Annotated in this window: 42 protein-coding genes and 1 tRNA gene (1 of these 43 cut by a window edge); 26 read left to right on the top strand and 17 right to left on the bottom strand. The window is 57.1% G+C overall.

The window, feature by feature from the left end; genetic code table 11:
• From KQI65_02350 to KQI65_02325, 6 genes are all read right to left on the bottom strand, one after another.
• On the bottom strand, nt 1-1576 hold the 5' portion of the coding sequence (locus KQI65_02350; GenBank protein ID MCB2203563.1) for a VWA domain-containing protein. Its footprint begins 527 nt before the window's first position; the window shows 1576 of its 2103 coding nt (coding positions 1-1576); its start codon is at nt 1574-1576; the stop codon falls past the left edge of the window.
• A 77-nt stretch (nt 1577-1653) separates the two neighbouring features.
• Nucleotides 1654-2904 carry a VWA domain-containing protein gene (locus KQI65_02345; GenBank protein ID MCB2203562.1) on the bottom strand — a complete coding sequence of 417 codons (1251 nt, stop codon included), beginning with the start codon at nt 2902-2904 and terminating at the stop codon, nt 1654-1656.
• A gap of 37 nt (nt 2905-2941) precedes the next feature.
• Nucleotides 2942-3664: a hypothetical protein gene (locus KQI65_02340; protein MCB2203561.1), complete on the bottom strand. Its 723-nt coding sequence runs from the start codon at nt 3662-3664 to the stop codon at nt 2942-2944.
• Between the two features lie 40 nt (nt 3665-3704).
• The gene (locus KQI65_02335) at nt 3705-5060 is read right to left on the bottom strand and encodes a hypothetical protein (protein ID MCB2203560.1); all 1356 of its coding nucleotides are present in this window, start codon (nt 5058-5060) and stop codon (nt 3705-3707) included.
• Between the two features lie 4 nt (nt 5061-5064).
• On the bottom strand, nt 5065-5616 hold the full coding sequence (locus tag KQI65_02330) for an RNA polymerase sigma factor (protein ID MCB2203559.1): 552 nt from the start codon (nt 5614-5616) through the stop codon (nt 5065-5067).
• Between the two features lie 137 nt (nt 5617-5753).
• Nucleotides 5754-7730, bottom strand: a complete 1977-nt coding sequence (locus KQI65_02325; protein MCB2203558.1) for an ATP-binding cassette domain-containing protein — start codon at nt 7728-7730, stop codon at nt 5754-5756.
• Nucleotides 7731-8091: 361 nt separating this feature from the next.
• On the opposite strand from KQI65_02325, the gene KQI65_02320 reads away from it, so the two are divergent.
• On the top strand, nt 8092-8502 hold the full coding sequence (locus KQI65_02320; GenBank protein MCB2203557.1) for a hypothetical protein: 411 nt from the start codon (nt 8092-8094) through the stop codon (nt 8500-8502).
• Nucleotides 8503-8695: 193 nt separating this feature from the next.
• On the opposite strand, the gene KQI65_02315 is transcribed toward KQI65_02320, so the two are convergent.
• From KQI65_02315 to tatC, 3 genes are read right to left on the bottom strand one after another with little or no spacing between them, the layout of a single operon-like run.
• On the bottom strand, nt 8696-10846 hold the full coding sequence (locus tag KQI65_02315) for a S9 family peptidase (protein MCB2203556.1): 2151 nt from the start codon (nt 10844-10846) through the stop codon (nt 8696-8698).
• A 31-nt stretch (nt 10847-10877) separates the two neighbouring features.
• Nucleotides 10878-11849, bottom strand: coding sequence for a polyprenyl synthetase family protein (locus KQI65_02310; protein ID MCB2203555.1), 972 nt, complete (start codon nt 11847-11849; stop codon nt 10878-10880).
• A gap of 1 nt (nt 11850) precedes the next feature.
• Nucleotides 11851-12642, bottom strand: a complete 792-nt coding sequence (tatC, locus tag KQI65_02305) for a twin-arginine translocase subunit TatC (GenBank protein ID MCB2203554.1) — start codon at nt 12640-12642, stop codon at nt 11851-11853.
• Between the two features lie 313 nt (nt 12643-12955).
• Here tatC and KQI65_02300 point away from each other — a divergent pair, with 313 nt between their 5' ends.
• The 4 genes from KQI65_02300 to uvrA all read left to right on the top strand — a co-directional run bounded on the left by KQI65_02300 (nt 12956) and on the right by uvrA (nt 21778).
• Nucleotides 12956-15580, top strand: a complete 2625-nt coding sequence (locus KQI65_02300) for a PAS domain S-box protein (GenBank protein MCB2203553.1) — start codon at nt 12956-12958, stop codon at nt 15578-15580.
• Between the two features lie 273 nt (nt 15581-15853).
• Entirely contained in the window at nt 15854-17137 is a 1284-nt protein-coding gene (locus KQI65_02295) for a T9SS type A sorting domain-containing protein (protein ID MCB2203552.1), read from the top strand.
• Nucleotides 17138-17436: 299 nt separating this feature from the next.
• Nucleotides 17437-18708 (top strand): T9SS type A sorting domain-containing protein, encoded by a 1272-nt coding sequence (locus KQI65_02290; GenBank protein ID MCB2203551.1) that lies wholly within the window; start codon nt 17437-17439, stop codon nt 18706-18708.
• 127 nt (nt 18709-18835) lie between these two features.
• Nucleotides 18836-21778, top strand: coding sequence for an excinuclease ABC subunit UvrA (gene uvrA / locus KQI65_02285; GenBank protein MCB2203550.1), 2943 nt, complete (start codon nt 18836-18838; stop codon nt 21776-21778).
• Nucleotides 21779-21856: 78 nt separating this feature from the next.
• Here the strand turns inward: uvrA and KQI65_02280 are convergent, their stop codons facing one another.
• The 3 genes from KQI65_02280 to KQI65_02270 form a co-directional block, all read right to left on the bottom strand.
• A complete protein-coding gene (locus KQI65_02280) occupies nt 21857-22513 on the bottom strand; it encodes a response regulator transcription factor (protein MCB2203549.1) in 657 nt (218 codons plus the stop codon).
• Nucleotides 22497-23807 carry a hypothetical protein gene (locus KQI65_02275; GenBank protein MCB2203548.1) on the bottom strand — a complete coding sequence of 437 codons (1311 nt, stop codon included), beginning with the start codon at nt 23805-23807 and terminating at the stop codon, nt 22497-22499. Before KQI65_02275 ends, KQI65_02280 begins: the two co-directional genes overlap by 17 nt.
• Nucleotides 23808-23966: 159 nt before the next feature.
• A complete protein-coding gene (locus KQI65_02270; protein ID MCB2203547.1) occupies nt 23967-24350 on the bottom strand; it encodes a response regulator in 384 nt (127 codons plus the stop codon).
• A gap of 174 nt (nt 24351-24524) precedes the next feature.
• Between KQI65_02270 and ppc the strand changes: the two genes are divergently transcribed.
• From ppc to KQI65_02255, 3 genes are all read left to right on the top strand, one after another.
• Nucleotides 24525-27296 (top strand): phosphoenolpyruvate carboxylase, encoded by a 2772-nt coding sequence (gene ppc / locus KQI65_02265; protein MCB2203546.1) that lies wholly within the window; start codon nt 24525-24527, stop codon nt 27294-27296.
• Between the two features lie 87 nt (nt 27297-27383).
• A complete protein-coding gene (locus KQI65_02260) occupies nt 27384-28430 on the top strand; it encodes a DUF2156 domain-containing protein (GenBank protein ID MCB2203545.1) in 1047 nt (348 codons plus the stop codon).
• Nucleotides 28431-28521: 91 nt separating this feature from the next.
• On the top strand, nt 28522-29097 hold the full coding sequence (locus KQI65_02255) for a hypothetical protein (protein MCB2203544.1): 576 nt from the start codon (nt 28522-28524) through the stop codon (nt 29095-29097).
• A gap of 79 nt (nt 29098-29176) precedes the next feature.
• Here the strand turns inward: KQI65_02255 and KQI65_02250 are convergent, their stop codons facing one another.
• On the bottom strand, nt 29177-30700 hold the full coding sequence (locus KQI65_02250; protein MCB2203543.1) for a right-handed parallel beta-helix repeat-containing protein: 1524 nt from the start codon (nt 30698-30700) through the stop codon (nt 29177-29179).
• A 127-nt stretch (nt 30701-30827) separates the two neighbouring features.
• Here KQI65_02250 and KQI65_02245 point away from each other — a divergent pair, with 127 nt between their 5' ends.
• The 14 genes from KQI65_02245 to KQI65_02180 all read left to right on the top strand — a co-directional run bounded on the left by KQI65_02245 (nt 30828) and on the right by KQI65_02180 (nt 44430).
• Nucleotides 30828-31043 carry a hypothetical protein gene (locus tag KQI65_02245; protein MCB2203542.1) on the top strand — a complete coding sequence of 72 codons (216 nt, stop codon included), beginning with the start codon at nt 30828-30830 and terminating at the stop codon, nt 31041-31043.
• Between the two features lie 95 nt (nt 31044-31138).
• Nucleotides 31139-31885 carry a hypothetical protein gene (locus KQI65_02240; protein ID MCB2203541.1) on the top strand — a complete coding sequence of 249 codons (747 nt, stop codon included), beginning with the start codon at nt 31139-31141 and terminating at the stop codon, nt 31883-31885.
• Complete coding sequence (locus KQI65_02235; protein MCB2203540.1) at nt 31885-32853, top strand: hypothetical protein; 969 nt, start codon at nt 31885-31887, stop codon at nt 32851-32853. Before KQI65_02240 ends, KQI65_02235 begins: the two co-directional genes overlap by 1 nt.
• Nucleotides 32854-32869: 16 nt before the next feature.
• A complete protein-coding gene (locus tag KQI65_02230; GenBank protein ID MCB2203539.1) occupies nt 32870-33742 on the top strand; it encodes a hypothetical protein in 873 nt (290 codons plus the stop codon).
• A gap of 99 nt (nt 33743-33841) precedes the next feature.
• On the top strand, nt 33842-35740 hold the full coding sequence (locus tag KQI65_02225) for a M1 family metallopeptidase (GenBank protein MCB2203538.1): 1899 nt from the start codon (nt 33842-33844) through the stop codon (nt 35738-35740).
• 35 nt (nt 35741-35775) lie between these two features.
• Nucleotides 35776-36579: a DUF2807 domain-containing protein gene (locus KQI65_02220; protein MCB2203537.1), complete on the top strand. Its 804-nt coding sequence runs from the start codon at nt 35776-35778 to the stop codon at nt 36577-36579.
• Between the two features lie 91 nt (nt 36580-36670).
• A tRNA-Phe gene (locus tag KQI65_02215) sits at nt 36671-36743 on the top strand.
• Between the two features lie 342 nt (nt 36744-37085).
• On the top strand, nt 37086-37862 hold the full coding sequence (gene tpiA, locus KQI65_02210) for a triose-phosphate isomerase (protein MCB2203536.1): 777 nt from the start codon (nt 37086-37088) through the stop codon (nt 37860-37862).
• A gap of 109 nt (nt 37863-37971) precedes the next feature.
• Nucleotides 37972-38835 (top strand): isoprenyl transferase, encoded by an 864-nt coding sequence (locus KQI65_02205; protein MCB2203535.1) that lies wholly within the window; start codon nt 37972-37974, stop codon nt 38833-38835.
• A 91-nt stretch (nt 38836-38926) separates the two neighbouring features.
• Nucleotides 38927-41197 carry an outer membrane protein assembly factor BamA gene (bamA, locus tag KQI65_02200; protein ID MCB2203534.1) on the top strand — a complete coding sequence of 757 codons (2271 nt, stop codon included), beginning with the start codon at nt 38927-38929 and terminating at the stop codon, nt 41195-41197.
• Between the two features lie 57 nt (nt 41198-41254).
• On the top strand, nt 41255-41788 hold the full coding sequence (locus tag KQI65_02195; GenBank protein MCB2203533.1) for an OmpH family outer membrane protein: 534 nt from the start codon (nt 41255-41257) through the stop codon (nt 41786-41788).
• A gap of 24 nt (nt 41789-41812) precedes the next feature.
• On the top strand, nt 41813-42502 hold the full coding sequence (locus KQI65_02190; GenBank protein MCB2203532.1) for an OmpH family outer membrane protein: 690 nt from the start codon (nt 41813-41815) through the stop codon (nt 42500-42502).
• Nucleotides 42503-42517: 15 nt separating this feature from the next.
• Nucleotides 42518-43576 (top strand): UDP-3-O-(3-hydroxymyristoyl)glucosamine N-acyltransferase, encoded by a 1059-nt coding sequence (lpxD, locus tag KQI65_02185; GenBank protein MCB2203531.1) that lies wholly within the window; start codon nt 42518-42520, stop codon nt 43574-43576.
• Nucleotides 43577-43650: 74 nt separating this feature from the next.
• Nucleotides 43651-44430, top strand: coding sequence for an SDR family oxidoreductase (locus tag KQI65_02180; protein ID MCB2203530.1), 780 nt, complete (start codon nt 43651-43653; stop codon nt 44428-44430).
• 48 nt (nt 44431-44478) lie between these two features.
• Here KQI65_02180 and KQI65_02175 read toward each other — a convergent pair whose 3' ends face one another.
• Entirely contained in the window at nt 44479-45066 is a 588-nt protein-coding gene (locus KQI65_02175) for a TetR/AcrR family transcriptional regulator (protein MCB2203529.1), read from the bottom strand.
• Nucleotides 45067-45137: 71 nt separating this feature from the next.
• Nucleotides 45138-47315, bottom strand: coding sequence for a carbohydrate binding family 9 domain-containing protein (locus KQI65_02170; GenBank protein ID MCB2203528.1), 2178 nt, complete (start codon nt 47313-47315; stop codon nt 45138-45140).
• 258 nt (nt 47316-47573) lie between these two features.
• On the opposite strand from KQI65_02170, the gene KQI65_02165 reads away from it, so the two are divergent.
• From KQI65_02165 to KQI65_02155, 3 genes are read left to right on the top strand one after another with little or no spacing between them, the layout of a single operon-like run.
• Complete coding sequence (locus KQI65_02165; protein MCB2203527.1) at nt 47574-49256, top strand: T9SS type A sorting domain-containing protein; 1683 nt, start codon at nt 47574-47576, stop codon at nt 49254-49256.
• 10 nt (nt 49257-49266) lie between these two features.
• A complete protein-coding gene (locus KQI65_02160) occupies nt 49267-50400 on the top strand; it encodes a hypothetical protein (protein MCB2203526.1) in 1134 nt (377 codons plus the stop codon).
• A 49-nt stretch (nt 50401-50449) separates the two neighbouring features.
• Entirely contained in the window at nt 50450-51538 is a 1089-nt protein-coding gene (locus KQI65_02155; GenBank protein ID MCB2203525.1) for a hypothetical protein, read from the top strand.
• A gap of 4 nt (nt 51539-51542) precedes the next feature.
• On the opposite strand, the gene KQI65_02150 is transcribed toward KQI65_02155, so the two are convergent.
• Nucleotides 51543-51857 (bottom strand): DUF1801 domain-containing protein, encoded by a 315-nt coding sequence (locus KQI65_02150; protein MCB2203524.1) that lies wholly within the window; start codon nt 51855-51857, stop codon nt 51543-51545.
• Between the two features lie 189 nt (nt 51858-52046).
• Here KQI65_02150 and KQI65_02145 point away from each other — a divergent pair, with 189 nt between their 5' ends.
• A complete protein-coding gene (locus KQI65_02145) occupies nt 52047-54134 on the top strand; it encodes a hypothetical protein (protein MCB2203523.1) in 2088 nt (695 codons plus the stop codon).
• A gap of 117 nt (nt 54135-54251) precedes the next feature.
• Here the strand turns inward: KQI65_02145 and KQI65_02140 are convergent, their stop codons facing one another.
• Complete coding sequence (locus KQI65_02140) at nt 54252-57140, bottom strand: hypothetical protein (protein MCB2203522.1); 2889 nt, start codon at nt 57138-57140, stop codon at nt 54252-54254.
• Nucleotides 57141-57671 lie beyond the last annotated feature (531 nt).

Raw genomic sequence — 57671 nt, 5'->3', positions numbered from 1 at the left:
CGGCATGGACAATTTCCTGCTCCTCCCTTGCCGCATCGGTATAGCGGAGGCGTACGAGTTCAGGAAGATCACCGGAGAGACGTCCCGTTGTGATCAGCCTGTCGATGCCCGGATTCGGCGGGAAGCTTTCGGGATAGACCAGGAAGGTCTGTCCGCTTTCGTACGTCACCGTTGCATCCGTCACCGCGGTGATATTCAATTCAAGCATGATGCGTGAAATGACGGTCTGGAGATTGTCGCCGTTCTCGACAATCGTGACCTTCCCGCCTCGCGCGGCCGCGATGTCGTAGAGCAGATCGATGCTTTCACTGTACACGATGACCGGATAGATGCTCACCCCATAGGTGTCATAGCCCTCGATGGTGCTGATAAGACCGTCAAATGAAGTATCACCTGCGGTGGGCACGCCATCGGTGAGGAAAAGCATGCGACGGGCGGCGTTGCTGCGGTAATTTGCATCCAGAGCAGCCTGGAACGCTGCCTGGTAGTTGGTGCTTCCCCCTGCCATGTAGCGCTGCGTGATATAGGTTTCTGCGTCGCGCACATTTTCCTGCGTCGCCGGCAGCAGTTCTGATGATGCCGGGAAAGTGGACGTCGCGGCGCTGAAGAGAACGAGGCGGAAATGGTCTGTGGAGCGCAGCTGCCGCAGGATACCGATGACCGCGTCGCGCACGGTTGCGATGCGTTCGGTGGTCATGCTTCCTGAGGCATCGAGCACGAAGGTCAGATCGCGGGGCTGCACTTCCGTCCCATCATCCGGCGCAATCGGGTGCCAGCACATGAAGTAGGGTGCCGGATGCGTTTCGTCAGGATCCACGTACGAAAGTGCCGGGAAGAAGGAATACAGATTCTGCTGCTCAAACGACAGTTCGAAGTCCGAACTGTAGAACTGGTTTTCCCCTCCGAAATTCACCGTGAAGTTTCGGTCGCCCTGCCGCTGCACCGAACAGACAAGCGGATTGTCATCGTAGTTCGTCACGATCCCGCCAATATCCAGCTGCGAGGCCACTTCGATATGCAGCGATGTGCTTTCCACCGGCTCGCTCTGATATCCCTGCAGATTCATCGGATAGCGGTAGTGTACAAGTCCCCCCTGCGTCAGGGGCAGCGTGGTGAAATATTGCAGTTCGATACGCCGCGAGCTGTGCGGGGCGATGGGAAAGATTTTGAGCTGGAAACGGTTTTTTCCGAGGGTTTCGAGCAGGGCTGGATCGCGACGCTGTCCGACGACGACGCTGTCGTAGAGCCGTTCCGCCTCCTCGAGTTCCTTGACGATGAAGGTGCGCCTTACGCCGTCGACCCAGAGCCAGAGACCGTCAATCTCCGCCCCTTCCGGGAGCGCGAACGCATAGAAGCCCTCGAGCTCCATGTTGTTGTCGTTGAAGAATTCTTCATCCACATGGGTGATGGCGAGCTGTCCGACAATCTGCACATGCGTGCGGATATGGCTGATACGCAGATTGTATACAGGTGCTTCGGTTCCCGCTCTGCGGGCACAGAGCACGCCGGCATCGGCAGTACTTGCGCCCAGACTGAGAAGTACGGCAAGCAGCAGCAGCCGTGACAAGGTATGCATGGATCCCTCCGGTCAGGTGAATCTCTGAGTGATGTTGCAGGAGAGAGACACGTGACCGGCGTAAAAATTCCCTTCGGTCAGGGTATGACCGTCATCTTTCCTGTAAGAATGTCTTTCCCGCCGGTGAGGCGGTAATAGTACACACCGGGTGGGAGTCCCGAGGGACGCCACTGTATGGTGTGGGCGCCGGGTGAACGCAGCTGTGGTGGCATGAGTGTGGCGACCTGCTGCCCCAGTCCGTTATACAGCAGCAGCGAGAGCGTCCGTGATTGCGATGCAAGCACCTCGAAACGAATCTGCAGTGCTCCTCCGGAGGCGGACACGGGATTCGGCCAGCTCTGTCCGAGAGTGAACGACCGTTGGGTGAGGGGCGGTATGGCGCTGATCACGGTGTCGGCGCGATAGTCATGGAAAAGCCGCTCGGCCCAGACGCTGTCCTGGCAGGCCTCGAGCCGCAGCCGGATGAGGAGATTTTTCATGTCCGTATTCGCCGTACGCCTGACGATACGGTGCTCGTCAAACTCGCGCCGGAAGAAACCGGGAAATGTCGCATAGAGCTGCCCGAGTTCATCCACCGACGTGACGTGATAGTACAGACCCCCGGTTTCCCTGGCGATGAATTCCAGTTCGTCCCGGTGGGGGGTGGATCCGAGTTCGACGATGAAAATACGAATGTCGCGTCCCCTCGCATGTTGGAGCAGTTTGAGCTGATCGGTGGTACTGCCCTGATCCCCGCCGGTGGTGAGTACGAGCACGATGCGTACATTCATGATTCCGTTCGTCCGCAGCTCACTGACGCCGGTGTAAATCCCATCGTACAATGCGCGGCTGCCTCCGGGAGTCATTCCATCCAGCGCTGCTTTCGCCTGCTCTCGCTCGCTGGTGAGAAAGGAAAGCAAGGTCGGATGGTCAGCGAAGGTGAGGACCGCGCTGCGCTGACAGTCCCTGTTCATCGAGTCGATGATACCGGCGGATGCTGATGCAATCTCGGTGAGATCTGCCGGACTGATGGCATTACTGTTGTCGAAGACCATGGCGAGTTCGTAGCAGGAATTCCGGTCGGGTGAGGCCGGGCGGTCGATGGTGTACCTGCTGGTATCGATCAGTCCAATGTCCTCCTCAAGTATGAGCTGCCCTTTGTCGAGATCATAAATCACGCTGTCACCACAGTACGCGGCGAAATAAAGCTGGTAGTAATAGTAGTCCGGCGTATTCGGTTTCAGCAGGCGCAGGTCGAGCCTGGGCTGCGCAACGGCGTGCTGGGGGAACAGCAGCATGCACAGCAGCATGCCGAAGAGCAGGGACGATATGATATTTCTGCGTTTCATCAGTTCAGCTCCTTGCTTCCTGCTACGGAAGCAGCTGCTATGGAAGCAGCGGGTGTACGGGCTCCCACGGATAGGGGAGTTCGTAGGACGCGGCATCACCGCGTACGTTGATCAGAAAAATCGTTGCGCGATAGTCGGGCGCAGGACGAAAACGGGGTGCCGGATTTACGGCGACACGCACGAGCACGTTCGAAAACAGTTGGAGACTTTCATACGGCGTGCCGCGGATGTCATCATTGCTGACCGTCCCTTCCGCGTAAGCATACAGGCTCTGTTCTCCGGCTCCGTACACCGGCTCACCGGCTTCGAAATGCCCGTTCGCATTCACATCGCTGTACAGGAGAATGACACTTACCGCGACGCGCGTGCAGCCGTAATGAGAGAAATACCGCGCCGGGATTTTCGTTGTGAAAGGGAGTCCTGTCGCGGGAATGTCGAGATAGTTCGCCGAAACGGAATAGAGGTCGAGATACGGCAGCGAACTCGTATCCGGCGGAATACAGACCACGGCAATGCGCAGACCGCTTTCGGAAAAACGCTCGAGAGGATACAGCGACGTATCGACCTGCGCTTCAAAGCGTATGGTGCTGCGTACCACGGCGACGGAATCACCCCAGTCGGTTTGACACTTGTTGGTGGAGAGCGTATCCGGCACGACACCTGTCGGGGGAGAGCAGGCGGTAAATGAGAAAGAGAATGCCAGCGCCACCACGCACAGGACGAGGAGGTAGAGGGGGAATCCCTTCAGTGCGGTGCGCACCGATGAGATTCCGAATACTCTCCGGATAACAGCAATCATGTCAGAAGCGGTAACGAATTCCGTATGAGAGTCCGAGATTCTGGCTTGTAAACACTTTATCCTTGAAGCGGTATGCGAGAAGCGTACCGTTTGCACCTACTATTATACTGAAATGCTGGGTGGGAGACAGCTGTACGGCAAGACGTCCACCGATGACCGGACCGAATTCCGCTCCTCCGAGCATCATGGTGAATTCGGGGGTGACACCGGTGAAGGCGGGAAGCGAGAAGCGGTAGAACGCGCCGCCGTAGAGCAGAACCGGCTGGTCCTGGTAGAGATAAAGCGTATCGCTGTTGAGGTTGTAATAATCCATCGCGAACGGCTTCTGTCCTACGGTCACACCGGCGGCATGGTGCTCATTGAATATCCATGCGGCGGAAGCTGCGAATCGCTGCTGATTGCGGTCAACACCGAGGCGGTTGTAATCGATGTACGGGAAGGTCGTCAGATGTTCGCGCTGCACTTCCAGTTCGAGATGTCCCGGAAGCGGCAGCTCGGCAGAGCGCAGGGGGGCCTGGTTGATCTGTATGGGACGCTGCTCCGGCGCGCTGTGCATCAGCGCGATGGAGACGGTGTCGATGCGTTCGACAATCTGCGGACTGCGGTCACGATCCGCGTCAGTCAGATATACCGTATCCACACGCGTAACGTACACGTTGCGGTAGACGACGCGCTGCGCAGAAGCTGAACTTCCCTGCTGGCCGTTTCCCTGCGCTGCGCGTCCCTCCCCACCATCAATGCGCGAGTCTGCGTCAGCGCCATTATGCACATTCTGCATATTTTGCGCGGCGTCATTATGCACATTCTGCATATTTCCAGGGCTTTCCTTATGCATATTCTGCATAATTGCGGTCTCGGAAGCCGTTTCCTCGTTTCCAGACAGCCGATCATGCAGGAAATAGCCCGCCCCGAACAGGGACAGACCGAGCAGTACCGCGCTCACGATGCGCATTCCCGTCCACCAGCCCGCAGCAGCAACTACGGATGCGCCCGCGGAGGAAACCGCTGCGGAGGAAGCCGCTGCGGAGGAGACCGCTGTGGAGCCGCCGGCTGCAAGACCACCGGCAGCAGCCCCACCAGCTGCCGCGCCACCGGCTGCCGCGCCACCGGCAGCAGCCCCACCAGCTGCCGCGCCACCAGCTGCCGCGCCACCAGCTGCCGCGAACACCGCGGCATCGAGTTTTGAAGGGACGGCGCTGCTGCGCGCGTCCGCGGCGAGGGCGGATTTCACCCCGAGATGTGCATGAAACAGCTCGCGCTTCTCGGGAGAGACCGAGAGAATGTGGAGGAATTCCGTTTCCTCTGCGGCGGAGAGTGCGCCGTCAAGAAAAGCCGAGATGTGTTCTTCGAAAATCATTGCATTACATCCGTGTCGTGCCTGGAGAGAGCAGTTCACGCAATTTCCGGCGTGCCCGGAAAATGCGTTTGCGTACGGTTGTGACCGGTACTTCCGTCAACTCTGCGATTTCCTCGTAACTGTAACCTTCGAATTCGCAGAGCAGGAGTGCTTCGCGGTTGTCTTCCGGCAGCTGCCGGAGCGCGGCATGCAGTTCTTCGTGATCGTCCGGATCCGCTTCTGCGCCGCCGCCGAGCATGTCATGCATGTCATCGATGTCTTTCGCGTACTTGCGATCGCGAATGCTGTTGTAGCATCGATTTCGCGCAGAACGGAGCAGGTAGGCGCGGACATTGGTGATTTCCAGTCCTTCGCGGATTTTCTCCAGGAGGTTGACGAACACTTCCTGGAATATGTCTTCCGCCAGGGGACGCTCACCGAGGAATCGCGTGCAGAACAGGTACACACCGTGTTTATGACGGTTGTACAGATCTGCGAATGCAGCATTGTTTCCCTCCCGGATTCGCTGCTGCAGAACGAGATCCTGCGTATCGGTCTGGCTCACATCGTTCAGCACGTTGTTCCTGTCAGTTCAACGCAAATCGAAGCACTATCACGCAAAAGACACGGGTGAGGAACGTTTGTTCCCTTTCCCGTAAAAAATTCTGTCGGAACTGATTCTCGTGAAAATAATACCGTAAAGCGCACGCAGAGTCAAGACGGGTCGAAATCCGCATCAATCGCGTCGATTTCCGCCTGCAGCTGCTCCCATTCCCCGAAAGCGTCATCCAGCGCAGTGGAAACTTCCCGGTATTTCTGCGTGAGCTGGCGGGCCTTTTCTTCGTCCCTGTACGTCGCTTCGTCCGCCAGCGCCGCCTCCGTATCCGCCTTCTCCTGCTCCAGCTCTCCGACCTGTCTCTCCAGGCGGTCGAGACGGTTTTTCAGTGGTTTGATTTTCTTGTAACGGGCCTGCCGCCGGTCGGCCTCTTCCCGCTTTCGCTCGCGGTCATGATGCTGCGTCTGCCGCCGGAGAATGCTTTTTCCCGCGGCGTCGCGCTGCGCACTGTCCTCGTCCAGTTCTTCGGCCCGTTTGCGGAGGTAATCGCTGACCGTGCCCAGGGTGATGCGCGCCTTGCCATCATGGAAATCCACGCATTTGTTCACCAGGGGCTCGAGGAAATCCCTGTCATGCGAGACAATGATGAAGCTCCCCTGGAAGCGGGAAAGGGCATCCTGCAGCACGGCCTTGCTGCGCATGTCGAGATGGTTGGTCGGCTCATCGAGAATGAGCAGGTTCGAGGGCGTCAGCAGCATTTTCGAGAGCGCGAGACGGCTTTTTTCTCCGCCGGAGAGCACGGAAACCAGCTTGTCGACGTCATCGCCCGAGAACATGAAGCAGCCGAGCAGGGAACGCAGATTTTTTCGCACTTCCCCCACGGCGACGTCGTCGATTGTCTGAAACACGGTTTTCTGCGGGATCAGCTCCTCGGCCTGGTTCTGGGCGTAGTAGCTGATGACGACATTGTGTCCCGGACGACGTTCCCCTTCCTGGAAGGGCTCGATGCCGGCGATGATGCGCGCGAGAGTGGATTTGCCCGTGCCGTTCACGCCGAGGAAGGCGATGCGGTCGCCGCGCTCGATTGTAAAATCCATGTCCGTGAACAGCTCGAGTTCGCCGAAAGATTTTCCGATGCCCTCGAGCTCCATGAGCATGCGTCCCGGCTGAGGCGGATCCGGGAAATCGAAACTGATGCTCCCCTCCTCGTCCTCAAGCTCGATGCGCTCCATTTTCTCGAGTTTTTTCACCCGGCTCTGCACCTGCCGCGCCTTGGTGTTCTTGTAACGGAAGCGCTCGATGAACTGCTGCGTCTGACGGATTTCCTGCTGCTGATTCGCATGCGCCGCGCGCAGCTGCTCCATGCGCAGGGCTTTCTGATCGAGGAAGTAGCTGTAATTTCCGGAATACTCGGTGATATCGCCCATACTCACTTCAACTGTGCGCTTCGAGAGCGTATCGAGAAAGCGGCGATCATGGGAAATCAGCACGATGCTGTATTCATAGCCGAGCAGATATTCTTCCAGCCACTGCAGGGCCTCGAGATCGAGGTGGTTGGTCGGCTCATCGAGCAGGAGGATTGTCGGTTCACGCAGCAGCAGCTTCGCCAGCGCAATGCGCATCTGCCAGCCTCCACTGAATTCTTCGGTAGAGCGGTGGAAGTCCTTCTCGTAAAAACCGAGTCCGGAAAGTACCTGCGCAACGCGCGTTTCAATGCTGTAGCCTTCGCGATGCTCGAGCACGTGCTGTATTTCACCGAGTTCCTCCACGCGCCGCTGAAGCTGCTCTTCGCTGGCGCCGGCATCGGAGAGACGGTTGAGCTCCGCACTCAGCTCGTCGACACGCGTATGCAGGGCAATGATGTCGTCGAAGGCCGTGGAGGCTTCTTCCATCAATGTTCTGCCACTGTGCAGCACGCCATCCTGCGGGAGATAGCCGACGGAATTCGCGCGCGACTGTGCAATATCACCGCTGTCCGCTTCGAGGTCACCGGTGATGATTTTCATCAGCGTGGATTTCCCCGCACCGTTCGGACCCACGATGGCGATGCGCTCATGGTCGCCGATACGCAGCGAGACGTCCTTGAACAGAACTTTTCCCGGATATTCCTTGGTGATATTTGTCAGCGCTATCATGCAGTCGGTTCTTTCGTATTCAGGCGTGTAAATAAAGAGCAGCCCAAGTCAATTTCCAAGAAAAATGCGCTTCTGCATGGCAAAAATCCCCGGGACTCCCTGAAAATCTGTTGAATAAGCGGCGAATACGGCCTGTTTTGGGCAGAATAGGTGGTACTACCTATAAAAATAGGTAGAAATACCTATTGTTCTTTCCTTGCGTCTTCCGTTTCTTGTCACCGTCAATCTCTACGAAATCAATGCCAGTTTTCCCGGTCACGCAGGTGGGTTTCCCTGAAGGGGACACACAAGCCGGGGCATGTTGCGCCCGTGTCTAACGGACGTAAAGTCGATGAACCCCTCACAGAATTTGGAGGATGCCATGAAGTTGGCAATCGTCGGCGCAACATTGCTGATGTTGTGCAGCATAATAGCAGCAGCACAGGACGGGGAAGCACTCGTTCTTCGGAGCTGTGAAGGAGATGTGACGATCACCGATAATCTGCTCTGTGTCCGCGGCTATGAATTCGAACCGGTCGCATGCGTCAACAGTAACCTCGTCTGTCTGCGTACGGCAGACGGCTCTGCCGAGGCGACGCTGGATCTGAGCAAGGCGGATACACTGTGCCTGACTATCAAGGAGGGCGATGTGGACATGAGGATGAAGTGCTGCTGGAAGCGTGTGCTTCGCGGTAATATTCCCCTCATCGAGAATGTGCAGGACAAAGCTGATGCCCCCCGGCAGCTTCGGTCGATGATACACCGGGAGTTAGGAACCCTGGCTCGAAACTGATAATCACCGTGCTGCGGGAGACATGACAACGCCGACGGACCCATCCATCAAGCGGGAATGCTGTGGATGATGAGGCGAGAAGATGAAGCAGGAGACGAATTCCCCGAGCTTGAGGAGGTCCGTCTGCAAAAAAAAGTCCCTCCAACCAGAGGCAAGGTTGGAGGGACTTTTGCATTTCAGCTTCGGGCGCTCGCTACTTCATCAGCTTTTCCGTGAACCACTTGTGGAATTCGCCGTACCAGAGCTGGGAGTTTCGGGGACGCAGGACGAGGTGTCCTTCATCCGGGAAATACAGGAAATGGCTTTCCACGCCCTGGCGCTGCAGCGCGGTGAACAGCTGCATGCCCTGGGTGACGGGGACGCGGAAGTCGAGCTGTCCGTGAGAGACGTAGGTCGGCGTTTTGAACTTTTCGACCAGATGACTCGGGGACCAGCGGTCATACATTTTCGGGTTTTTCCAGGGAGTGCCCCTGAATTCCCATTCGGGGAACCACAGCTCTTCGGTCGCACCGTACATGCTGCGCAGATCGTATACGCCTGCATGGCAGAAGATGGCCTTGAAGCGGTCGGTGTTGCCGAGGAACCAGTTCATCATGTAGCCCCCGTAGGAGGCGCCGGCCGCGCCGACACGGTTTTTATCCACGAAGGGATAATGTTCGAGGATGAAATCGAGTCCCTTCATCAAATCCTTGAACGGTGCACCACCCCAGTCGCCGTTGACCCCGTCGGTGAATTCCTGTCCGAAACCAACAGAGCCGCGGCAGTTGACGGCCGCAACCACGAAACCGGGAGATGAGAACAGCTCGAGATTCCAGCGGTAATGGAAATTATCTGACCACACGCCCTGGGGTCCCCCATGCACGAGATAAATCATGGGATATTTCTTTGCCGGATCGAAGTCGGGAGGAACGACGATCCATCCCTGCACTTCCTTTCCGTCGAAACTCTTGAAGGTAAACGATTCGGGCGCCTGCATGTTGAGCTGTTCGATCAATTCGCGGTTGGTCGTGGTCAGCTGACGGATATTGGAAATGCGCTGTCCGTCGTATTTGATGGACATGACTTCGGCGGGATAGTTCATGCGCTCGCCGAGAAAGACCAGTGTTTCTCCGTCGGGGTGCAGGCGGAAGTCGTGACGGTAGGTCCCGAGTTCAATGGTTTTCACCGTGTCCATATGCGAATACTGCAGCTCGAGGATGCCCTTGAGGACGCGCAGCACGTCGCCGCCCTGCACCGGCACATCGAAGAGGGACTTGTACGGTCCGTCCTGCGCCGTAAAAAGCAGTCGTTTGCTGTCGCGTGTCCACATCACTTCATCCACCGAGCGGTCCACGCCTTCGGTCAGCGTCCACGTTCTTTTACTGCTGCGTTCGTAAATCTTGAGATCGTACTTGTCGGCTTCGTATCCGGCGCGGGCCATCGACCGGTAGGCGATGTACTTGCCGTCGGGCGAGTACACGGGCTGATTGTCGTTACCGTGATTCGCGGTGGTGATGCAGCGAGGATTGCTGCCATCTATGCCGACGAGCCAGATGTCATTATTGGTACTGGCCGCGACCATCTCATCGGTATTCTTCACGAAGGCGACTTCGCGTCCGTCGGGCGATGCGGTGAAATCCTGATGTCCCCCGATATCAATCGGCGGCGTATCGAACGCGCCGGGGGTGAGTTCGACGGGAATGCCGCCGGCCGAGGGGAGCGCGAACACATGGCTGTAGCGATCGTCTTTCCAGCTGTTCCACACGCGGTACGGGAGACGCGAGATACGGCGTGCCTTTACCGGATCCTCATCGCGTGCAGCCAGTCGCGCGCGATTGCATGCATCGTCACTGCAATCGGGAAACACGGCCGAGCTGTAGAGGAAATGCGAGCCGTCTGGCGTCCACGTGAAATCGTCTATCCCGGTGGAGATATCGGTCAGCCTGCGCTGCGCACTGCCGTCCGGGTTCATCACCCAGATCTGCGAGCCGTTCTCCCGGCTCGAGATGAAGGCGATGCTGCTGCCGTCGGGCGACCAGCGGGGATTGCGGTCGGAGGACTGCGATACGGTCAGCCGGACGCTGTTTTCCCCGGTGATATCCACCGCGTAGATGTCGCTGTTGCTGGTGTTGTTTTCCACGCTGTACTGTGTGACAACGTAGAGGACGGTGTTGCCATCGGGCGCGACCTGGGGATCGGACACACGGCCGAGGTTGTACATGTCTTCAAACGTGATGGGGCGCCCGGGATCATCCTCGAGCATTTCAATGCGCTCGACCTGTGTCTGCGCCGCAAGCGGAAGAGCACAGAAGGCGAGCACTGTCAATACAGTGAGTCGCTTCATGAGTACGGTAAATCGCTTCATGACGTGTTATGCTATGGTGAAGGGGATTGAACTATTTCGCGCGGGAAACGACGAAGGTCGTCAGATCGGTCAATGCCTGTTTCGCTTCTGAATCCGGCAGCGCGGAAAGGCAGGATACGGCGCGTTCACGATATTCATGCGCTGTGCTGTCCGCATACTCGATCCCCCCGTATTCCTGAACGAAGGCGAGGATTTCCGCTATCTCCTTACGCTTCACCCCGCTTTTAAGTGCCCGGAGCACGGCTTTCCGCCTGGCGGCAGGCGCCTCGCGGAAGGCGTGGATGAGCGGAAGGGTAAATTTCTTTTCCTTGAGGTCTCCGCCGACCGGCTTGCCGATGGTGGATTCCTTTCCAAGAAAATCCAGCAGATCATCACGAATCTGAAAGGCGATGCCGAGGGCTTCCCCGAAATCACGCAGCTGCGCAACACGCTCATCATCATCGGTCGCACTGCGTGCGCCGATCTCACAGCAGGTGGCGAGAAGGGATGCGGTTTTATCCCCGATGATGCGGAAGTAGGTTTCCTCGTCCGTGTTCATCTGCCGTGATTTCTGAATCTGCAGCAGCTCCCCTTCGCTCATCCGGCGCACGGCGGTGGAGGTACTGTGCAGAAAGGCGATGTCTTCATGTTCGAGCGAGAGCAGCAGTCCGCGCGCAAGAACGTAGTCGCCGAGCAGCACGGAAACCTTGTTTTTCCAGATGCGGTTGATCGAGGGCCAGCCGCGCCGGGTATCGGAATCATCGACGACGTCGTCATGAACGAGCGTGGCGGTGTGGAGCAGCTCGACCAGGGAGGCGCCGCGGAAGGTTGTCTCGTTGATGCCACCACAGGCCGCGGCGGAGAGAAGGACGAGCGCGGGACGAATGCGTTTGCCCTTGCGCTTGACGATGTAGCGCACGACGGTGTCAACGAGTCCCACATCCGAACGCAGCGAACGCCTGAAATGCGTTTCGAACTCTTTCAGCTGTGGCGCGACTGGCGCAATGATGCTGTCAAGCTTCAAGTCAGTTTCCTTCGTCTTCCTTGTTGCGGGGATTGTTCTTCTTCTGGCTCAGCTTGCTGATCAGAATACTGACTTCGTAGAGAAAGACCAGGGGGATGGCCATCAGCAGCATACTGAAGGGATCGGGTCCGGGAGAAAGGAGCGCGGCGACGAAAAAGCTGACGACCATGGCGTGACGCCAGTATTTCCGCATCAGCTTCGGTGTGACAATGCCCAGGCGGGAGAGGAAAAAGGAGAGCATGGGCAGTTCGAAGATCGCGCCGGCGCCGATCATCAGCATAAGTATGAATTCGAAATAGTATTCAATGGAAATGATGTTCTGAATGTCGGTGGTACCAAAATTCTCGAAGAACTGCAGTGCCGCCGGCAGAATGAACATGTACGCGAAGACCACGCCGATAAGAAAGCACAGCGAGGTGAACACGACGATAAGTGTGATGTACTTGCGCTCGTGGGGATAGAGCCCGGGTGCGATGAATTTCCAGATCTGGTAAATCGTGTTCGGGATGCTGACGATGATGCCGCCGAAAATGGCCACCTGCATGTACAGGAACACCTGTCCGAAAGGACGCAGGTTCTGCAGCTCCATACCGAACTGCATCGCCGGCTTGAGCAGCACTTCCTCCATCAGCGGATCGATGAAAAACCACAGTCCCACGGCACCGACGACAATGCCGATCATGGAATAAATAATACGCCAGCGCAGTTCCTCGAGATGATCGAGAAAGGTCATCTCCTTTTCCTTTTCCTCGGATCCGGCTTCGGCGTCTTTGCTGTTTTCTTCTTCGCTCATGTGTCCCGTAAAGGATTCAACACTTCTGCAACCAAACAAAATACGAAAATCCGGGCAGGCAGGGAACAGCCATGGCGTTCTTTCATTCAGAACCTGTCACCGATGATTGCATTGCCTGTGGATAGACAAGTTGATGTGTTGATAAGTATAGAATTTTACTATATTTGGTAAGCCGGTAGCTGTGATAGTGTACTGCGTGAAAACGCAAAAACGACACCGTTCGAACAACAAAAGTTTCTGAACACCGCGGGACGGATCTTTTCTGATGCCTCAGGGAGCCAGGCGCAGGGAATCCATCCTGTATGTAGATACAATGAAACACGATAGTATCATGTCCATGACGCAGGCGTTGCCCATGCCTGCACAGTTCGCCGTATTCTCTGATGAAGGACGGCTGGTTTCGCTGTCGGCCAACGATGCGGCCCGTACGGCATTCCCTTCTCTCATCCTCTCCGGGGGTACGGATCTCCCTCTGGAACTGGCGCAGCCGGATCTCGGTGATATTCTGCTTCAGGTCGTCAGGGAAGGGGAAATGCATGAACTCCTGAGTGCGGCGGATGATGCGGAGGCTGTGGGGCATGTGGTCGGCGTGCGCATACTGCCGCTCGATGCGCGCCATGCCCTCATACTATATATCGACAGGGGTCTGCTCCCGGAGCTTGAAGGCAGGAAAGATCGTGGTATGGTCACCTCGGCGAAGAACGGGGACTGCATCCTGTACCTCGACGGGGATAATCGTTCGGTGTACATCTCCACGTTCTGCGAGGAGTTGTCGGGCTATGAGGCCGCGCTCTGGCTGGACGGGACCTGTTCACTCGAGAAGATTCTGCATGAGGAGGATCGCGGGCGCTTTCTGACGTTTCAACAGAATGTGGTCGATTCCGCCGTTTCGGAGACCGGGGAATTCCGCGTGCGCCGTCGCGGAGGCGATGTGCTGTGGCTGGAAGTAAGTGCACGGTTGCTCAGCGCTGACCACGGCGAAACGCAGGGCATGATGTTTCGCATGCGCGATTGCACTGCCCGCAAGCAGGCAGAGAAGCGGTACGAGCTGCTGCAGTTTTCGCTGGAGCATTCGAGCGATGTTATTGTATGGGTGCGGGACGACGGAAGTGTGTACTACGTAAATGATGCCGCCTGCAGGCTGTTGGATTTCACCCACGAAGAATTCCTGATGAAAAAGGCCTGGGATGTCAACAGGGCCCATCGTCCACCGCTCTGGGAGGAGTTTGTCGCACAGCTGCGGGAACTGGGGAGCAGTACATACGAAGCAGTGCTGACCCGGATAGACGGAGACATCGTGCAGGTGGAGGTCGCTGCGAATTATCTGCTGTTCGAGGGACGCGGTTATGTGTGCTTCTTCGCGCGTGATATCGGACTGCGAAGGAGGCAGGAGAGCACGCTGCGCGAGAACCGGGAACGCCTGACGGACGCATTGCAGCTCGGGAACATGGGGGCCTTTGAATATCACGTCCAAACGGATGCGCTCGAATTGCCTCCGGACACGCGCGCGCTGCTCGGCGTGCATCCCCTGCTCTCCACGCTGAGCGGAGAAAATTTCATTCGCGAGTTTCTTTCCCCCCGTCAGGGCATGCAGTTTCGAAAGGCCATACGCGATATCATCAGGGAGAACAATCTGCTGCATGTGGTGACGCTGGAATTGCGCGTGACAGGGGAGGGGATGAAACCGCGGTGGATGCGCACGCGACTGCGTTTGCGCGATCGTGTGCAGGACGGCCAGGCGGTGATTACCGGTGTCACGCAGGATATCACGGACATGCATAATGCAAAGGATGAGGAGGCGCGTATTCGCCGGGTCTCGCAGACAGTACACGAGCAGTTCGAACTGGTGTTCAACCATTCCCTCGATGGGATGTGCGTTCTGAAGGATGGAAAGATTTTCCTTGCGAACCGTGCCGCCATGGAAATGTTCGGCTATTCCGATGCAGGTCAGGTTCTGGGCTCGCCAATGCTGAAATTCGCACATCCGGAAGATCATGAGCGGCTGACACACTATATGCTTCACCGGGATGAGGACAGCTCCATACCGGACAAGTATGAGTTTACCGGTGTTCGCAGGGACGGCTCACCAATTGCCGTAAATGCACATGTCTCGATGTACTTCATGGACGATGAGCAGCATTTCATGCTGCTGCTGAGGGATATTACCGAACAGAAACGTGCTGAAGCCGAACTTGTGGCCGCGAAAGAACAAGCAGAAGCATCGGACAGGCTGAAGGATACCTTTCTCGCTACAGTTTCACATGAGATCCGTACACCTCTCAATATTATTGCGGGGTTTGCGTCCCTGGTGCAGTCCGATTGCGCCGGAGAGTGCAATGTGAACAGCATGGAGTACTTCGACAGCATCCAGCGCGGCATCGAACGTCTCAACCGTACGGTGGATCTGATACTCAGCGTCTCCCGCCTGCGCAGCGGCGACCTGCGTCTGCATCCCGCACCGGTGGATCTTTGCCGCTTCGTCCCGCAGATTGTCGATGATCTCCGACCCCTTGCGACGCAGAAAAACCTGCATCTCAGCCTGGAGATGGATGTGGAGTCGGCCGTGCGCACCGTTGACGAGTACAGTCTCTCAAAAGCAGTGGAAAATCTCATCGACAATGCGATCAAATTCACCGAAAAGGGATCAGTACAGGTGCGTCTGTATCAGAAGGATAATGATAGCTGCTGCATCAGCATACGCGATACGGGCATCGGGATCGCCGAAGAATATTTCCCCATGCTGTTCGAGCCGCATTCGCAGGAAGAAACCGGGCTCTCCAGGCGCTATGAGGGCATCGGACTGGGACTCGCGCTGGTGAAAGAGTACCTCGCACTCAATGGGGCGGAGATTCATGTTCAAAGCCGCAAGGGCGAAGGGAGTAACTTTACCATACTATTCCCCCACACAGAGCAAATGAGGGAATCCACCGCCACCTGAGCCCATTCTCCAGATCGGATCATTCAACCTACCCCGCTGCCCGGACTTTCCACTCGTTGCCCGGATTTTCCACTGGCATACGACCGGGATTCTTGAATACTCATGTTTGCTTTCCCTACAAATGCAGGATTTTGCTTGTTCGGAATCCGAACGATTATCTGAAGGCATAATACAAATCCCTTAAAACAGGCCAAACGGGCCTGTTTTTTCGTTATAACGGATTGGCACGGTTCATGCGACACTACTGGCAGATAACGAATTGCACCAGTAATGATGAGAAAAATGAACATGCTGCGCCTTACGATCACAACCGCCATCGCCATTATCCTTGTCACGATGAATATGAATGGCCAGACGGCCGCTGACTGGCCCGGAACCGGGACGAACACCGGCACTTCCTGGGTGGCGTACCGCGATGCGAATTCCAACCTGATTCAGGATCCCAATGACATGTCGCCCGACTATATCGACCTGTGGTATTCGACTGCCGATCCTGCCTCGGTCAGTGTCGCCTATGACGGCAGCACGACCTTTTACCGCTTCCAGCTCGAGGCTTCACCCATAGCATCGAACGGCAAATGGGAGAATGGTACGTGGATCGTGCAGTTCGGTAACCTCACGAACGGATTTATCGGCGCAGTGTATGTCAACGTCGTTGGAAATTCAGGGAGAGTCGCTGTTTCCGACGGCAGTAATGTTGATGAGATTTTCACCTTCAGCTCGAACAACAACAGTCCTGACGGAGCACGCGTACAGCAGGTGCCGAATGCAACGACGTATTATCTCGATTTCCAGGTTCCGATGACCGCTCTGTGGAATGGATCGAATACGCATCTCGGACTGACCGAGACTTCCATTCAGAGTTTCTTTTACGGCACGAGCACAGCTGCCGGCAACCCCAGTCAGATCAGCAAGGACTTCATGATCGGCGCGGCGGTGGATTTCTCCACGCTCACCCCGACAGGGTTTTCCATCATCGGCAGTGGTGTGCTGCCCGTTGAGCTGACCTCCTTCAACGCCTATCTCAAGTCGAACCGCGTCGAACTGCGCTGGAACACTGCCACGGAACTCGACAACTACGGATTTTCGGTCGAGCGCTCGGTTGATGGAGAGAACTGGTCGGAAGTTTCCTTCATCGCCGGCGGCGGCACCAGCAACACGCCCCGCGACTACCGCTTCGATGATGCATCCCTTCCGCGCGGCGCGGCGAAACTTTACTACCGTCTCCGCCAGATTGACCGCGACGGCAGCTATGAATATTCATCGGTTGTCATGGTCTCGCTCGAGACAAGCAACGCAATCGCGATTACCGATGCCTTCCCCAACCCCTTCAATCCCACGACGACAGTGAGCTACACGCTCACCTCCGACGGCCCCGTTCGCCTCGAGATGATGGATGTGACAGGCCGCACCGTGCAGGTTGTTGTTGACGAGCAGCTCTCCGCCGGAATGCACTCGACCGTCATCAATGCGGAAGAGCTTTCCTCGGGACGTTACTTCCTCGTCCTTACCGCCGGCGCGCAGCGCAGCATCCATTCAGTGGTTCTCATGAAATAATACCCATACCTGATGAAGAGAGGCGCACCCCGTTTCGCAGCACGCGGAGCGGGGTGCGTTTTTTCATGCTCCCGTGAATCCGGATGCGGCACATCCGCAACCTTACAACCTTTTCATGCAGTTGTAATGCGCTGTTCAGGCAGCACACAATTCCCTGATTTATATTGATCCCACGGTTCTCGCCGGGTCAAAATGATAGCGCATGACTCGGCCGGCCGGATACGCATCGATCCCGTGATGTGGTGGATCGATGAAAGTAGAGAGCGCATTTCATCACATTCACACGTCATGAGGATTTCATGGTACGTAAAGATATACCTTTCTCGCGTCCACTGTTCCGGTGGTCGGTTCCCCTTCTGTTGTTTCTTTTATCGGCACCATTGCTGCATGCGCAGTATACGCCCGGTGCCTGGCCTGCCAGCTTTATCGATTACACCGACAGCACCGGCGCATACATCCAGGATGTCAATGATCAGACGCCACTGGAAACGGATATCATTTATTCGGCGACCACGCCGAGTTCCGTCTCGGTGAATACGGACGGGACACATGCGTTCTTCCGCGTTCAGCTCAGTGCCAATCCGTACAAGGCCAACGGTCAGTGGTCGCAGTACTCCTGGGTTGTGGCTATCGGTGATTCCACCGGACAGGGTGCCCCAATCGGCTGGGTCTCGGTGAATGTTTCCAACAACATGACTGTCGAGGTCAAGGATCAGACCACCACCGATGTCATCTACACCTATGACAAAAAACTCGCCAACCCAGCAGCTGTGCGCAGTACGGCTGCGGGAAGCTCAGGTTTCTATTTCCTTGATTTTCAGGTGCCGATGGCGGCGCTCAGCAGCCGCCTCGGAATCGATGCCAATACGAAGGTCCGTTTCTATTATGGCAGTTCGTCTTCGGGAGGAACGATCAACAAGGATTACATGACGACCGGGGATACGTTGAGTTTTATCGGACTCGCGACCACGAATTTCAACGCCATTGAAACGGGGAATCTCACCCCGCTCCCGGTGGAACTGACGTCGTTCGCCGCGTATCTGCGCGCGGGTACGGCGGAGCTGCAGTGGGGCACCGCAACGGAACTCAACAATTATGGATTCGAAGTGCAGCGTGCTGTCAACGATGGCGCCTGGCTGCCGCGTGGCTTTGTCACGGGTGGCGGGACGGTCAACACTCCGCGACAGTATCGCTGGTCGGAAGATGTCAGCAGACTGCATGGTGTCATCCGCTACCGTCTCAGACAGATCGACCGTGACGGAACAGAGGAGATTCACGGCATGGTCACGCTTTCTGCATCTCCGTCAGGAGACGAAGGCATTGCATCGATGTATCCGCAGCCGGCCACCGGCAGCGTGACGGTAAGTTACCGCGGAAGCGGTGTCGAAGCGGCGACACTCAGTCTGTTTGACCTCTCCGGCCGCCTTCTGCAGCAACATCGCAGTGATGTCGCGAACAGCAGCTGGGAAACCCGCGTGCTCGACGTATCCGCGCTTGGTCCGGGAAGCTACATCCTGCAGCTGCAGAAAAACGGTCAGAAATTTTCGCAGAGAATGGTGATAGCGCGATAACCGTCTACAGTGACGGCGAAAGCGAAGCGGGCACCTCAGGGTGCCCGTTTTTGTGTTTGTGCAAAACGATTGTTTTCTCATTTTAGAAGATTGAAGTTACGTATCCGGTTATTCCAACCTGACATACATGCAGCACGATTTCATAACTGTCCGCGGAGCGCGGGAACATAATCTCAAGGATGTCGATGTCGACATCCCACGGAATCAGCTCGTGGTGATTACCGGACTGTCGGGCTCGGGGAAATCGAGCCTGGCGTTCGATACCATCTATGCGGAAGGACAGCGGCGTTACGTCGAATGTCTCTCTGCCTATGCCCGGCAGTTTCTCGGGAGCATGGAGCGTCCCGATGTGGATAACATTGAAGGACTCAGTCCGGCCATCTCCATCGAGCAGAAAACGGTCAGCCGCAATCCACGTTCCACCGTTGGCACGGTAACGGAGATTTATGACTATCTGCGTTTGTTGTATGCGCGGGCGGGTGTGCAGCATTGTCACAAGGACGGATCGCCCGTGCAGCGGCAGAGCCTCGACCAGATGGTCGACCGCATACTCAGTTATGAAAAAGGGACACGCCTGGTTATTCTCGCGCCCGTGGTTCGGGGACGCAAGGGACATTACCGCGAACTGTTCGAGGAAATCAGCAAGGACGGGTTCACCAAGGTGCGCGTCGACGGTGAGGTACGGGAAATAGAAGAAGGGATGAAAGTGGACCGCTATAAAATCCACAACATCGAAATTGTTGTGGATCGCCTGGTGGTTAATCCCGAAGCCCGGTCGAGGCTGAGCGACTCGCTCGAAATCGCACTCAAGTTCGGCGAGGGCGTCGTCATCGTCGACATGAACGGCGAAGATATTCTGATGAGCCGCAAGAACTCCTGTCCCGTCTGTGGCAGCAGCTATGAAGAGCCCGCACCGAACAGCTTCTCATTCAATTCCCCTTACGGGGCGTGTTCGACGTGTGACGGACTCGGACAGACGCGCGAGTTCGATCTCGATCTCATCATTCCGGATCCGGCCAAGACGTTGAATGAAGAGGGACTGGCGCCGCTCGGCAAGCCGAGGCGCACATGGTGGTGGGCGCAGATCGAAGCAGTGGCCGCGCGCTATGATTTCAATCTCGATACGCCGCTCTCTGATATCAGCGAAGAGGCGATGCAGACGCTGCTGCATGGCAGTGGCAAGGAAAAATACCGCATCGCATATACGCATCCCGACGGACGCGTATCGAATTACAATCACAGTATTGCAGGAGTGCTCAAAAGCCTCGAGCAGTATTACGAGAATACGACATCGAACGGCATCCGGGAATGGGCCGAATCGTTCATGAGCTCGAAAGCCTGTCCCAGCTGCAAAGGGGGACGCCTGCGGCCCGAGAGCCTGGCAGTGCTGATCGACAAACATTCGATACATGATGTCACCAGCATGTCGGTGAAGGATGCGCGGCAGCGCTTCGCAGACATCAAGCTCACTTCCCGGCAGAAGGAAATCGGCAACCAGATCATCAAAGAAATATCCTCCCGGCTTGAATTCCTTTCGAATGTCGGTCTCGACTACCTCCACCTCAACCGCTCCGCACGTTCGCTCTCCGGGGGCGAGGCGCAGCGCATACGCCTGGCGACACAGATCGGCACGCAGCTGGTCGGCGTGCTGTACATTCTCGACGAACCGTCTATCGGACTGCATCAGCGCGACAACTCGCGCCTTATCGATTCACTCAAGGCACTGCGCGATCTCGGCAACTCCGTCATCGTCGTCGAACATGACCGGGAGATGATCGAGAACGCCGATCACGTGATCGATCTCGGTCCCGCCGCCGGCGAGTACGGCGGGGAAGTCGTCGCAGAAGGCGAGATCGCCCAGATTCTCAAGAGCAGCGGCAGGGCCAACGGACGCGGAAAAACGAACGGCAATGGGTCCGCGAAAAACGGGAACGGCAGCGCGCGCAAATCGAACAGCGCAACAGAGAAGGAAATGCTCAAGGGACTCGCGCGTACCGGTTCGCTGACCGCAGCGTATCTCAACGGGAAGGAAGAAATCGCACTTCCGGAGACGCGAAGGGAAGGCAACGGCAATACGCTTCTGCTGCGTGGGGCGAAGGGACACAACTTGAAGGACCTTGATCTCAGTCTCCCGCTCGGGACGTTTACCTGTATCACGGGCGTCAGCGGCTCCGGCAAATCGAGCCTCATCAACGAGACCCTGTATCCGCTGCTGTCGCGGCACTTCTTCCGTTCCACGAAAGCGACGCTGCCGTATGTGGGAATTGACGGGCTCGAGCATATCGACAAGGTCATCGATATCGATCAGACACCCATCGGCAGAACACCGCGATCGAATCCGGCCACGTACACCGGTCTGTTCACCTTTATCCGCGATCTCTACACCAATCTTCCCGAGGCGAAAATCCGAGGCTACAATGCCGGCCGCTTCAGCTTCAATGTTGAGGGCGGACGCTGCGACGCCTGCAAGGGCGACGGCGTGCGGAAAATCGAGATGAACTTCCTTCCCGACGTTTACGTGCTCTGTGAGGTCTGCAGGGGCAAGCGCTACAACCGGGAAACCCTCGAGGTGCGTTACCACGGGAAATCAATTGCCGATGTGCTGGAGATGTCCGTCGCCGAGGCGCTGGATTTCTTCAGTGAAATCCCGCGCATCAAACGCAAGCTGCAGACACTGTTTGATGTCGGACTCGGCTACATCCGTCTCGGACAGCAGGCCACAACGCTGTCGGGCGGCGAGGCGCAGCGCGTCAAGCTCTCAACCGAACTGTCAAAAGTGGGGACGGGGAATACACTGTACATCCTCGATGAGCCGACAACCGGGCTGCATTTCGAGGACGTTCGTATGCTGCTCAACGTGCTGGATCAACTGGTGGAAAAGGGAAATACCGTCGTCGTGATCGAGCACAATCTCGACGTGATCAAAACGGCTGACTGGATTGTGGATCTTGGTCCAGAAGGTGGGGATGAAGGGGGATATATCGTTGCGGAGGGACCTCCGGAGAAGGTGGCCGAGGTCGATGCCAGCCATACCGGACGTTATCTCAAACACGAATTGGAACGCGGCTGACGCTCAGAGCGAATCCTTGTTCTGCAGCGCGTAGCGAAAGGTTGTTTCCTCAAGCAAGAACTGCAATGTGGGTGGAGATCAGAGCGAATCCTTGTTCTGCAGCGCGTAGCGAACCAGGGCGTACTGGCCGGACAGCCCGAGTTTCCCGATGATATTTGAACGGTGATGCTCGACGGTGCGTGGACTGATATGCAGTTCGTCCGCGATTTCCGCCGATGTCATTTCCGTTGCAATCATCGCGAGGATACGGCGCTCTGACGGGGTGAGCTTCAGGAGTCCGGCGCGTCCTTCGTTGTCACTGCGCAGGGGACTGTCGCGCATGACATGTCCGGTGAGTGAAGGACTGATGAAATACCCTTTGCGGGCAACCATTTCAATGCCCTGCACGATATCGTCGGCGGCACTGTCTTTCAGGATATATCCTTTCACCCCGAGATGCATTGCCCGTTCGAACAGCGCTTCGTCGTCGTACATGGTGAGGATGATCACACCGGGCGCCGTCACAGGTTTGAGTACCCGCTCACAGACATCGAGTCCGTTGAGCCGCGGCATGTCGATGTCGAGAACCGCCACTTCCGGTTTGTGCTTTTGAATCTGCTCCACTGCCGCTTCACCATCTCCTGCTTCACCAATGATTTGCAGGTGCTTCTCCGCTTCGATGACTTCCCGCAGACCTTTGCGGAAAAGCGGGTGATCATCCGCTATCACGATGCTGATCCTATTCTGTTGCGGCATGGACACTCTCCTTGTTCGATGCGCTCTGTTGAGGTTCAGGTATGGGGATGGTCAGCGACAGCGTACAGCCCTCTTCGAGTGCCGTGGTGACCTGGATATTGCCGTCGAGATAGACCGCGCGCTCTCGCATGCCCTGCAGACCGAAGCCGCCCACACCGTCACCGCCCTGTCCGCCGGCGTCTTCGAGCTGAAAGCCTTTGCCATTGTCACGGACCCTGCAGACGATCAGATCTGGTTGGCGGGTAATGGTGACCTCGAGTTCGGTGGCCTCCGCGTGCTTCACCACGTTGTTCACGCTCTCCTGGAGGATGCGGTACAGATCCATTTCCCGGGCCTTGCTGAAAATGCCGTCGATATTGGCAATTTCAAAAAACAGGTTCAGTCCCGTACTGTCGCGCACGGTTTTGAGCATGGATTCGAGTGTGGAAGTCAGTCCCAGTCTGTCGAGCTGGAAGGGACGCAGATTCCGGGAAATGCGCCTGATGTCCTGCAGCGACGAAGCCACCGCGGTGGTAATTTCATCGAGCTCGTAGTCATAGTTGCCTCCGCGGTCAATCTCGCGGCGTGCGAGCGTGATGCGGTTCTTGATTACCAGCAGATCCTGCCCGAGTCCGTCATGCAAATCTGCAGCGATGCGTTTCCTTTCCTGCTCCTGCGAATCGATGAGCTGACGCGTGAAGCGTTTTCGCGCTTCGTACTCGTCGCGCCGCTTTTCCGCTTCGAGTGTCGCAGCGCGGGCTTCGGCGATTTCCGCTTTCAGCTCTACGGCGCGGCGACGATCAAGCATGCGACGGAATATCAGGAAGCCGATGAGCAGCGTAATGCCAACGCTTGCGATGAGGACATAGCGAATAAGCGCTTCCCTCTCCAGCCGTTCCCGCGACAGCTGAGAAGTCTTCTGCTGAAGTTCCTGCGCCTGCAGATTCTTTACCTTTTCCCGGCGTCGCCAGCCTTCACTCACATCGAGCTGATAGGTCTTCATGTCCATGCGTCCCTCGAGCTGGGTCAGCGTATCGCGCAACGCATAAATCTCTTTCTGCCTCGTGGAAAGCTCCGTGGTCAGCGTCCGTTCCCGACTGATCAGCCCGTTCAGCTGTCTGATCGATGACCTGAGGATACGGATGGCGGCTTTCTCATTGCCGGCGTCCAGTGCCGCATCGGCACTGTCAAGCTGTGACGACAGCATTCTTGCATCGGATCCGTGCTGCCCCGGAAATGCGGGCGTGGCCGTAGCGGCATGGCTGCAGAGGAGCAGGACGATTACCCAGAAACTGAAACGCGGAAGGAGGAACATACAGACTGCTTTTCCTGACCGACAAGTGACTGTGCGTATGTGCGACGTTTCGTGGAGAAGTTCTCCGAAAACGTTGCAGGGAATGACAACGGGTAGCGAATTATAACCCTTTGCAGAAAAAGTATCCACCCCCAATCGTCCGGCAGTTGCGAACGGGGGTCAGTTCTTTCGGGGGCCTGCATCCGGTGGACCCGCTTCCTGAAGGAAGCGAATGTAGGAACGTAGATGCATGAGGTCGTTTTTTCCGTAGAAGCCCCGAATACCTGAACGCATCGCGGCCTGGCGATACGGAACTTCGTCAAAATCCGTCACCATGACGATGTGTGCTGTCGGTTCTATCTCAATGATTTTCTCCGCAGTCTCGAGTCCATCAATACCTGGCAGGAAATTGTCCATGATGACAAGATCCGGCTTCGATGAACGATATATTTTGTAGCCCTCCTCCCCGTTGCGCGCCTCCGCAATTTCCTCACAGTAATCCGTAAGGAGCTGGCGGAGGAGTTCGCGCATTCCGTCATTGTCTTCGATGATGAGGCAGCGCATACCGCCCTCCATACTGTTCGGGGGGGTTGTTCCTAATACAACACCTTCGCGCGTATTATGCAATAGGTGGTACTACCCTATTTTCTTCGTGCCGGAATTGCCGCTTCGCGCCGTTGTGCGGAACATCGGCAGTCCGCATCGTGTTGTGAAAACACACAACACAACGAGGTACGCATGGCGGAAATGCATAGCGACGTCCTGCCAGGGGACAAGGAAGCGCTGCTGCGCAGGGATATCCGGGAACTGGGCGCAATGCTCGGAGATGTGCTTTCAGAGCAGGAGGGAAGGGACTTTTTCGAAATTGTCGAGCTGATTCGCAGCCTGACCAAATCATACAGAACGGACGGCAGTCCCGAGACCGAGCGCAGTATCCGTGATATCGTCGAAGCACTGGATCTTGCCACAGCACATAAACTGATCCGCGCCTTCACCTTCTTTTTCGTCGTTGTCAACGCAGCCGATGAAATTCATCGCATCCGGCGTCAGCGTGTGCATGCTGCGGCATCGGACGACGCGCGTCCCGGATCCCTGCGCGAGGCCCTGGAAGATATGGCGCTTGAGGGATTGCAGGCCGGGGATCTGCATTCCGTCCTTTCCTCCATGCAGCTGCTTCCGGTGTTCACCGCGCATCCCACGGAAGCGACACGGCAGACGGTGCTGCGGAAAATTCTCCACATCGGCGAACTGCTGCTGCGGCGCGATACTACGCAGCTGACCGCAGAGGAACAGGAAGAACTGCGCCAGGATATCAAAACGGAGCTGACCATTCTCTGGCAGACCAACGCGATTCGCACGCAGAAAATGACGGTGCGCGATGAAGTGCGGCGGGGACTGTTCTATTTCCGCCACATTCTGTATGAGTCCATCCCGCCATTTTACCGCCGCCTGAACCATGACATAGCCGAGCTGTACGGCAGTGTGGAACCGGCACCCGTGCTGTTGCGCTTCGGGTCGTGGATCGGGGGCGACAGGGACGGACATCCCTATGTGACAACGGATATCACGCGCATGACCTTCGATCTGCATCGCAGACAGATTCTGCAGCTCTATATCGCGGATATGGACCGGCTGTTCAATACGCTCAGCAACTCGACGCGGCTCGTGCACGCCGATGAGGAACTGCTGGCTTCCTTCCGGTCCGACAAGGCTGCATTGAAGGGACAGATCACCGATGAAGATCTGCGCGATCAGTCTGAAATCTACCGCGTGAAAACCTACATGATCTGGCAGAAGCTGCGCAACACCCTCAACGAGGAGCAGCCGGGCTACGCCCATGCCGGAGAATTCGAAGGCGATCTGCTGCTCATGCACGACAGTCTGCTGCATCATGGCGGGGAAATGATCGCCTCGCGTCTGCTGCAGCCGCTGCTGTACAAGGTGAGGACGTTCGGCTTTCATCTCGCGGCACTGGACGTGCGGCAGAACTCGGAACTGATCGGCAATGCCGTGGCTGAGCTGATGGACAGGGCGGAGGTGTGTTCGAATCTCACGGAACTGGCGGAGGAGGATCGCAGCCTGCTGCTGACACGCGAACTGCTCAACAGTCGTCCCATCGTCGGACTCCGCCACGAACTCGAGGGCGAAACGCTGCAGGTGCTCGAAGAAATGGCAATCATTCTCGAGGGGAAAGAAACATTCGGTGAGGAAAGCTGTGGTGACTATATCATCAGTATGAGTACCGCCGCGAGCGATGTGCTCGAGGCCATGCTGCTCGCCCGCGAAGTGGGATTGATTGACGTGCGGCAGGGAGAACTGCGCAATTCGCGCATCGACATTCTGCCGCTGTTTGAAACAATCGACGATTTGCGTGGGGCTGCCGACGTCATGGCTTCCCTGTTCACCAATCCCGCCTATGCCCAGCATCTCGCCCTGCGTGGAAATGAACAGAAAATCATGCTGGGATATTCGGACAGCAATAAGGACGGTGGCATTGTCACCTCGAATTTCGAGCTGTACAAGGCACAGATTTCCCTCAAGAAGGTTTGCGATGCGCATGATGTGCATCTGACGATTTTCCATGGCCGCGGGGGCAGTGTCTCACGCGGCGGCGGTCCGCTGCATCAGGCGATTCTGGCGCAGCCATCAGGGACCGTCGACGGGAGTATCAAGATTACCGAACAGGGGGAGATGATTTCCGCCAAATATTCCATGCCGCAGATCGCCCTGCGAAGTCTGGAGCTGGCGGCGTCCGCCGTATTGCGCAGCACGGCGGAATGCAATTATCTGTCGCGCCGCAGCGAGAATCCGGAACACATCACCCTGTTTGAAAATATTTCACGGGATGCGATGCAGGCTTACCGCGCGCTGTTGGAGAACCCGGATTTCATTCCGTTCTTCCGCCAGGCCACACCGATCGACGTGATCGAACAAATCGAGATCGGCTCGCGTCCCCCGTCCCGCAAGAAAAGCGACGCCATCGACAACCTCCGCGCCATCCCCTGGGTATTCTCATGGACGCAGACCAGGAACATCCTCTCGGGCTGGTACGGCTTTGGTACTGCCATGCAGAACGCCGTGGAATCCGGCGCACTGAACTGGAAAAAGCTTGCTGCGTGGTATGAAGAGTGGTCGTTCTTCAAAGTCATGGTCAGCAACATCGAGATGACGCTGCTCAAAGCCGACATGGGGATTGCGGCCGAATACCTGCATCTCTGTGACGATGAACAGGCGGCAGAGGCGCTGTTCCATGACATCGAAGCGGAGTACCGGCGCAGCCGCGATGCGATCACACGCATTACCGGAGGCGACCTGCTCGAGGACAATCCTTCGCTGCAGCGCTCCATCATGCTGCGGAATCCCTATATTGATCCCATCAGCCACATACAGGTCATGCTGCTGAAACGCTTCCGGAGCAAATCCGTCAATCCGCAGCAGCGCCAGGCGATACTCGACGTCCTTCGCGCCTCGGTCAACGGCATTGCCGCCGGTATGCGCCGCACAGGTTGATTCACAGCACAGGCTGACGCGCCGCACAGGCCGACGCGCTGTATTCCTGTATGCGCTGATACTCGTACGCATCACAGAGCGGAAAGGATGATACCGTTTTCCCCGCACACGGCTACAATGGAGGTACAGCTCGCGCTCGACCTGGTTCTGCAATACGGGTGGAATGCGACGTCGTACCAGATACTCAATCCCGGTATCGAGCACTGGTTCAGCAGTGCAGGTGATGCCGTGGTCGGCTACGTGCGACATTACGGGGTGCGCATTGCGGCAGGTGCACCGGTGTGCGACACCGCGAGGCTGGCTGATGTCATCGACGAATTCGAGGCGGCAGGGAGCAGGCGCGTATGTTATTTCGGGGCCGAACAGCGCCTGATCGAAGCCCTGCCCTGCGGTCAGACGCATACATCCATCGTGCTCGGCGCACAGCCTGCCTGGAATCCGGCCGACTGGCCGCTGATGCTCGCTGAACACGCGTCCCTGCGCGCGCAGCTCAATCGCGCGCGCAACAAGGGTGTCGTGGTTGAGCGGTGGGACAATGAGCGCGCGACTGCACATCCCGCACTGCAGCGCTGCCTGGAGGAATGGCTGCAGACGAGGGGACTTCCACCCCTGCATTTCCTCATAGAGCCGCAGACACTGGAGAGGCTTTTCAACCGCATGATCTTCATTGCGCGCCTGGAGCAGCATGTCGTCGGCTTTCTCGTGGCATCGCCCATTCCCCAGCGCGGGGGCTGGCTGATCGAACAGAACGTGCGCGGCAGTGCAGCGCCGAATGGAACGGCGGAACTGCTTATCGATGCTGCCGTCAATGCCATGGCGGTGGAAGGCGCCAGGCATGTGACGCTCGGACTCTCACCGATTTCCCGGCACGCACGCGCGCGCGAGGAGCATAACCCCGTGTGGCTGCGCGCGGTGCTGTCGACCGTGCGCGCGTGGGGACGACGTTTCTACAATTTTGAGGGACTCGATAATTTCAAAGCCAAGTTCCACGCGCCGCGCTGGGAAACCGTATACGCGGTTTCCAATGAATCGTCAATGTCCATGCATACACTGTTCGCGACAGCCGCGGCATTCGCCGGAGAAAATCCGCTCAGGACTCTGCTCAAGGGACTCCGCCGCCAGCCTTCCGTGTGACGTATTCCCATTTCCCGTGTCCATTACCTGTACAAGCTGTTTCACATGCCATGCCGCGCAATCGCGTGCGGCCGGAAAACGGAGGTAAAGAATGCGGAAATGTCTCTTCCTTCCCGTCCTTCTGCTGTTATTGCTCCCCGCCTGCGACGATAACCCGTCCACCCCCGACACTCCCGATACATCGACGGATATCTACGCGGTGTATTCCGCGCTTATTGACTCCGTCTTCATTTATCCCGCCACGCAGATGGTGGTGATTCAGAACATGACCGATCCTTACGCATTCCCGCAGGGATCGGGCCGATCATTCATCAAGGTATCGCTCGGTGTCAGTGACACGCTTCTCAACGCCTATGATGAGGCAAATGCATCGGCGGGCGCGCTCGAGAGGAAATTCAGTATCGCGAAAGACTATGAGCTTATCGCGGACAGTACCTTCCAGCGGCTCACCGGCGGAGCGAACTGGGATCCGTTCTTCGCGGCGTATCCCGGAGCGCAGGGCTACCTGACACTGTCGGGCATTGGTTTTTCCGACGACGGGAATTCCGCGCTGGTCTACGCCTCGAACAGCTCCGGTGTACTGGCGGCGTGGGGCATCTGCGCGCTGGTCACGAAAGAAGCAACCGGATGGGAAGTAAAGAAGTACGTCGTGGTCTGGGTGACCTGATATCCTCAGTCACTTGATCGCCTGTGCGAGCAGACCTGCTGGATGAGCACACGTGCTGGACTAGAAGACCTGCTGCCTATTACTTCTGCAGAAGGAATGGCTGCACGCGGAGGCCGCCGGCGGATTCGACAATGAGGAAATACCAGCCGGCGGGACTGTTGTTCAGCGAAAGGGTTACTTCTTCGCTGCCTGCGGATTGCGCGTCAATCCACCGTTCCGTCTGCGGGACGCGTTTCCCCTGGATATCGTGAATTCGCAGCTGTCCGCCAGTGCGCATATCGCTGATGCGCACGTGCAGCTGTCCGTGAGACGGATTCGGCCATGTCGTGAGCTGGAAGGAGGCCGGGGGTGCGAGGGTACGCAGAGCATTTGTGGTGGTATCGGCTTCAATGGCGCCGATGGTCTGCGGATCGCGGAACAGGTGTCCATTGAAATCCAGCACATCCCGCGTCAGTCCCGAACCCGCACCGATCGCCGGTGATCCGGAGGCGGGAGTGAAATTCCCGCCACGCAGTGCGGGCGCCGTCAGCAGGGGATCCTGATTCAGTATCATGTGCATATCCGTTACCGGAGTATTGGGTCCCTGCCAGTTCTCGTCGTCCGCGTTGTACCAGAGGTTGTTCATGATAAGGAAAGTAAGGGGACGCGTGTTGGGACCGATATTGAAACTCGGCGCTGCAGCGGCGGCATCGATGTAGAACAGGTTGTTGCTCAGGATATTTTCTCCGCATTGCTGGAAGCGGCTGTCCGTGGTTTCCTGCAGAATGCGGACTGCCCATTTTTCCGGGAGGAACATGGTGTTGTTGACGACTTCACAGCGCACTGCGCCGACAAAGGCGACAGGGGCGATGGCCCCGGTGAAGATGTTTGCGATGACGGAAATTTCCTGTGCCTCGTAATCCGCATTCTGGGGACGGAAGTAGGGGAGTCCGGTCGACCCTCCGATATTGATCGCCCGCTGTCCCCCGCCCAGGAACAGGTTGCGCGTGATACTGATATAGCGCGTACCGCCCTTTGCCTGTATGCAATTCGACCCCGCGTTTTCGAAGCGGTTGCCCGCGAACTCCCCGTAGTGACAGCCGACCATGTCTATCATGCTGCCTCCTGCGGCGCCGTCACGGAAGCTGCAGTTGCGGACGGTAAAATTGTCCACCCCCGACATCTTGAGCTGATCGTTGTTGCCCGTGGCGCCGATGCCGAGCCAGTGACAGTTGTCGATGCTGATGTACATGCTCGGCGTATCGAAGCTGCCGCCGTCATCGATGTTGACACCGTTGCCCGTTTGTCCGTCAAACTGCAGGTTGGTGATACGCAGGTACGACACGTCGCTCAGCTGGAAAGCGTTGACGCCGCCCTCGATGAGCACGGTCTCGTTCGGTGCCCCCATGATGGTAATCGACTGCTGGGCGGTGCCATGAAGATCCGACACCGCAGCCCCGCCCGCATGCGTCCCTGCCGCGAACATGATGGTATCGCCCGGCTGCGCATCGGCGGCTGCGGATTCGAGTCCGCTGTATCCTCCGCTGCCGACGGTGAGCACACGTGCGGAGAGGAATTGAGTTGTGAGTAGCAGAAACAGGACGGTAAAGGAAAGACGAATCATAGGGACCTTTCTATCAGGGAAACATTCTTCTCTTGTCATGCGCGGCTCGCGGCAATATATTCATCTCCCCGCAATGAAGCCGCAGGGAGCGGCGAAAATGCAGCCACATCCAGTCAGGGAGATGGAAATGAGCAAGGAACCGTTCATTGAATTCATGGGCATGTACGACGACGAAGGGAATGAAGTTTCGCCGGAGAGTATTCCGCGTCCGGAATTATGCAGAAACTGCATACGCGATGAAGAAAAGGAGGGAATGCAGTCCGTGCTGTGCATGCTGGCGCGCTGCGGACACATGCTCGAAGGCGGGGAATTCACCTGTCACAGCTATGCGGCGAGGGACTGAAGCGGTGCGCTGAGGGACTGATTTCCCCTCCCGCGCTTGCCTTCAGTGACAAATTTCTCCATCTTTTTATCCTGCATTTCAAGTTGGAGGAACGAATGCGTTACGACCTGTCGACTTCGGTGCTGCGCGTGAGGGATCTCTACCGCATCGGCTATGACATCCTGCGAAGAAATGCGCAGCATATGCTGCTGATGTTCTTTGTGACCGTGCTGCCCGGCGCGGCGCTGAAAACGGGATTGGACGGCTACTTCGGCTTCGATCCGGTCACACTGGAAAACTTCCAGTACGGCATGCTGTCCACGCTGATCGCAATGCTCTTCACCATCGTGAATGCGATCTACCTGATGCGGCTGACGGCGGAAGACGTGCGTGAAAACCCGGTCCGTGTCGACGAGCTGTTCAAGGTGACCGTACGTTTGTACGTGCCCGTGGCGATTGCCTACCTGATCATTTTCCTGGGACTCATGCTCGGCCTCGTACTGTTCGTTCTTCCCGGCATTGTCTTCATGGTGTACATGGGATTTTTCGCGACGTTCATGGTCATCGACGGAGCGGGGGTTTTTGAATCCATGAGCAAAAGCGCCCGCCTCGTGCAGGGACATTTTTTCCACGTTGTCGGCATTTCACTTGCGATCTTTCTTCCATTCCTGATCGTGAGCATGATTCTGGAAACCATGGCTGTCACTCCTCTCGCACGCTTTCTCGTCATGCTCATCACCGAACCGATGAACTTCATCGTTCTCATCATGGGCACCGTGTTCTATATGAACGTGCGCATTCACTGGAAGGAAGTTCCACCCGAAGCGGAAGCCGCTCCTGTCACTGAAAGCAGGGAGGCATGATGGACGGAAGGGTAACACCGGTGCCTGCTGACACGCAGCCGCTCACGCTTCTTGAGGTCATTTCCTCTGCCGCATCCGCCTGGAAACGGCAGTGGCGCGGACTGCTGTGGCTCACGTTGCTCCTGCTGCTCCCATATGAAATTCTCGATTATTTCGTGAGCCTCATGCTCGGAAGAGATCCGAGACGCATGATCAATGTGCTGCTGATTTCAGCACAAACATTTTCCATTATACTCCCGCTCATCGCCTGGATAGGCATGATGCACCTGGTGGAGGCCACGGAGGAGGAAGAGCGCCTGTCGCTGCCGATGCTGGTCGAGCGCATTCTCATGCGGCTGGGGAAAGGCATGGCAATCATCGCGCTACTGATGTTCATCTTTCTCATGCTCTGGGGTGCGATTAACATGCTGGCGAGAGTGCTCGCAGTGACCTTGCACGGGACCGAGCTGACGGGTCCCCAGCCCGTGCTTTTCGTCTTCGGTCTGCTCGTTCTTCTCGCCGGTGGCTACGCCTTCGGCATGTCACCGCAGCTCGTGGTGCTCAGGCGCATGAGCATCGGACGCGCGATGGAACGCAGTCTTGCGCTGGCAAACCGTTACCGTCTGCGCACCGCGATCGCAACCATTCTGCTTTTCGTCTTCGCGGTTGGTGGATTGTTGGCTTCCCTCTTCACGAACCTCAGCATTCATGACATCATGATGGACTATATGCATCAGCGCCTGGAATTCTTTTCCATGTCACAGGCCATTCTGTACGGTATCCCCGAGGTTCTCTTTGGTGTACTCTCGCAGTTGTACCTGCTCGCGCTTGTTGCTCTCGCCACCGTTGTCGCGCTGAACATTTTCCGCATGGCGCCGGACCTGGAAGCGGGAGGCAGTGGGACAGACGACGCCGAATCCGCAAATGAGGCGGTCACAGTCAGTGCTTCTTCCGGTGGGACAGACCCTCTTCACACATCGCAATCCTGAATAATTTCGTGTTTTTATGATTTATTTCGTCATCCCGCTTATCATTCTCGTCGGCATACTCGCCTACTTTTACGTGCAGAACCACGCGATGCACAGCATGGTATGGAAGGAAGTGCGGCAGCTGGCGGGTGACAATCCACCCCTGAATGCGCAGGCTGAGCTGACAACGGAGGAGTCCGCCCGCATCGCTGCGGCAGAGGAGGCACTTCCCGAACCCGTGCGGCGTTATTTCGCACGCTGCATTGCCGAGGGACGCGATGATGCGGTGTTCGCGCGCCTGCGTCACGGCGGCAGCTTCCGCACGAAGCCGGATGCGGAATGGCTTTCGATCAGCGGGGAAGAATATTTCAATGCCGTGACGCCGGGCTTTGTTTGGATGGCCGTGGTGAAAGCGGGTCCCCTCGCCTGGGTGCGTGCGCGCGACAAGTACATCGGCGGGAAAGGCGAAATGCTCATCCGGCTGCGCGGTGCGCTGACACTGGGACTCGGCAGGGGCAGGGAAATGGACGAATCCTCCCTCATCCGTTACCTGTCCGAACTGCCCTGGCTGCCGACGGCATTTCGCGCCGTGGAAGGATTGCAGTGGGAGGCCATTGATGCGGATTCCGCAGCGGCGACCCTGACCGACAGTGGCATGACAGTGCGAGGAATATTTCACTTCAATGCAGACGGTGAAATTTCCCGCTTTGAAACGGGGGAACGATACAGGGAAATGAACGGCAGCTTTGTGCGCCTGCCGTGGATATGTGAATACCGGGACTACCGCGAAGTGGACGGCATGCGCATCCCGCATGACGCCGAAGTGAACTGGGTTGTGGATGATGAACCGTTTTCCTACGCCCGCTTTCAGCTCACGTCCATCGAGTATGACCTGCCCGCGCCATTCTGAGTTCGCGGCGGGACTGCAACAATTTTCCTCCTTTTCCGTTGTATGCTCATAGCGTCCCTTGCGAGGGACGTTCTGCTCTTTCCCCACTGCGAGGTGCGTATGACTACCTGGCGATACAGTCTTTTTCTTCTTCTCTTTCTTCCCATTGCGCTTTCGGCCCGCGGCGGCGGCGATGATCTGTACATGCCGCGCGAGGTGAAGCGCGCGTATGACCGGGGCACGCGTTCGCCGGACGGCATGCCGGGCGCACGCTACTGGCAGAACGCGGCGGATTATGACATGCGTGTGCGCATCAATCCTTCGCAGCGTCTGCTCACCGGCAGCGCAACGATCAGCTACCGCAACAACAGTCCCGACACCCTTGGCAGTCTCGTGCTCAAGCTTCATCAGAACATGAACCGCCGCGGTGCGGCGCGCCTGTTTCCCCTCGGTGAGCAGGCGGTGACCGAAGGCGTGCATATCGGGAAGCTGACGGTGGATGGCCAGGAAAGGAATTTTCTTCCCGATAACGGACAGGCGTCCATTTCGGGCGGCAACTGCATCGTGACCATGCCCGAGGCGCTGCCTCCGGGAGAGAGTACGGAAATCGACGTGGAGTGGAATTTCACCATCCCCGTCAACACCGGCGAGGGCGGGGGCAATCCCCGCATGGGCACGTATGAGAACGGCGCGATTTTCATCGCCTACTGGTTCCCGCGCGTGGCCGTGTACGACGACGTCTTCGGCTGGGATATGCACTCGTACAATGGCGAGCATGAATTTTACAACGATTACGGTTCCTATCGCGTCGCTATCGACGTGCCCGAGCGTTACGGCGTCTGGGCGACGGGAATGCTGCAGAACGCAGACGACGTGCTGCGCGAGCCGGCGCTGAGCCGCTACCGAATGGCGCTGGAAAGCGACAGCGTGGTGCGCATCGTCAATGAAGCGGAGGCGCAGGGACAGTCCCCCTACATCGCCGAAGACGGACGCTGCACCTGGGAATTTGCGGGCGAGCAACTGCCCGATTTCGCGTTCGGTATGGCGCGCGGGTATTGCTGGGACGGTACGGGTGCCCGTGTCGGAAGGAGCCGTGTGTTTGTCGACGCCGCCTATGATCCGCAGTCAAAATCCTTTGCCACGGCAGTTGAGGAAGGAAGTGTGACCGTGCGGATGATGTCCGCCGCGCGTCCCGGCATCCCCTTCCCCTACCCCGGCATCACCGTCTTCAACGGACACTACGGCATGGAATTCCCGATGATCGTCAACGACGGGGAATTCCCCAATCGCATACTCAACGTGTACGTGCACTCGCATGAAATCGCGCACAGCTATTTCCCCTTCATGGTGGGCATCAACGAAACGCGCTATGCATGGATGGATGAAGGTATGGCCTATTTCCTGCCGATCGACGTGCAGAAACGGCTGTCCAATTACGACCACATGATACGCGCGGCCCGTGCGTATGAGCGTTTCGCAGGGACGGAGAAGGATTACCCGCTGTGGATTCCATCAACTGCGTCCGAGGGAGACGATCTGCAGGTCATCGGTTATCTCAAGCCCGCTATTGGATTCGCCGTGCTGCGTGAAATGCTCGGGGAGGAGCGTTTCGACGAAGCGCTGAAGGTGTTCATTGGGCGATGGACCGCCAAGCATCCCCTGCCATGGGATTTCTTCAATACCTTCAACACCGTTGCCGCGGAAAATCTCAACTGGTTCTGGAGCGGATGGTTTCTCGAGCCCGGATACCCGGATCTCGCCATCGCTTCGGTGGAGAATGAAGGTTCGCTTTCCACCGTCACCGTCCGTCGTGTGGGAAGCATGCCCGTTCCCGTGCATCTGAAGATCACGATGCAGGGAGGCGAAAGCAGGGATGTGGTCAAAAGCGCGGAGGTGTGGAAGGACGGAGCAGAGGAGATGCGTTTTCGCATCGATCACGATGTACCGATTACGGAAGTGCATCTCGGTGGTGGATGGATACCCGACAGCCATCCGCAGGACAATGCATGGAAACCGTAAGCGATGAAATCAACTATGAGCGACGAGGATAAATCATGAGAATCGCGACAATATGTATTGTGCTGCTTGCGGCGCTGACGATGACCGCCTGCAATGCGATGGACAATGACACCCTGTTCTGGGGAGAAGGCGTATCGGGCTCCGGCAACACGGCAAAGGATGTGCGCACATTTTCCGCGCTGCATGGCGTGCGCCTTTCCACCATCGGCGACCTGCGCGTGGAGGTGGGCGACAGGAATCAGCTCACCATCGAGGCCGACGACAATCTGCTCAAGTATTTCGCAACGTCCGTCGACGACGGCATCCTGCGCATCAAGGTGGAAGACGGCGTGAGCATGCGCACGCACAGCGCCGTGCGTTTTCATCTCGTGACGACTTCGCTCGACTACCTCTCAACCAGCAGTTCCGGCGACATCGTCGCCAAGGATTTGAAAGAGAAGGAAGTGCATATCTCAGCGAGCAGCAGCGGCGACATCACCGTGCGCGACATTGACGGCAAGCGTGTGCATCTCTCCACCAGCAGTTCCGGCGACTTGCGCATCGCCAACCTGATGGCGCAGGAGCTGGAAGTGAGTCTCAGCAGTTCGGGTGACGTGACCATTCGGGAAGGCAGCGCCGAGCGGCAGGAGGTGCGCATCAGCAGCAGTGGTGATTACGACGCTGTCGGACTCCGCACGCAGCGCGCCACCATCAAGACCAGCAGCAGCGGCGACGCCAAAGTCTGGGTCATCGACAAGCTCCGCGCATCCACCAGCAGCAGCGGCTCCATCCACTTCCGCGGCGGACCCGACGTCGAAGCCCACAGCAGCAGCTCCGGCGACATCGAGCCCCTGCGCTGACAGCGAGTCCCTTCGCCGACACCCTGCGCTGAAAAGCGTGAATTACTTGACTTTTCAAAGCGGACCGTCGTATATTTGATACTCTGTCAACGGACAGGTAGCTCAGTTGGTAGAGCAATGGACTGAAAATCCATGTGTCGGCGGTTCAATTCCGTCCCTGTCCACCCCCGGCCCCCCGTGCATACGTGGGGGCTTTCTTTTTCCGGTCTGCGGAGTCTGTTCGCCCGGCGGTTCTTGGCTCCGCTTCGCTCCGCCGTTCTTGCGAACGCGTTGCGTTCGCGTTCTTATCCCGCTGCGCGGGATGGTATTGCTTCGCGATCTGTTCCGCTCCATGCCTCGGATAAAACCGCGCCGCGCAGCGGCGCAACACCTCACCGCGCAGCGGTGAAACACCGCGACGCGATAGCGTCGCAACCACGCGGCCCCATCGCATTGACCTGCGAAATGGAGCTGACATCCGTATATTATCATACACCAAGCTTCTGTATCAATAACGAGGGCCGCATATGAGACCGTACGTCGTAGCCGGAAACTGGAAAATGAATACAACGCCGGGACAGGCGAAGGCGCTGGCGGAGGCAATTGGAAAAGAATACCCGGCTCCCGAGATCGAAGGTTTTGGCGTGATCCTCTGTCCCCCCTTCCCGATGCTGGCCGAGGTGCTGGAAGCGGTGGCGGGTTCGCTCGTGACCGTCGGTGCACAGAACATGCATGAGCAGGATTTCGGTGCGTTCACCGGCGAGGTGTCGGCTCCGATGCTCAACAGCCTTGGCTGCTCGCATGTCATTCTCGGACACTCGGAGCGCCGACAGTATTTCGCGGAAAGCGACGAACTGATCAATGCGAAGGCCAAGCAGGCTTTTGCGCATTTGATCACTCCCATCGTATGCGTGGGAGAGACCCTGGCGCATCGCGAGACTGGAGCGACGAATGATGTGATCGAGAAGCAGGTGCGCGGAGTGCTTGAAGGACTCGATGCACTGCAGATCCGTGATATGATACTGGCATACGAGCCGGTTTGGGCAATTGGTACGGGAAAAACGGCGACGCCGGAACAGGCGGAGGAAGTACACGTCTATATACGGAAGCTTGTCGCGGAATTGTACGACGAGGAAACCGCGGATGCCCTGGTGATACAGTACGGGGGTTCGGTAAAAGCGGATAATGCAGCGGAATTGTTCGCACAACCCAATGTCGATGGCGGACTCATCGGCGGTGCGAGCCTCAAGGCAGAGGACTTCCTGGCCATCATCGCGGCGGCAAAATCCCGCGCATCGGCCTGATTTATTGGACCGGAACGTGTAACCCCTTGAAAAGGCTGGCGGTTACAAGAAACCGGGGACGTTTCCTTACCTTGACTTTGGAAGCGTAAACTTCTAAGTTAGTTGATCTTTGTTCGTAAGTGACCCAGCGAGGTTAGGTTTGGCGAATACAGGCAGGAAAACGGACATCAACGCGGAGATCGATGCGTTGAAATCCGATGGGACGATCCCCGGGCACATTGCCATCATTATGGATGGAAATGGCCGCTGGGCGAAGTCGCATGGCAAAAACCGGGTCTTCGGACACCGGGAAGGCGTGCGCTCCGTCCGTGAGATCGTCGAATCCGCTGCCCGTCTCGACGTCAAGTACCTGACGCTGTACACCTTCTCGACGGAAAACTGGAAACGCCCGAAAGACGAAGTGTCGACCCTCATGCGTCTGCTCGTCAGTTCATTGCGTTCGGAACTTGATAATCTGCATCGCAACAACGTGCGCTTCATGATGATCGGCGAGATTTCACGTCTCCCCGGTGAGGCACAGAAAGAAGTGAAGCGTGCCATGGAACTGACATCGGCGAATACCGGACTCACGCTGAACCTCGCGCTCAGCTACAGCGGCCGCTGGGATATCGTGCGTGCCGTGCGCAAGCTCGCGCTCGAGGCCCGCAGCGGAAAAATCTCGCCAGAGGACATTGACGACAAGCTTCTTTCTTCCTATCTCTCCACCGCAGCGCTTCCCGATCCCGATCTCCTCATCCGCACCAGCGGTGAGCTGCGGCTGAGTAATTTCCTCCTATGGGAACTCGCATACACTGAACTCTATATAAGCGATTGCTACTGGCCGGAATTCCGTACTCACGAACTCTGCGAAGCCATACGGTCTTTCCAGCAGCGCGAGCGGCGCTTTGGAAAGGTCAGCGAGCAAGTCCAGGGGAAAACCAGCCGCCGCAAATCGGTAAAAGAAGATCTCATTAATGCAATTACGAGTCTGTAAAAACCTCATCCTTCCGGTACTGCTTCTTCTCGTGTTTGCCGGGGGGCACAGCTACGCCCAGCAAACACCGAGACAGCAGGCCTACAAAATCCTGGGGATTTCTGTCGAGGGCAACACCACGGCGGATGCTTCCACGGTTATCCTGACGTCGGGACTGCGAAACGGCGATGAAATCGTCGTTCCCGGCGACGCCACCACGAACGCCATATCCAAACTCTGGGATATGCGCATGTTCAGCGATGTGCAGTTGCTGATCGACCGGCAGGTCGGCGATGGCATCTACCTGAAAATCGTGGTGAAGGAATTGCCCCGCCTCGATCATATCACCGTCACGGGAAATGATGAATTCAGTACTGAAGACATCGAAGCCAAGATCGGACTGATCAAGGGACAGATTCTGCGTCCCGTGGACTTCAACCGCATCACCCGCAAGCTCACCGATTCCTACGAGGAAGAGGGCTACATGCTCGCCAAGGTGCAGCTGGAAGCCGATGTGACCAATCCCCGCGACAACCGGGCCGAACTCAAGGTGACCATCGATGAAGGTCCGGAAGTGGACGTTTCCTCGATCAGCTTCAGCGGCAACACCGCCTTCGACGACGGTGACCTGCGCGGCGCAATGGATGAGACGGCGGAAAGCAGCTGGTGGCGTTTCTGGCGCAGTTCGCATTTCGACCGGGATAATTACCGGAAGGACAAGGATCTCGTGCTCGAGAAATACCGCGAAGAGGGCTATCTCGACGCAGAGATCACGGGCGATTCGATCTGGTACAGCGATGACCGCACCGAGATGCACATCAACATCGCCATCGACGAGGGTGAGCGCAGCTACCTGCGCAACATTGTCTGGAAGGGCAACACGGTGTATCCCGACTCTCTGCTCACCGCCCGCCTCGGTTTCGAGAAAGGCGACGTGTTCAACGCGCCGCTGTTCGAAATGAACCTCCGCGGCAATCCGGATCAGACCGACGTCGGCTCGCTGTATCTCGACAATGGCTACCTGCGTTTCTTTGCGCAGGACGAGCGCATTCGCGTCGCCGAAGACAGCGTCGATGTCGAGATCAACGTGATAGAGAACAACAAGTCGCGCATCGGACATGTGTACATCCGCGGCAACAACAAGACGCATGACAAGGTCATCCGCCGTGTGCTCTACACCTGGCCCGGTGATTACTTCAGCCGTTCGGCCATCATCCGCAGTATTCGCGAGCTGGCAACGCTGAACTATTTCAATCCCGAAACCATACGTCCCGAACCCTCCATGGTCAACGATTCGACCGTGGACATCATCTATAATGTAGAAGAACGTTCGAGCGATACCTTCAACGCTTCGGTCGGCTACAGCGGCACCTTCGGCGCAACGGGCGCGTTCGGACTGACCTTCAACAACTTCAATATTGCCGAGCCCTTCCGCGGCGGTGCCGGACAGGTGCTGAATTTCCAGTGGCAGTTCGGTGAGGCCTCGCGTTTCCGCATCTTCTCGCTTTCCTTCACCGAACCCTGGTTCATGGACACTCCCACCTCGGTCGGCTTCTCGCTGTACGACGAGCGGCAGCAGTATGCATTCGACATGCGCCGCACGGGTGCATCGTTCAACCTGGGACGCCGTTTCCGCTGGCCTGATGATTTCGCCCGCGGCGACTGGTTCATCCGCTACCAGGAACTGGATGTGAAAGACGGCGGCAGTTTCTACGACACCGGTAATTACACGCAGGTCAGTCTCACCCAGGTGCTTTCGCGCAACTCGCTCGACAGTCCGATCTTCCCCAGCGCGGGTTCGCGCGTGGCGTTGACCTCGGAAATCAGCGGCGGTTTCCTGCCCGGCTCGGTGAACTACCACAAGCATCAGCTCGAATTCAAGTGGTTCACGCCGCTGATGCGCATCGGCGATCAGAACCGTCTCACGCTGTATACCGGCACCGAATACGGCATGGTGAAAGGCTTCACCAGCGACCCGTACATTCCGCCCATCGAGTATTTCTTCATGGGTGGTAACGGACTGCAGTATCAGACCATGCCGCTGCGCGGATATGAGGACCGGAGTATCGGTCCCCGCGTGCAGGGACTGATCACCGGCGGTACGCTTTACTCGCATTACGTGGCGGAGCTGCGTTTCGCGCTGACGCTCAATCCCATGCCGCTGTATATCCTCGGCTTTGCCGAAGCGGGTAATGTGTGGCTCGACGAGCGCTACCTCGATCCTTTCGATCTCAAGCGCAGTGCCGGTTTCGGTGCGCGTCTGCTGATCCAGGGTGTGGGACTGATCGGGTTTGACTACGGATACGGCTTTGACGACGTGGAACCGCTGGATGGAGAAGCCGACGGCTGGCATTTCCATTTCCAATTCGGACGCGGTTTTTAATATATTTGCTTAATACGGCAACGATATCTTGATAATTCTCATATTGCAGAGGTCATTGTGAAACGCATGCAACTCATCTTGACGGCGGCACTTCTTGTCTTTCTCGGCATGACGGCCGGCGCCCAGAATCTCAAACTCGGATACGTGGATTCCCAGAAGATCTTCGAGGGACTCCCTGAGGCGCAGGCAGCGCAGAAAAAACTCGATGCACAGCTCGCGGTGTGGCAGGACAGCCTCGAAACCATGAGCCGCGCATTCCAGTCCGAGGTCGAAACCTACCAGGCGCAGCAGGGCATGATGGCCGACGCAAAGAAGGAAGAGACGCTGCAGCGCCTCACCCGCATGGAGCAGGAAATCCGCGAATACCGTACGAAGAAATTCGGTCAGACCGGTGAAGCCGCCCAGATGCGTCAGAACGTTCTGGGTCCCCTGCAGGAAAAAGTGCTCGAAGCCATCCAGGCCGTGGCCAAGGAAGAAGGACTCTCCTTCGTGTTCGACAAGATCGAAGACGCGACCATCGTGCTGTACGCACAGGAGAAATACGATTACACGTTCAAAGTGCTCGACATGCTGAAACGGGGCTCCAAGTAATTCGTTGTATAAGTGAGGAAACCCATGAACAGGTACACGCTTTCTCTCGCCATATTTCTGTTGAGCCTGGTCGGACTAACGTCCGCGCATGCGCAGCAGAGCATCGCTTATGTAGATATCGCCGCGATCATGAAGGAACTGCCCGAGGCCCAGGAAGCCCAGCGCATGCTCGACGCCACCGTCGACAAGTGGCAGAAAGAGCTGCGCGAAATGGAAGACGATTGGCAGGCGAAGTTCAACGACTATGACAAGCGCAAACTGATTCTCACCGAACAGGGCCGCGCACGCGCAGAGAAGGAATTGCAGGAACTCGACGCCCGCATCATGGATTACCGTGATCAGAAATTCGGGCAGGATGGAGAGCTGTTCAAGGAAGAAGACCGCCTCATGCGTCCCATCCAGGACCTCGTCTTCAGCCAGGTCGAACAGCTTGCGAAAGAGCTCGGCTACGACTACGTGGTCGACAAGAGCGGCGGCGTGATGATCATTTACGCCAATCCAGAGAACGATCTCACCATGCAGACCATCGAGCGCGTCAAGAGCTTCCTTCCCGCGCGCGATGCGCCCGGCGCCACCACGCAGGGCGGCGGTGGTATCGGTGGTGGCGGCACCGGAACGCAGCCTACCGAAACCCGTCAGCCCACCGGTACACCCGACGACATGCGTTCGGGACAGGACGGCAGCGTGCCGCCCGATGCCGATCGTCCCCGTTGATAATCCAGGAACACCGTGGCACGCACACTGCAGGACATTGCAAGCTTACTCGGCGCGGATCCCGAAGGGGATCCGCAGCTTGAGCTGCACAGCCTCGCTCCCATCGAGGTTGCGGGTGCGGGACACCTGACCTTCCTCGCCAACAAGAAATACGAAAAATACCTGACGACCACGAAGGCATCCGCCGTCATCGTCGGCCGCAACACCGCGGTCGCGCGTGACGATCTTGCCGTACTGCGCATGGACGATCCCTACTTCGGTTTCGTTACCGCGCTGCGTCTGTTTTTCCCCACCCGCCGCTATGCGGCGGAAGGCGTGCATGAAAGCGCGGTCGTACATCCCTCCGCCGAAATCGGTGAGGATGTCACCATCAGCGCACATGCCTGCATCGGCGCGGATGTGCGCATCGGCAGCAGAACCGTCATCGCGGAAGGCGTGGTCATTCGCGACCGCTGCGAGATCGGGGAAGACAGTCTCATCTATCCGAACGTCACCCTGCTCGACCGCTGCACGGTGGGCAATCGCGTGACCATACACGCAGGCACCACCATCGGCAGTGACGGTTTCGGTTTTGCTCCCCACGAGGGACGCTACGAGAAAATTCCGCAGGTCGGCTTCGTGCAGATAGAAGACGACGTCGAAATCGGCGCCAACTGCGCCATCGATCGTGGCACACTGGGTCCGACCATCATCCGCCGCGGCGCCAAGCTTGACAACCTCATCCAGATCGCACACAACGTGGAAGTGGGTGAGAATTCCGTCGTCGCCGCACAGGCCGGGATATCCGGCAGCACCATACTCGGCAGCAATGTGATTATTGCCGGACAGGTGGGACTCGTCGGTCACATCGAAATCGGCGACCGGGTGACCGTGGGCGCGCAGGCCGGGGTGTCGAAAGACCTGGCAGGCGAGGGAAAGATGTTCCGCGGTTCGCCCGCGCGTGAAATTCATGAAGAACTGCGGCTGGAAGCGGCGATGCGGCATCTGCCGGATCTCATCCGCACCGTGCGCAAGCAGGAAGCGCGCATCGCTGAACTCGAAGCCGCCCTGCAGCAGGAAGAATCCGGTCACTGAACCGGAGCAAAGAGAAAGGAGAAAGCGAATGAGACATTCGCTTTTTTTATGGCATCGTAACAAAGAGGAGAGACATGGCATCGATAGAAAAGCAGACCGTGATGATCACCGGCGCCAGTTCGGGCATCGGCCGTTCCTGTGCACACGCCTTCGCGGCCGAGGGCGCGCGCCTTCTGCTCTGCGCCCGGCGCGAGCAGCGTCTCGAACAGCTGGCTGAAGAGCTGCGTGCGCAGCATGCGGTGGAGGTGCATACCTTCGCGCTGGACGTACGCGATCACGATGCCGTGACGGCTGCCATTGCCGGACTCCCGAAGGAATGGAATGAGATCGACATCCTGGTGAACAATGCGGGACTCGCGCGCGGGCTCGACAAGCTGCATGAGGGAGATGTGCAGGACTGGAATGAAATGATCGATACCAATGTGAAGGGACTGCTGTACGTCAGCCGGCAGGTGCTGCCCGGTATGGTCGAGCGCGGACGGGGACATGTCATCAACATCGGTTCCATTGCCGGACTCGATCCCTATCCGAAGGGTGCCGTATACAACGCCACGAAATTTGCCGTCGACGCCATCACGCGCGCATTGCGCATGGACCTGGTCGACACCCCGCTGCGTGTTTCCTCCGTCGACCCCGGCCTGGTCGAAACCGAATTCAGCGTCGTCCGTTTCCACGGCGACAAGGAACGCGCCGATTCCGTATACGAGCACATCGACGCCTGCACGCCCGACGACATCGCCGACGCCGTGGTATTCTGTGCCACGCGTCCACCGCATGTCAGCGTCAACCAGGTGGTCATCATGCCCACGGCCCAGGCGTCATCGATTGTCAAGCATATGGGTCCCTTCAACTAGCGCGACCCGCTTCTCCCCTTCGCGGTGTTCCGGCAGCATGCCCCGATTTCAGGGCAGTATGCCTCGCAGGAACACCGTTTTTATTTCATCCCGTACCCGTGAAATCGGGAACTGCCGCGGCGCCCGCGCCCACTGATGCAGCAGCTGCCGTGACGCGCCGAACACCAGGTTGGTAAACACGCGCGGATCGAGATCCGAGCGAAACTCCCCCTGCCGCATCCCTTCCCGCACCACACGTTCGCCGAGCTGCAGAAAATCCACGTAATACTGCATGAATTCCCCGGAATCCTGCCGCAGCAGCTGATGCTGCTCGTTGACAAAGAGCAGCGCCAGCGACGCATCCTGTCCGAACTGATCGAACATGCTGTCGATAATCTGCTCCACCTTCCCGCGCGCCGTCAGATCCGACCGGTGCGCCAGTTCATCGAACGCCGCATGCAATTCCTGCCACAGCTGCGCGAAGAGGTGATGCAGAATCGCATCCTTGTTCTTGAAGTAGAGGTAGACGCTCCCCGTGGCCACCCCCGCCTCGCGCGCAATGCGCGAAATCTTGGCCCCATGAAAACCATCCTTCGCGAACACCTTGATCGCCGCCCGCGCTATCCGCTTGTCCTTCTCACCGGATTTCCGTCGCATATCCCAATACTGAACTGTGATTCACGATTCAAGTATACACGCCATGCAGGGGAATCGCAAGGGTGCGTGGCTCAGAAGTAATACAGGTACTTCACCTTCAGCACGGCGGCCTGGTCGACGATGTGCATGCGTGTGGGGAGGAGGAGTCCGCTGCCGTCGCGGCGTTCGCTGCGGTCGCGTACGTCGTTGATGGCGAAATACATCCAGCTTTTCGGGAGGAAATTCCAGGAGACGAGGAAGCCGACGATGATCTGCTCCATGCGATTGCTGGAGCGCACGAAGACGTTGTCGACGTAGAGGCGGAAGCTCAGGTCGTTGATGGGGGTGATGGTGGCTGAGGGACGCGCATTCCAGGTGATATCTTCTATCCCGCCGTCGGGATTGCCTTCTATCCACTGACCCGCATCCAGCTCGAAATACAGGATGTTGGAAGCATGGAGTCCGGCCCACGCTCCCACCCAGCTGTAATACGCCAGCCAGTCGCGGTCGAAATTGTAGGTGCGCGAGTATCCGCCCCAGATGTTGGCTTCCCAGACGGGGTTGGTGTGGAACCAGGTGGACAGCGATGCTTCGTAGGAATCGAATTCCTGCTCTTTCTCTTTGGAGCGCCCGAACGTGAGATTGATTTCCCCGCCGCAGTTGCTGCGGAACTGCATGTTGTAGCCGAGGAGTCCGAGTACGTCTGTGTAGAGATCGACGTGCTCGTAGCTCGCGCCCGCACCGCCGTACATGAGTATCTGGCTGATGGTGCCCTCGGGGAAATACCAGCGGGGACCAGTGAAACCGATGATCTCGGCGGTGCCCTGCCAGGGGACGTAGCCGACCTCGTCGATATTGAAATCGTTGCCGATGGTGCGTCCCCGCACGGCGCTGAGCCAGTTCTCGGATGGATTCGTAAATCCGAGCGACGCCGCGAAATCGCCATCCCCGTCACGGAAGGAGCGGGCAAACTGGTATGCCAGCTGCCAGCCGCTGCCGCGCACCGCGCCGTCGATATCGATCACCCCGTTGCTGCCGGTGTTTGTCCATTTACCAACGAAGAGCACGCCGATATCGGAATTGTGAAACAGCTGCCGTTTGAGTCGTCCCGAAGCGAAACGCGCCGCCTGTTCAGTGCGCTGCTCGCCATCGTCATCATACGCCACCTCCCCGGTCACGGCCGAGAAGCCGCCATACTCCCAGGTGCCCGCGCGGCCGAATGCCTTGGCGCCGAAGTGGAGCGGGACCTCCTGTCCATCCGGAAGCTTGCGTCCGATACGCCGCGAATAGAACAGCTCGAGCGGCGTATAGAAGCCCATGTTCTGCTGCTTGCCGGAGGCCATGAAGATTTCCTTCCCTTCGGTGAAGAAGGGGCGGCGTTCTTCGAAGTACGACTCATAGCGACTGATATTGAAATCGAACGGATCGGCCTCGATCTGGGCGAAGTCCGGATTGCCGGTCACCTGCAGCGTCAGCCGTGGGGATGGATTGTAGAAGAGGTCCACCCCCGCATTCGGGGAAACGTCATACACGCCGTCGCGCACATATTTCGTCTCCGCGATGGCGACGGGATAGATTTCCAGGTTGAGTCCCTGCACCGTGGGATTGTACTCGGTGAATTCCAGCCGCCCGAATTTCGAAATGCGCTGTCCCTCGGCTTCCGCATAGGTATTCCAGTAAATGTCCTCTGCTCCTTCGACGATCCAGCGGTCGAAATCGAGTCCCCACGACTCCAGGTTCTCATCATATTGAATCGAGCGGTACGGGATTTCCATTTCCACGACATACCCCCAATCCTCGACCCGCGTTTCCGCGAACCACACGCCATCCCAGCTGTAGTCGCGATTGCGTCCATCATCCAGCAGCCGCGCATCGCTGCGCGCACCCCCGGCATACACCGCCAGCTTGTAGGCGCTTTTCTTGTCCCCGAACGTATCGAGCATGATGGAAACGAAATCCCCACCCGCATTGTCGAGATAGCCGGTATACGCCGAAATCTCTTCGCGCGGCGCGTACGCGATGATCAGGCAATACAGTGCCGATTCGGACGTCAGCGCTTTTGCCACCGTGCGATGCGAGGGAGCAGCATTGTAGAAAGGACTCTGCTGCACGAAATCCGCCACCGAATCCGCTTTCGCCCATGCGGCATCAATGCGTCCATCAAGCACGATCGGCTGTGCCGTCCGCCGCAGCTCCAGCGACTTCTGCTGCGCTGTGGCACCCATCGTCCCGAACAGGAACACAAAGCAAAGAAGGAAGGCAGAACGCATCGCAATTCGCACACCGTCAAGGCCGCACATGAGCTTCACCATCTTGTCAGGGGGAAAACGCCGCCGCGAGCCACAGCGGCAGCCACTCCCGGTTTACGACGAATATCGGACAAGGTTGCAGGAAAATAGGCACATAGCCTTACTGTCCCCGCCTGCGCTGATTCCTTCCTTGATTATTCGGATTTATTTCACCTTTTTACCTCCGGTAGGGGCGAAATGCGGATGATCGCGGTTCGTATCCACACATCAGGAGGGTTGATGCTTTCACGAATAATGCTAGTCTTCGCAGTCATTGCTGTCACAGCATCCACTGCAGTGGGGCAGGAGGTGTGCTTTCCCCCTTTGATGGCATCGAAGGAGGCTCGGAATACGAAGGTGCTGCAAAACGAGATCAAGGAAATCGCACGTATTCGAGGGACGAATCATCCAGCGCTAGGCTGGAACTCAGTGGAACTTGGTGATTTGAATCAGGACGGATATGACGACTACGCTATTAGCTCGTATATGGATACGACGTTCGTGTACCTCGGTGGGGATCCATTACCGCAAGAGCCAATCGGGTTCGTTCTCGGAGGAACGCCAGGACTCCGTGCTGGTGATGTGAATGGCGATGGAAGGGTGGATATAGTCACATCCCGGGAGCGGGGACAAAAAAATGATCCGGATCCGGAAAAAAAGGGGAGAATTAGAATCTACCTGAATACGGGATTGTATCCGTTTTATGCCAGTGAGCCGGATATGATGATTGAGGGTGATGGTGAGGATGGGAATATCCAATACCTGGGACAAGGCGATCACTCCGATCCATTTATGGGCATAGCGCTGGTCGATATGAATGGTGATGACGTTCTGGACCTTTTGGCCACAGCCTATATGGGTAGCGTAGGTGGCATACGATATTGCCTGTACATGGGGGGGTACCCATACTCCAGCGAACCCGACTATATTTTATCACCTCCCATTCGTAGTTCGAACACACTTGTATCCAACTATTATTACACGGGGGATATAAATGGAGATGGTTGTGATGACCTGCTCGTTCGTTCTGCTTGGAAAATTACTGATACAACAGGAACGGCGGCATGGGATCTGATTCTAGGAAGCAGAGATATGGATTTCACAAAAACGGGCTTCACCCTCCGGAGAGATTCCGGATGGTACTTTGATGATCTTTATGCTTGCGTAGCTGACGTAAATGACGATGGATATGCAGATATTATTCATGGAGATGAGAACGGGCAATATCAAGGGAACATCAGATTCTGGCATGGACGGGCGGATCTCTCAGGCACTATCGAACCTGATGATTCACTTTTAAATCCCAATCCTCAAGTGTTGTATTACTGCAGATCCGCTAACCCTGTGGGAGACATGAATGGAGATGGGACACGGGATTTAATGCTGGCTTGGGTGACGGATATATTCCCTCATGCCTCGTCATTCTATTTCTATGCCAACCGGAATGATGGAATCGGGAGGTCGGCGTTTGGTTCCGTAGGTATTGACCCAGAGGTGTCATTTATCGATGTAACGCGGATATTCCCACTTGGAGATGTAAATGGCGATGGCTTCGATGACGTTGTTCTCCTCGGTCGTCCCACAAGAAGAGGTGAAGTAGGGCTGTCAAATGGAATCAGAGTGTATGGAGGAAACAGCAAGCTCGTATCAGCTCAGCAAATTCCTACCCTCCCGCAGAGCAGCAGCCTGACTACGTATCCCAATCCTTCCTCAGGACCGATCTCCCTCAGCTGGAGTAAAGCGGTGAACCCGACAGCCCACCTCCGCATCCTCGACCAACTCGGCCGCACAGTCCACACGCAGGATATCCCCGCAGGCGCAACCACCACAACCTGGAACGCCTCAAACGCCCCTCCCGGCGTGTACTTTATGCAGATTCTGCATAATGACGGGTTCGAAGTGGGGAAGGTGTTGGTGAGGTGAAGATTGAACAATGAAAATCGAAGGGAATGTCGAGGTATCCAGTAACATAGCTAACGGGGTGAATACATTGAGAATGGCAGTACGTTTCTTGCTATTTGGATTGGCGATCATGTCTCTGTTGTCTGCGTTGACTTCATGTGATGAGGATGGTGCCAGTCAACCTGCGGACAACAGAAACAGAATATTTGAATGGAAATATGATACGATACGCTCTGAAGGTGATAAATATGTTGTCCAGCCCTGGCATATGCTTATACTCGATACTACACATGTCGTATTCGGAGGGAACTCACAGAGCCGGGATTATACGCATTTCGAACTAATCGGTGATTCTCTATACAGATACGATCAGATTGATTTGCTCAGTGGCTTGGCGAAAGCAAAAAGCGGCTACTATGCCGTATACCGATTCTCTAGCTTCAATATCAGTTTATACCGAAGAGCGCAAAAAGAGTACACGTGGGATTTGGAAGGCCCCTACGTTCTCAGCAGTCCATCATGTTTGAGCAGCGAGTATGATGGGAAGTACTATATTGGAACCAGTCCTGGCGATATATACGTCTTCGATGGGGAAAAAATCCACAAGCAGACTGTAGATCTTCAGCATGTGAGGAATGGCAATTACAGATTGTACATTACGGATATCACGCGGGCCGGGGATGAGTTCTATGCAGTGGCAAGTTTAACGGATCCAATGGTTGGAGGAACCTCGAAAGGTTATCTATTTCAACTGGAGCATGACACACTGTGGTCATGCATTGACAGTACATCAAATAGTCGATCAGCCGACGGGTCCAACGCGCATTTTGGATCTTCTTACCTCTACGCAACAGAAGACGGTGATTTATACTCTGTTGGGATTGATGGAGCGTTTAAAATGGATGAAGGTGGAGAGTGGGAGCACATTATCAAATCGCGTATTGTCACATCGATAGAGGGTACGGGCAGCGGGGATGTGTACTTCGGTGACGTAGCAGGAGATATATGGCGTTACGATGGGACATCAGTAAGCAGATACAATTGGCCTCTCGATGGAGTGGGTGGAGTTGTAACGAACATCAAGTTTTATGAAGATCGTATTTACATCATGGTGTATATCAACGAAATTAGAGGTTCTGTACTGCTCAGGGGACGACCGGGGTAGCGGAAACTGCACCGCGGTTCTAGATCACTTTTTCAGAGGGTACACGCATATGCTGAAGCAGGAAAGCGGATATCATATAAGGAAGACTCACTATGCAGTAGGAATTATTTTTGCATTCCTGGTATTCAATGTATCCGGATGCCGCGAGGATCCGACAAGTACTGAGCCTGTTTCGGAAGTTCCTACATTTTCCTCCCACGAGTGGACCTGGGAGTATATTGCAGTAGATTCAGCAAACACAACGGGCCACCTTTCAGATATATGTTATATCAACGATACCTGTATATGGGCGGTTGGATGGATTGAACATAAAGGCGAGAGATTCAACGCGTGCCGGTGGGACGGGAAAGAGTGGAGACTGGAGAAGGTGTACGATGATCCGACTGGCTCAGCAACGAAACCCGGCGTTCATGAAATTCATACACTCTACGGTGCTTCTCCCGATGATATTTGGTTTATCAAAGGAAATGCTTTCATACACTGGAATGGAGAGTCGTTTCGGACAGATCGAAGCCTTGTGCAATCAGTTCAGAGTTCCTTAAGAGATTGCTGGGCATCAGGACCAAATAACATCTATGCAGGTGGATACGAAGGTGGACTTGTACATTATGATGGTAGCGGCTGGAAACAATTGAAAAGAGTTACGAATTGGAAGTTATCAGCCATGCATGGGGTTGGGGATACCGTGCTCGTAGCTTATACAGATTGGCAGTATACAGGAGTCACAGAGTTTTATACTGTAGTCGGTGATTCTGTGAATTTTTTTACGCAGGTTGATATTGTACGTGGCGTAGATGCCTTGTGGTTTAGCAGTCTTCAGGATGTTTATACGGCTGGGCCGCACACGCTCCACTATGATGGGGAAAAATGGAGGGTGCCGCCGGGGTACAATTCTCTTCCGCTGGGAGGATTTACAAGAGGGATGGCGGCAAACAACAATTCTGACATACTCGAATGTGGAGATTTTGGAACCATTAGACACTTTAATGGAGAAACTTGCAGACAGTGGAAAGATAGACCAGGATTCGAATACGCTGCTCTTAAAGCATGCATTATTCGTGGTAACGAGGCCTGGTTGGTAGGAATAAACACGCAGGGTGGACGAGTGCTGATAGTTCATGGCACTCGTTCTTCGTAATTCGCTAAACATTCCCCTCTTTCTTCATACGCTGGAAGCTCTTCTTTGTCAGGGCGCCGAGTTCTTTCAGCAGCGGGGCTTCGGTGCTTTTGAAGTTGAAGCAGCTTTTGCCCTGGCGGCGCTTTGAGAGTTCGTCGGAGATGCCGTCGAGGAGGTCGGGGTACATGTACACGCCCATGAGGTAATAGCTGACGTAGTTCTTGCGGATGGCGATGCCGCCGAAGTACAGGTCCTTCCCGTTGTAAGGCACGCGGGTGTTGAGGTAGTAGTTGCCGGGGTCATCATGTACGACGGCGAGGTTTTTCTCCAGCGGCTTCATGAGGGAATACAGAGCGTCGTATACGGCGTTCAGATCTGCAGGCATGGGCGTCCTTTCAGGGGTTGGTGATGCTCCATTATACGGAACAGGCTGGATCGAATACAACAGACAGGATCGATTACAAAAGGACTGCATGTCGGACTCTCTATTCTTATATTGCGATCTCATCCACGCCACCAAGGAGCCGCCATGCGTCAGCTGTTTTCCGCAATACTCCTTTCCCTCCTTCTTGTTTCCACCGCGTTCGGGCAGACATGGACGTACACCACATCGACGGGCTCGCAGCCGGATGTTTCGGGCATTCGCGTGGGCGGCGTGCTGGTGATGGACAAACCGCAGGAGGATGCACTGTCGGCATGGCAGTCCCTGCCCTTCAGCTTCAGCTTCGCCGGAGAGGAGGTGACGGGATACTACATCAGCGACAACGGCTATATCACGTTCGATGCGTCTGCCACGCAGAGCTATGCACAGAATGAGTCGGATCCGCTGCGCAATGCGATCTGCGGGTGGTGGGACGATCTGCATCTGCAGGAGGGTACACCGATCTGGTCGAACCAGGTGTATTCGAAGACCACCGGCTCGGCGCCGGATCGCCGGCATGTGATCATGTGGGCCAGCGCGGTGCCGGGGAATGGAACCTGGGAAGTCAGCAATGTCAGTTTCGCTATCGTGCTCTATGAGCGCGGGGATTTCGAGGTGGTGCTCGTGGCGGGCAAGACCCCGCGTCCCCTCAGTGGCAGCATCGGTGCCATCAGCGCCGATGGCAGCGCGGAAGCGTGGGTGGAAGGGAGTCCGCGATTGGACTATCCCAACATCAGCTCGAGTCCTGACGACGACGTGCGCTACGCGTTCTCGTGGACCAACGCCGCGCTCGACCTGGTCCTGCTTTCGCTGGACATCCCGCCCGCAGTGCGGGTGGGTGAAGCGGTGAGCATCGGTGGTACGGTCACCAATGCGGGCTCGACGGAAGTGACGTCCTGCCGCCTGCGCTACAGCATCGACGGCACTGTGCCGCAGGTTATGGAAGCGACGGATCTCGGACTCACCAGCAGCGGGACCTGGGAATTCCGGCATGCGATCGCATGGACACCGGCGGTGGCGGGACAACTGCATTCTATCACCGTGACGGTTGATAGCATCAACGGCGGGGTGGAGGACGAGGTGCCTTCCAACAATTCGCTCTCGACGGATGTCGTCGTGCAGCGTGGTACGGGTTCGGAAAAACGCGTGCTGGTCGAGGAATTCACCGGGGCCTGGTGCGGTTGGTGTCCCGATGGGGGACTACAGGTCGAAGAACTGCTCGCGCAGTATCCCGCCGCTGTCGCAGTGGCCCTGCACGCCGGCGGAACGGATGCGATGAAAACCGCAACCAGCCTCGAGCTCGCCGATACCTATCGTCCCTCCTATCCCAACGCCATGATCGATCGCGTCCTCTTTGAACGCGAAACCGCGGTGCCCATTCAGCGCACCGGCGGCGCCTGGCTTGCCCGCGCAGCCGAGCGACTGCAGGCCTTCACGCCCTGCGCCGTCAGTGTGGATGCGCAGTGGGATCACTGGACGCAGCAGGGCTTCGCCGATGTCACCGTGCAGTTTTCCGACTATGCACCGGAAGACGATTATCGTCTCCATTGCTGGGTTGTGGCGGATGAACTTACGGGACAGGGTACTGGCTGGGATCAATCGAATTATTACAGTGGACACGCAAACTACCCGGATCATCCGTACCACGATCTGCCCAATCCCATCATCGGTTACAGACACAGGCATGTGCAGTATGCTTCGCTCACGGGGGACTGGGGAATCAAGGGCGTGGTTCCGAATCTCCCGCAGGCGGATGCCGAATACACACGCAGGTTCAATTTCGATGGGATGAGCATGCCCTACGGCGACGGCGTTCCGCTCGCATGCAGAATTGTCGCCTTCGTGACACGGCATCACGGTGCGGTCAATGAGCGCGAGGTGTTGAACGTTTCCGAAAGCGGGATGCGCGTGCTGAGTACGGAAGTCCTTCACGCGGCGAACTTCGCCATCGACGGCATCTATCCCCAGCCGCTGCGCGATGCAGGCACACTGCGTCTGCGCACTGATCGCGCTGCGCATCTGCGCGTCACGGTAACGGATCTGCTGGGACGTGAATTCCTCCTGCACGCGGGATTCACCGGCTCGGGAACGCATCATCTTCCGCTGGTATTCGAAGGACTGCATTCCGGCAGCTATCTTCTGCGCGTCAGCGACGGAAGCCGCATGCTCGCACGCCCCGTCATCATTATGCAATAACTGCATATTCTCCGGAGCAAAGAGGATTTCCGCGAGCAGCTTGAGGCTGCGCTGGCGGAGGGCTGATCAGCACTGCTGGTGTTGAGTGCAGGCAATGCAGCGCATGCGTCTCGGCGATCAGCGTACGATGAAGGTCCGGCTGTGGGCGATGTTGATTCCCGTCAGTCGGAGAAGGTACATGCCCGGGGGGAGTCCGGCCGGCAGCTCGGCATGCTGCGTGCCGCTGCCGTAGTCGTGGACGGGCAGCCGCTGACGTTCGCGTCCCAGGCAGTCGTACACCGCAATGCGCAGACGCGCGGGCACGGGCAGCGTGAAGCGCAAGTGCGTGGGTCCATGCGAGGGCTGGGGATACAGCTCCATCGCGAAATCGCCGGCCGTGGCGGGTGGAACGCCGTTGGGCTCCTGGTAGGGACGAAGCGCGAGATGATCGAACCAGGCCTCCCCGGTGTGGCGGCGGAACAGCGCATAAAGATTGATGCTGCGAATGGGTTTCTCAGGCTCGATAACGGTGGATGAGTATTCCCAGTCATGCGTGCCTGTCGCGAACTGCGCGGTGCGGCCATACTGACGCGTGCCGTCGGTGTAGGTGATATCCGCATAGAGGGAATAGTCGTTATTCGCATCACCACTGACATCCGCGGCCTTTGACCAGCCCGAGAGTTCGAGTTTTTCGGGACTGCCTTGATTCACTTCCACGAGCACACTCACGCCACGAAACTCCGTCAGACTGTCGTTGCGTACATGCACCGAGCGGCGGCCGCTGTGCGCGTTCGTGCCGGTGGTGTCGTAGTCGAAGCCCTTGACGTAGCTATGCCAGAAATCGGGCACGCCGTCGTCGTTGTTGTCGATTTCGAAACTGTAGTTGAGCAGCAGGTTGGCCGAGTCGCCGTTGATGATCTGCACCGCCGCTTCACCGGTGGTGAACATCCCCGTGGTGGAATACGCCGTGACGGGCAGCTGCAGTTCTCCCGGTGGCGAACCGACAGGGACGCTGAAACTTCCCTCATACCAGGCGGAAGCTTCAGGAGCGTTCGGGTCGCCGGTGGTGAGTACGAGCTGCCTGGGACCCCCGGCTGCGCCGGCATCCACGACGATGTACAGGGGTTTTGATTGATCGCCCCAGTATCCTGCCATCGGATCCGCTGCACGCACGCGGATGCTGCACGGGGTGGAACCGTCGGAGGGAAGGGGGCGGGGCTGGACCACAATCGAATCGATGCGTGGGGAAAAGGCGATGTCCGGCGGCGTGCTGTGCATGTAGATGCGCGCACTGCCGGGTGCGAGGCTGTCGCTTCGGCCGGACATCCCGAGCCAGCCGCCGTCGATGGTCGTGCCGCCGTGGGCGACGACAAAAGCGCGTCCCGCCTGCTCGGTATACAGGGCGGGTACATTCCCGGCATTGACGACGACACTGCCGTTGCTGTATTCGCGAATGTGCAGCGTGCCGCCGCCCATCTCACGCGCGAGCGAGTCAATGTCGGCGACAGGCGCGTCGACGGGATTGCCGATGGGGAGATCGAACTCGGGGTAATGCGCGAACTCCTGGTAGTCGGTGGCATTGGCGTACATCGCCCCGGCGTCGGCCGCGAGCAGGTAGCTGGCCATGGCGTACAGTCGTCCCTCCGGATCATCATACGGCGCCCCGCCCAGCGCCATCCAGGTTTTGCCCTGTCGTCCTGCCGCGAGTCCGCGATTGCACATGTTTTTCCACGACGCGCCCCGCACGAGACCGGACCAGTGCGTGTAGGCGAAGCCTTCGGTCATGCCGCCCTCAGTGAAAAGCAGCAGACTGTCGGCGGTTTCGGCATGGAGTCCGTTGAAGTAGGCGGGACGCGGAGCGATGGCGGACTGTATATCCGCCAGCATGGTATACAACCCGCTGCGCCAGGTATGATCATCGTAGAATGCCGGGGGATACGCATCCACCCCGTAATTGGCCACGCGGTACCAGCAGTCATCTTCGAACAATCCGCTGTACCCCCGCGCGGAAAACGCGAGCAGCACTTGCTCGATGTAGGCATCGCGCCAGGTGGGACTCCCCACGTTCATCACATAGAAGCCATACGTATTGTTCACCAGGCGGTTGTTCACGTTGCTCTGCCAGCTGCCCTCGGCAGGAAAGCGATATACCTTTCCATTGCTCCACGCCTCGGCGCGGTATTCATAACCGCAGTATGTGCGCAGTCCCGTGATATCGATTTCCCGCGCATACGTCCATTCCCCTTGCTCATGCTGCAGTTGTACGCGTTCCGCATTCTCAAGCTGATTGTCGCGATCCCAGTCCCCTGTGATGAATACCGAATCCACCACCACCCCGAAGCTGCGCAGAGCGATATCCAGCTGCACGCGGTCGGCATCGCGGTCTACCACACAGCGCTGCGGCCAGAGCAGGAGGTCCCGCCGCACGTTTGTTCCAATACGAAGCGGGAGGGAAAACCTCAGCGTGCTGCCACTGTCGCGCACGGACTGCACGCGCAGGTAGGCCGCTTCTGAGGGGAGTCCGACAGTCACCGCTTCCCCGGCTTCCGGCGCGGAGGCGAATGTCGTCCACCCCAGCAGCGAATCCTCTGACCACTGCAGCTCGTAGCCAGTAACGGGAAGCGTGCGGCGATCAGGCATCCAGGCGAGTGTTACGCTGTCCCCCTTGAGCATATACTGCAGGCTGGCCGGATCGCTGCTGTGCAGGAAGGCGTGCTCGTCGAGCGTCACCGAATCATACTCGGCCGCGCTGCGATGCAGGGCCACGATATCCTTGTAGCGGAGCACGGGGATGTCGGGACGCACCGCGCGCATGAGCGGGATATCCTTCGCACCCGCCTCATCGATGAGCACGAAACGCCGCGCCGCAAGCTCCGCCAGGTAACGGTCCCCCCGAATCGCACTGTAGTTGACGAGGTACGCGCGTACCCCGCGCGACGCGTAACCCTTCGGCTGCGCGTGGGCGACCTGTGGGATAATACTGACAGAAGTAAGCAGAATGCAGAGGAACAGACAGCACTGTCGCATGGAGCTTCCCGGGATGAAATACAACTTCAGGCGAGGCGGTTCCCCAGTATATTGCACATTGCCGACAACATGCAAGCGCGGGATCCGGAGTGGCGGCTGCGGTGTGTGCAGAAAAGGGAAAGACGAGGAGAATCAGGGGGCGGGACAGGAAAAGACATGCATGTAATATTCCTGCTTTTTCTGTTGCATATTGCGAAAAAATGATTTACTTTAAAGCCTGTATACTAGATCGGTATTGATTTGCCCGCCGATTGCAGCCGTGAATACACGGCATATTGTGAGAAATCACGTTTCGCATTCGATCTTTGAGAGCAGTCTGTATCCCGATTTTCACGATTCCGTTTCACGTTTACGATTGCTCTTTGATCAGGTCGAAATACTATTATCGTTTGCGCCGCAGGGAGATGGCGCCAGAAACACACCTGACGTACAGTTTGATGAATTTCACTGGAACCGTCCTAAGGTTCCACGCTGTCGTGCTCTTCGCGTGCTTGACTTTCGATGGCGTTTTTATTCGGAGCACGCAAGTTT

Source organism: bacterium, from assembly GCA_020444325.1.
Taxonomy (GTDB): domain Bacteria; phylum Bacteroidota; class Ignavibacteria; order SZUA-365; family SZUA-365; genus BM516.
This window is presented reverse-complemented; position numbering and strand designations above follow the sequence as displayed.

Bases quoted from the DNA above. Each gene is read 5' to 3' on its own strand.
- KQI65_02345 (MCB2203562.1), bottom strand. From the start codon at position 2,904: ATGAAACGCAGAAATATCATATCGTCCCTGCTCTTCGGCATGCTGCTG.
- KQI65_02335 (MCB2203560.1), bottom strand. From the start codon at position 5,060: ATGATTTTCGAAGAACACATCTCGGCTTTTCTTGACGGCGCACTCTCC.
- KQI65_02325 (MCB2203558.1), bottom strand. From the start codon at position 7,730: ATGATAGCGCTGACAAATATCACCAAGGAATATCCGGGAAAAGTTCTG.
- KQI65_02320 (MCB2203557.1), top strand. From the start codon at position 8,092: ATGAAGTTGGCAATCGTCGGCGCAACATTGCTGATGTTGTGCAGCATA.
- KQI65_02315 (MCB2203556.1), bottom strand. From the start codon at position 10,846: ATGAAGCGATTTACCGTACTCATGAAGCGACTCACTGTATTGACAGTG.
- tatC (MCB2203554.1), bottom strand. From the start codon at position 12,642: ATGAGCGAAGAAGAAAACAGCAAAGACGCCGAAGCCGGATCCGAGGAA.
- KQI65_02300 (MCB2203553.1), top strand. From the start codon at position 12,956: ATGAAACACGATAGTATCATGTCCATGACGCAGGCGTTGCCCATGCCT.
- KQI65_02295 (MCB2203552.1), top strand. From the start codon at position 15,854: ATGAGAAAAATGAACATGCTGCGCCTTACGATCACAACCGCCATCGCC.
- KQI65_02290 (MCB2203551.1), top strand. From the start codon at position 17,437: ATGGTACGTAAAGATATACCTTTCTCGCGTCCACTGTTCCGGTGGTCG.
- uvrA (MCB2203550.1), top strand. From the start codon at position 18,836: ATGCAGCACGATTTCATAACTGTCCGCGGAGCGCGGGAACATAATCTC.
- KQI65_02280 (MCB2203549.1), bottom strand. From the start codon at position 22,513: ATGCCGCAACAGAATAGGATCAGCATCGTGATAGCGGATGATCACCCG.
- KQI65_02275 (MCB2203548.1), bottom strand. From the start codon at position 23,807: ATGTTCCTCCTTCCGCGTTTCAGTTTCTGGGTAATCGTCCTGCTCCTC.
- KQI65_02270 (MCB2203547.1), bottom strand. From the start codon at position 24,350: ATGCGCTGCCTCATCATCGAAGACAATGACGGAATGCGCGAACTCCTC.
- ppc (MCB2203546.1), top strand. From the start codon at position 24,525: ATGGCGGAAATGCATAGCGACGTCCTGCCAGGGGACAAGGAAGCGCTG.
- KQI65_02260 (MCB2203545.1), top strand. From the start codon at position 27,384: ATGATACCGTTTTCCCCGCACACGGCTACAATGGAGGTACAGCTCGCG.
- KQI65_02255 (MCB2203544.1), top strand. From the start codon at position 28,522: ATGCGGAAATGTCTCTTCCTTCCCGTCCTTCTGCTGTTATTGCTCCCC.
- KQI65_02250 (MCB2203543.1), bottom strand. From the start codon at position 30,700: ATGATTCGTCTTTCCTTTACCGTCCTGTTTCTGCTACTCACAACTCAA.
- KQI65_02245 (MCB2203542.1), top strand. From the start codon at position 30,828: ATGAGCAAGGAACCGTTCATTGAATTCATGGGCATGTACGACGACGAA.
- KQI65_02240 (MCB2203541.1), top strand. From the start codon at position 31,139: ATGCGTTACGACCTGTCGACTTCGGTGCTGCGCGTGAGGGATCTCTAC.
- KQI65_02235 (MCB2203540.1), top strand. From the start codon at position 31,885: ATGGACGGAAGGGTAACACCGGTGCCTGCTGACACGCAGCCGCTCACG.
- KQI65_02230 (MCB2203539.1), top strand. From the start codon at position 32,870: ATGATTTATTTCGTCATCCCGCTTATCATTCTCGTCGGCATACTCGCC.
- KQI65_02225 (MCB2203538.1), top strand. From the start codon at position 33,842: ATGACTACCTGGCGATACAGTCTTTTTCTTCTTCTCTTTCTTCCCATT.
- KQI65_02220 (MCB2203537.1), top strand. From the start codon at position 35,776: ATGAGAATCGCGACAATATGTATTGTGCTGCTTGCGGCGCTGACGATG.
- tpiA (MCB2203536.1), top strand. From the start codon at position 37,086: ATGAGACCGTACGTCGTAGCCGGAAACTGGAAAATGAATACAACGCCG.
- KQI65_02190 (MCB2203532.1), top strand. From the start codon at position 41,813: ATGAACAGGTACACGCTTTCTCTCGCCATATTTCTGTTGAGCCTGGTC.
- KQI65_02180 (MCB2203530.1), top strand. From the start codon at position 43,651: ATGGCATCGATAGAAAAGCAGACCGTGATGATCACCGGCGCCAGTTCG.
- KQI65_02175 (MCB2203529.1), bottom strand. From the start codon at position 45,066: ATGCGACGGAAATCCGGTGAGAAGGACAAGCGGATAGCGCGGGCGGCG.
- KQI65_02170 (MCB2203528.1), bottom strand. From the start codon at position 47,315: ATGCGTTCTGCCTTCCTTCTTTGCTTTGTGTTCCTGTTCGGGACGATG.
- KQI65_02165 (MCB2203527.1), top strand. From the start codon at position 47,574: ATGCTTTCACGAATAATGCTAGTCTTCGCAGTCATTGCTGTCACAGCA.
- KQI65_02160 (MCB2203526.1), top strand. From the start codon at position 49,267: ATGAAAATCGAAGGGAATGTCGAGGTATCCAGTAACATAGCTAACGGG.
- KQI65_02155 (MCB2203525.1), top strand. From the start codon at position 50,450: ATGCTGAAGCAGGAAAGCGGATATCATATAAGGAAGACTCACTATGCA.
- KQI65_02150 (MCB2203524.1), bottom strand. From the start codon at position 51,857: ATGAAGCCGCTGGAGAAAAACCTCGCCGTCGTACATGATGACCCCGGC.
- KQI65_02145 (MCB2203523.1), top strand. From the start codon at position 52,047: ATGCGTCAGCTGTTTTCCGCAATACTCCTTTCCCTCCTTCTTGTTTCC.
- KQI65_02140 (MCB2203522.1), bottom strand. From the start codon at position 57,140: ATGCGACAGTGCTGTCTGTTCCTCTGCATTCTGCTTACTTCTGTCAGT.